Annotated in this window: 46 protein-coding genes and 2 pseudogenes (1 of these 48 running past the window's edge); 22 read left to right on the top strand and 26 right to left on the bottom strand. The window is 60.3% G+C overall.

Features of this window, described 5'->3' with window-relative positions:
* The 6 genes in view from tssG to tssA are tightly spaced (at most 32 nt apart) and all read right to left on the bottom strand, a layout consistent with a single transcriptional unit that may run on beyond the window.
* A protein-coding gene (tssG, locus tag AACY08_RS24935) for a type VI secretion system baseplate subunit TssG (protein ID WP_339471800.1) crosses the window boundary here: on the bottom strand, positions 1 to 491 show its 5' portion. The gene continues 517 nt to the left of window position 1, outside the view; 491 of the gene's 1,008 nt are visible here — the first part of the coding sequence; it begins with the start codon at positions 489 to 491; its stop codon lies off the left edge, out of view.
* On the bottom strand, positions 455 to 2,242 hold the full coding sequence (tssF, locus tag AACY08_RS24930) for a type VI secretion system baseplate subunit TssF (protein WP_339471799.1): 1,788 nt from the start codon (positions 2,240 to 2,242) through the stop codon (positions 455 to 457). The genes tssG and tssF overlap by 37 nt, the downstream gene beginning before the upstream one ends.
* Positions 2,232 to 2,624, bottom strand: coding sequence for a type VI secretion system baseplate subunit TssE (tssE, locus tag AACY08_RS24925; RefSeq protein WP_339471798.1), 393 nt, complete (start codon positions 2,622 to 2,624; stop codon positions 2,232 to 2,234). The genes tssF and tssE overlap by 11 nt, the downstream gene beginning before the upstream one ends.
* A gap of 14 nt (positions 2,625 to 2,638) precedes the next feature.
* A complete protein-coding gene (gene tssC, locus AACY08_RS24920) occupies positions 2,639 to 4,114 on the bottom strand; it encodes a type VI secretion system contractile sheath large subunit (protein WP_339471797.1) in 1,476 nt (491 codons plus the stop codon).
* Between the two features lie 28 nt (positions 4,115 to 4,142).
* A complete protein-coding gene (gene tssB, locus AACY08_RS24915) occupies positions 4,143 to 4,640 on the bottom strand; it encodes a type VI secretion system contractile sheath small subunit (RefSeq protein ID WP_339471796.1) in 498 nt (165 codons plus the stop codon).
* A 32-nt stretch (positions 4,641 to 4,672) separates the two neighbouring features.
* A complete protein-coding gene (gene tssA / locus AACY08_RS24910; RefSeq protein ID WP_339471795.1) occupies positions 4,673 to 6,226 on the bottom strand; it encodes a type VI secretion system protein TssA in 1,554 nt (517 codons plus the stop codon).
* Between the two features lie 474 nt (positions 6,227 to 6,700).
* On the opposite strand from tssA, the gene AACY08_RS24905 reads away from it, so the two are divergent.
* Positions 6,701 to 7,216, top strand: coding sequence for an Hcp family type VI secretion system effector (locus AACY08_RS24905; RefSeq protein WP_012724698.1), 516 nt, complete (start codon positions 6,701 to 6,703; stop codon positions 7,214 to 7,216).
* 52 nt (positions 7,217 to 7,268) lie between these two features.
* Here the strand turns inward: AACY08_RS24905 and AACY08_RS24900 are convergent, their stop codons facing one another.
* Positions 7,269 to 8,090, bottom strand: a complete 822-nt coding sequence (locus tag AACY08_RS24900; protein WP_339471794.1) for an aldo/keto reductase — start codon at positions 8,088 to 8,090, stop codon at positions 7,269 to 7,271.
* A gap of 106 nt (positions 8,091 to 8,196) precedes the next feature.
* Between AACY08_RS24900 and AACY08_RS24895 the strand changes: the two genes are divergently transcribed.
* The 12 genes from AACY08_RS24895 to AACY08_RS24840 all read left to right on the top strand — a co-directional run bounded on the left by AACY08_RS24895 (position 8,197) and on the right by AACY08_RS24840 (position 23,324).
* Entirely contained in the window at positions 8,197 to 8,691 is a 495-nt protein-coding gene (locus tag AACY08_RS24895; RefSeq protein ID WP_339471793.1) for a DUF1543 domain-containing protein, read from the top strand.
* Positions 8,692 to 8,839: 148 nt separating this feature from the next.
* Entirely contained in the window at positions 8,840 to 9,121 is a 282-nt protein-coding gene (locus AACY08_RS24890) for a peptidylprolyl isomerase (RefSeq protein ID WP_339415882.1), read from the top strand.
* A gap of 130 nt (positions 9,122 to 9,251) precedes the next feature.
* Positions 9,252 to 11,111, top strand: a complete 1,860-nt coding sequence (locus AACY08_RS24885) for an extracellular solute-binding protein (protein ID WP_339471792.1) — start codon at positions 9,252 to 9,254, stop codon at positions 11,109 to 11,111.
* Entirely contained in the window at positions 11,111 to 12,172 is a 1,062-nt protein-coding gene (locus AACY08_RS24880) for a microcin C ABC transporter permease YejB (RefSeq protein ID WP_339471791.1), read from the top strand. The genes AACY08_RS24885 and AACY08_RS24880 overlap by 1 nt, the downstream gene beginning before the upstream one ends.
* Positions 12,172 to 13,194, top strand: a complete 1,023-nt coding sequence (locus AACY08_RS24875; protein ID WP_339415879.1) for an ABC transporter permease — start codon at positions 12,172 to 12,174, stop codon at positions 13,192 to 13,194. Before AACY08_RS24880 ends, AACY08_RS24875 begins: the two co-directional genes overlap by 1 nt.
* Before the next feature lie 10 nt (positions 13,195 to 13,204).
* Positions 13,205 to 14,776 (top strand): ABC transporter ATP-binding protein, encoded by a 1,572-nt coding sequence (locus tag AACY08_RS24870; RefSeq protein WP_339471790.1) that lies wholly within the window; start codon positions 13,205 to 13,207, stop codon positions 14,774 to 14,776.
* A 57-nt stretch (positions 14,777 to 14,833) separates the two neighbouring features.
* A complete protein-coding gene (locus AACY08_RS24865; RefSeq protein ID WP_339471789.1) occupies positions 14,834 to 16,243 on the top strand; it encodes a sigma-54 interaction domain-containing protein in 1,410 nt (469 codons plus the stop codon).
* Positions 16,244 to 16,528: 285 nt separating this feature from the next.
* Positions 16,529 to 17,920, top strand: coding sequence for a GntP family permease (locus AACY08_RS24860; RefSeq protein ID WP_339471788.1), 1,392 nt, complete (start codon positions 16,529 to 16,531; stop codon positions 17,918 to 17,920).
* 7 nt (positions 17,921 to 17,927) lie between these two features.
* Positions 17,928 to 18,701, top strand: a complete 774-nt coding sequence (gene hbdH / locus AACY08_RS24855) for a 3-hydroxybutyrate dehydrogenase (protein WP_339415873.1) — start codon at positions 17,928 to 17,930, stop codon at positions 18,699 to 18,701.
* 89 nt (positions 18,702 to 18,790) lie between these two features.
* Positions 18,791 to 20,749, top strand: a complete 1,959-nt coding sequence (locus tag AACY08_RS24850) for an acetoacetate--CoA ligase (protein ID WP_339471787.1) — start codon at positions 18,791 to 18,793, stop codon at positions 20,747 to 20,749.
* A gap of 135 nt (positions 20,750 to 20,884) precedes the next feature.
* On the top strand, positions 20,885 to 23,005 hold the full coding sequence (locus AACY08_RS24845) for an ATP-binding protein (protein ID WP_339471786.1): 2,121 nt from the start codon (positions 20,885 to 20,887) through the stop codon (positions 23,003 to 23,005).
* A gap of 43 nt (positions 23,006 to 23,048) precedes the next feature.
* Positions 23,049 to 23,324: a peptidylprolyl isomerase gene (locus AACY08_RS24840; protein WP_339471785.1), complete on the top strand. Its 276-nt coding sequence runs from the start codon at positions 23,049 to 23,051 to the stop codon at positions 23,322 to 23,324.
* A gap of 110 nt (positions 23,325 to 23,434) precedes the next feature.
* On the opposite strand, the gene AACY08_RS24835 is transcribed toward AACY08_RS24840, so the two are convergent.
* The 8 genes from AACY08_RS24835 to AACY08_RS24800 all read right to left on the bottom strand — a co-directional run bounded on the left by AACY08_RS24835 (position 23,435) and on the right by AACY08_RS24800 (position 30,039).
* Complete coding sequence (locus AACY08_RS24835; RefSeq protein ID WP_339471784.1) at positions 23,435 to 24,340, bottom strand: sugar kinase; 906 nt, start codon at positions 24,338 to 24,340, stop codon at positions 23,435 to 23,437.
* A 124-nt stretch (positions 24,341 to 24,464) separates the two neighbouring features.
* Entirely contained in the window at positions 24,465 to 25,673 is a 1,209-nt protein-coding gene (locus AACY08_RS24830; RefSeq protein ID WP_339471783.1) for an amino acid deaminase, read from the bottom strand.
* Between the two features lie 9 nt (positions 25,674 to 25,682).
* On the bottom strand, positions 25,683 to 26,447 hold the full coding sequence (locus AACY08_RS24825; protein WP_339415868.1) for an IclR family transcriptional regulator: 765 nt from the start codon (positions 26,445 to 26,447) through the stop codon (positions 25,683 to 25,685).
* Positions 26,448 to 26,615: 168 nt separating this feature from the next.
* Positions 26,616 to 27,005: a RidA family protein gene (locus AACY08_RS24820; RefSeq protein WP_010210958.1), complete on the bottom strand. Its 390-nt coding sequence runs from the start codon at positions 27,003 to 27,005 to the stop codon at positions 26,616 to 26,618.
* Positions 27,006 to 27,021: 16 nt separating this feature from the next.
* Complete coding sequence (locus AACY08_RS24815) at positions 27,022 to 27,804, bottom strand: amino acid ABC transporter ATP-binding protein (protein ID WP_339471782.1); 783 nt, start codon at positions 27,802 to 27,804, stop codon at positions 27,022 to 27,024.
* Positions 27,801 to 28,463, bottom strand: coding sequence for an amino acid ABC transporter permease (locus AACY08_RS24810; protein ID WP_339471781.1), 663 nt, complete (start codon positions 28,461 to 28,463; stop codon positions 27,801 to 27,803). The genes AACY08_RS24815 and AACY08_RS24810 overlap by 4 nt, the downstream gene beginning before the upstream one ends.
* A gap of 11 nt (positions 28,464 to 28,474) precedes the next feature.
* Entirely contained in the window at positions 28,475 to 29,137 is a 663-nt protein-coding gene (locus AACY08_RS24805) for an amino acid ABC transporter permease (RefSeq protein ID WP_049712936.1), read from the bottom strand.
* A 53-nt stretch (positions 29,138 to 29,190) separates the two neighbouring features.
* Positions 29,191 to 30,039: a transporter substrate-binding domain-containing protein gene (locus AACY08_RS24800; protein ID WP_339415860.1), complete on the bottom strand. Its 849-nt coding sequence runs from the start codon at positions 30,037 to 30,039 to the stop codon at positions 29,191 to 29,193.
* Between the two features lie 332 nt (positions 30,040 to 30,371).
* On the opposite strand from AACY08_RS24800, the gene AACY08_RS24795 reads away from it, so the two are divergent.
* Together AACY08_RS24795 and AACY08_RS24790 are read left to right on the top strand one after the other, a co-directional pair.
* A complete protein-coding gene (locus AACY08_RS24795; RefSeq protein ID WP_339471780.1) occupies positions 30,372 to 30,620 on the top strand; it encodes a hypothetical protein in 249 nt (82 codons plus the stop codon).
* Positions 30,621 to 30,691: 71 nt separating this feature from the next.
* Positions 30,692 to 30,976: pseudogene (locus tag AACY08_RS24790) on the top strand (thioredoxin family protein); the annotation flags it as partial.
* A 25-nt stretch (positions 30,977 to 31,001) separates the two neighbouring features.
* Here AACY08_RS24790 and AACY08_RS24785 read toward each other — a convergent pair.
* A complete protein-coding gene (locus AACY08_RS24785; RefSeq protein WP_339471779.1) occupies positions 31,002 to 32,570 on the bottom strand; it encodes a TerC family protein in 1,569 nt (522 codons plus the stop codon).
* 474 nt (positions 32,571 to 33,044) lie between these two features.
* Between AACY08_RS24785 and AACY08_RS24780 the strand changes: the two genes are divergently transcribed.
* Together AACY08_RS24780 and AACY08_RS24775 are read left to right on the top strand one after the other, a co-directional pair.
* Positions 33,045 to 34,052 carry a substrate-binding domain-containing protein gene (locus AACY08_RS24780; RefSeq protein ID WP_339471778.1) on the top strand — a complete coding sequence of 336 codons (1,008 nt, stop codon included), beginning with the start codon at positions 33,045 to 33,047 and terminating at the stop codon, positions 34,050 to 34,052.
* A 68-nt stretch (positions 34,053 to 34,120) separates the two neighbouring features.
* Positions 34,121 to 35,236, top strand: coding sequence for an MDR/zinc-dependent alcohol dehydrogenase-like family protein (locus tag AACY08_RS24775; RefSeq protein ID WP_339471777.1), 1,116 nt, complete (start codon positions 34,121 to 34,123; stop codon positions 35,234 to 35,236).
* 75 nt (positions 35,237 to 35,311) lie between these two features.
* Here the strand turns inward: AACY08_RS24775 and sohB are convergent, their stop codons facing one another.
* Positions 35,312 to 36,337: a protease SohB gene (gene sohB / locus AACY08_RS24770; RefSeq protein WP_339471776.1), complete on the bottom strand. Its 1,026-nt coding sequence runs from the start codon at positions 36,335 to 36,337 to the stop codon at positions 35,312 to 35,314.
* A gap of 193 nt (positions 36,338 to 36,530) precedes the next feature.
* Here sohB and AACY08_RS24765 point away from each other — a divergent pair, with 193 nt between their 5' ends.
* Together AACY08_RS24765 and AACY08_RS24760 are read left to right on the top strand one after the other, a co-directional pair.
* Positions 36,531 to 37,241 carry a histidine phosphatase family protein gene (locus AACY08_RS24765; protein WP_339471775.1) on the top strand — a complete coding sequence of 237 codons (711 nt, stop codon included), beginning with the start codon at positions 36,531 to 36,533 and terminating at the stop codon, positions 37,239 to 37,241.
* Positions 37,242 to 37,297: 56 nt separating this feature from the next.
* Positions 37,298 to 37,612, top strand: a complete 315-nt coding sequence (locus AACY08_RS24760) for an SCP2 sterol-binding domain-containing protein (RefSeq protein WP_065880674.1) — start codon at positions 37,298 to 37,300, stop codon at positions 37,610 to 37,612.
* A gap of 124 nt (positions 37,613 to 37,736) precedes the next feature.
* On the opposite strand, the gene AACY08_RS24755 is transcribed toward AACY08_RS24760, so the two are convergent.
* Both AACY08_RS24755 and AACY08_RS24750 read right to left on the bottom strand, forming a co-directional pair.
* Positions 37,737 to 40,373 carry an MGH1-like glycoside hydrolase domain-containing protein gene (locus tag AACY08_RS24755; RefSeq protein WP_339471774.1) on the bottom strand — a complete coding sequence of 879 codons (2,637 nt, stop codon included), beginning with the start codon at positions 40,371 to 40,373 and terminating at the stop codon, positions 37,737 to 37,739.
* A gap of 69 nt (positions 40,374 to 40,442) precedes the next feature.
* Positions 40,443 to 41,852, bottom strand: coding sequence for an OprD family outer membrane porin (locus AACY08_RS24750; protein WP_339471773.1), 1,410 nt, complete (start codon positions 41,850 to 41,852; stop codon positions 40,443 to 40,445).
* A gap of 289 nt (positions 41,853 to 42,141) precedes the next feature.
* Here AACY08_RS24750 and hglS point away from each other — a divergent pair, with 289 nt between their 5' ends.
* Positions 42,142 to 43,518: a 2-oxoadipate dioxygenase/decarboxylase HglS gene (gene hglS, locus AACY08_RS24745; protein ID WP_339471772.1), complete on the top strand. Its 1,377-nt coding sequence runs from the start codon at positions 42,142 to 42,144 to the stop codon at positions 43,516 to 43,518.
* 156 nt (positions 43,519 to 43,674) lie between these two features.
* On the opposite strand, the gene AACY08_RS24740 is transcribed toward hglS, so the two are convergent.
* Positions 43,675 to 43,899, bottom strand: coding sequence for a DUF465 domain-containing protein (locus tag AACY08_RS24740; RefSeq protein WP_339415846.1), 225 nt, complete (start codon positions 43,897 to 43,899; stop codon positions 43,675 to 43,677).
* 175 nt (positions 43,900 to 44,074) lie between these two features.
* Between AACY08_RS24740 and tkt the strand changes: the two genes are divergently transcribed.
* Positions 44,075 to 46,132: a transketolase gene (gene tkt, locus AACY08_RS24735; protein WP_339471771.1), complete on the top strand. Its 2,058-nt coding sequence runs from the start codon at positions 44,075 to 44,077 to the stop codon at positions 46,130 to 46,132.
* A gap of 59 nt (positions 46,133 to 46,191) precedes the next feature.
* On the opposite strand, the gene uvrA is transcribed toward tkt, so the two are convergent.
* From uvrA to lexA, 6 genes are all read right to left on the bottom strand, one after another.
* Positions 46,192 to 48,711, bottom strand: coding sequence for an excinuclease ABC subunit UvrA (uvrA, locus tag AACY08_RS24730; protein ID WP_339471770.1), 2,520 nt, complete (start codon positions 48,709 to 48,711; stop codon positions 46,192 to 46,194).
* Positions 48,708 to 50,426 (bottom strand): ATP-binding protein, encoded by a 1,719-nt coding sequence (locus AACY08_RS24725; protein WP_339471768.1) that lies wholly within the window; start codon positions 50,424 to 50,426, stop codon positions 48,708 to 48,710. Before AACY08_RS24725 ends, uvrA begins: the two co-directional genes overlap by 4 nt.
* Positions 50,427 to 50,534: 108 nt before the next feature.
* Entirely contained in the window at positions 50,535 to 53,627 is a 3,093-nt protein-coding gene (locus AACY08_RS24720; RefSeq protein WP_339471767.1) for an error-prone DNA polymerase, read from the bottom strand.
* Entirely contained in the window at positions 53,603 to 55,015 is a 1,413-nt protein-coding gene (locus AACY08_RS24715; protein WP_339471766.1) for a Y-family DNA polymerase, read from the bottom strand. The genes AACY08_RS24720 and AACY08_RS24715 overlap by 25 nt, the downstream gene beginning before the upstream one ends.
* Positions 55,016 to 55,022: 7 nt before the next feature.
* Positions 55,023 to 55,637 (bottom strand): translesion DNA synthesis-associated protein ImuA, encoded by a 615-nt coding sequence (gene imuA / locus AACY08_RS24710; protein WP_339471765.1) that lies wholly within the window; start codon positions 55,635 to 55,637, stop codon positions 55,023 to 55,025.
* Positions 55,637 to 56,254 carry a transcriptional repressor LexA gene (gene lexA, locus AACY08_RS24705; RefSeq protein WP_339471764.1) on the bottom strand — a complete coding sequence of 206 codons (618 nt, stop codon included), beginning with the start codon at positions 56,252 to 56,254 and terminating at the stop codon, positions 55,637 to 55,639. The genes imuA and lexA overlap by 1 nt, the downstream gene beginning before the upstream one ends.
* Before the next feature lie 202 nt (positions 56,255 to 56,456).
* Between lexA and AACY08_RS24700 the strand changes: the two are divergent.
* Positions 56,457 to 57,671: pseudogene (locus AACY08_RS24700) on the top strand (type IV secretion protein Rhs); the annotation flags it as partial.

Below are 57,671 nucleotides of genomic sequence, written 5' to 3'. Positions count from 1 at the left end.
TGCTGCCCTCTCAACCCGATCAACGCAAACATCTGCTCGGAAAAGGCATCGCGCGCGCCCGCCTGGAAACACGCCCGATAACGGTATTTACGCCAGATCGGCAGCATCAGTCGTTGCAGGCGGTGGTGAAACACGTCCAGGAAGTCTCGCGTAGTGTTGCCCCCTACTTCATCGGCACAGGCCTGCTCGCCGTAAAACGCAGGCAATGGCGATCCCGCACCGCACAAGCCCAACACGTTGAGGCGAAGACGCGCACGTAACTGATCGTGCTCGATAAAAAACTCCACCCGGTCAATATCGTGACCGGGAAAACCAAGGCCGGGGTTGGCCTGAAAGTCCAACAGGTCATACAGCGCGTCGTCGTCCAACAACGGATGAGCATCGCGCAGACGCTCGATCACCTGCAAAACCGCCTGGAACAGCGAATATTCGCGAATGACCCGGGACAGTTGCGTCAAAGCAGGGGCTGCTGCCCCATCCTTGGTGACCATAGGTACACGTCTCCTTGTGTGCTGATGACTCTTAATTCGTGATAGACATTGAGGCTGGCGTAGAGCGCGAAAAATTCGTTGAGCACCGAGGCGAACACGAATACCTCGCCCTGCCCCAAAAAGCCTTGGGGGTCGATGGTCAGATCGATTCGCACTCCGCGAAACGGCAAACCACGCAGCAATCGGTCGACAGCTGTATGGCTGACGGATCGCATCGCACCCAGCCTTCTCTCGCTGACCTTCTGTGCTTGTCGGTCGTGATAGCGGGGAAAGTCGTAGGTTTGGAGGATCACCTTCAGAGCATTGATGTCGCTCAATGACAGGTAGTTGAGCGACATGTTGCTGATAAGCCGCCACAGAAAATCCTGGTCCAGGGGCGGAGAAAAACTTGCTGTCGGTGCGCAGATATTGCGGAACGACAACCCCTCGGGCGTCTGCTCGCAAGGCTGATTTATATCGCCTACCTGCAACAGCCGAGGCAGGTTTTGATTGGTGCAGGTCAATTCGATCGACAGCGTCTGTGGCTCCAGCGCCAGCCCGTTACCAAAGCCAAGCCAGGTATCGAGCCCCGTATGCTGAGACGACGTCCGCTGGCGAATGCTGTAACTCGGTGCGCCTTGCGAAAGGTCAGTATCGCCATCATGCTCGAAGGACTCGAAGGGTACGTAGGTCTGATATCCGAGCCCCCCAGGCTGCCAACCGGTGACACTGTCTACGGAAAACACGCTAGCGTTCTCTCGTGAATACTCGCCGGGAACCAGCAGGTATTCGTCTTGTTTGCCATCCAGGCGAATCGGCACGGCGTCATGCGTGAACAAGTTGACGATGGGCGTGCAGTACAGCTTCACGTTATCCAGGGTAGGCACCTGGGATTCACGCGATGGATTGCGCAATTCGAATCGCAACATCACACCGTACAGTTGCTTGAGCAATGCACCGGGCAAACTGCGCATTACCTCCAGGCCACCCACATCGACAAACAGGTACTTGTCGGGAAAGGCAAAGTACTCCTGCAGATGGCGATACCCGCGAAAAGTGTTCGACGGATACGGAATCAACGCCTGCTCCTCACTGAACCCCACGGGTTGTACCCGGTCGGCGCTCAATCGCAGCGATATTGCCTGACCATCAACCCCCTCGAGCGGCAGGCCATCGCGGCCCAAAGGCAGCAACTCGATACCTTCAAGATGACGCAACAGGCTAAGGTAGAGCTCCTGGCTGATGTAGCGATCTCCCGTCAGATGCAGGCGTAAATGATCGAAGGTCGATTCACAAAAATTTCCTTCGCCGCTCACGTCCAGGCGTAGGCTCAAAATCGCACACGCTGCTTGGCAGCTGTACTCCAGCGCGCTCAGTCGCAGCGGTAGAACCTGCGTGGCGTAACAGGTACGAAAACGGCATCGTTCGTCGTTGACTGGGGCGCTTTCGACCGGTGTATCCCGTGCGACCCACACACCAGGGCCGGATTGTTTCAAGGGGTCGAATTGCAGGATGCTGAACGCGGGCATCGGTCGCATGTAGTTCGGCCAAAGCAAATGCATCAGCGAATGCGTCAGTTCAGGAAGCTCGTCATCCAGCTTCTGCCGCAGGCGCCCCGTGAGAAACGCAAAGCCCTCCAGCAAACGCTCTACATCCGGGTCCTGGCCTGACTCTGCGAGAAAGGGAGCAAGCGCCGGATTGCGTTCGGAGAACCGCCGTCCAAGCTGGCGCAACGCACTGAGCTCGCTTTGGTAATAACGGTTAAACGACATCCGGCATGACCTCTACACGACCGGTGTCACATAGCCGCGCGGTGAACACCACGGGCTGCCGGGTACCCTTGACCATCAGCGTGGCTTCGATAGCGAACGCCAGGGCCAATGGGTCATGATCCCGCGGCAGCGTTGTGACCCGCACATGCTTCAAGCGCGGCTCGTAGGCTCGGATAAATCGCTCGATCAACAGACGTGACTGACTCAATGATTCATGCAGGCTCTGATTCATATCATTGAGGTCGGGCAAACCGTAGTCCGGCAGCGTCTGTACGCTGCCTGCACGGATACTTAGCATTTTCCCGAGATGGATGGCGACGGATGTCACTCCACAGGCGGGGGCAGCCGCGAGGCGCTCGAAAAGGTTTTGGTGGTGGGGCATTCCCTGGCCTCTGCTCATTCTTTGTCGAGCTTGCCAACCAGGGACAGCGTGAAGTCTGCCCCCATGTACTTGAAGTGCGGCCGCACACTCAGGTTGACGCGATACCAGCCGGGCTCGCCGTCGACGTCACTGACAACAATGCGCGCTGCGCGCAAGGGGCGCCGCCCACGCACCTCGGCGCTAGGGTTTTCCTGGTCGGCCACGTACTGGCGAATCCATTTATTGAGTTCCAGCTCAAGGTCGGTGCGCTCCTTCCACGCCCCCAGTTGCTCACGCTGAAGGACCTTGAGGTAGTGGGCCAGTCGATTGACGACCATCATGTAGGGCAACTGGGTACCCAGGCGGTAATTCAGCTCGGCTTCCTTGCCCTCGGGACTGAGGCCAAAATATTTCGGCTTTTGTACCGAACTGGCGGAGAAAAACGCGGCATTGTCGCTTCCCTTGCGCATCGTCAAGGCAATGAAGCCCTCTTGCGCCAGTTCGTATTCACGACGGTCAGACACCAGTACTTCAGTCGGAATCTTGGTTTCGATTTCGCCCATGCTGTGGAAGTGATGCAAAGGCAAGTCTTCCACTGCCCCACCGCTTTGCGGGCCAATGATGTTCGGGCACCAGCGAAACCGCGCGAAACTGTCAGTCAGGCGCGTGGCAAAGGCGTAGGCAGTATTGCCCCACAGGTAGTGCTCATGGTTGTTGACCACGTTTTCATGGTAGGCGAAGGTCTTGACTGGACATTCAAGGGGATCGTAGGGCGTACGAAGCAGGAATCGCGGTACCGTCAATCCGACATAACGCGCGTCTTCGCTTTGGCGAAAGCTTTGCCATTTGGCGAATTGCGGGCCTTCGAAATGGTCCTTCAGATCTTTGAGGTCCGGTAAACCGGTGAAGCTTTCCAATCCGAAGAACGCCGGCCCGGCGGCAGCAATAAAAGGCGCATGGGCCATGCAAGCCACACTGGATGTGTACTGCATCAACTTTACATCGGGCGCGCTGGGTGACAGGAAGTAGTTGGCGATAATCGCCCCCACAGGCTGGCCACCAAACTGACCGTACTCTGCACTGTAGATATGTTTGTACAACCCGGACTGAGTCACTTCCGGTGAGTCTTCGAAGTCTTCCAGCAGGTCTTGGCGGGAGACGTTCAGCAGCTCGATCTTGATGTTCTCGCGAAAGTTGGTGCGGTCAACCAGCAATTGCAGCCCTTTCCAGGAGGCTTCCAGCGCCTGGAAGTCCGGGTGGTGCAAAATCTCGTCCATTTGCCGGCTGAGCTTTGTGTCGATCTCGGCAATCATGCGGTCGACCAAGCGTTTCTTGACGGGCTCGCCACGGTTTTGCGGCTTGATCAACTCTTCGATAAACGCTGAGACCCCGCGTTTGGCAATGCCATACGCCTCGTCGTCAGCACTCAGTAGTGTCTGCGCAACTATGTTGTCGAGGATGCTGTACTGGTCAGCGGTTTGTGCAGGTAGCGAGTGCTGTTGTGTCGTCATGTGGTCAGTGTCCTTTTACTGAAAAATGTCAGGTGTCGGGGCTGTCCAGCCCCAGTTCCGCCAATACCCGTGCGCGGGACTCGTCATCGGCCAGGGCCTGTTCGATAGCGTTGCGAAAGCTCGGGGTGTTGCCCAATGGTCCTTTTAGCGCCATAAGTGCCTCGCGCAACGCCATCAGCTTGTGCAGCTCGGGAACCTGTTCAACCAGGTTCGCGGGATTGAAATCCTTCATGGAATTAATGCCGACCTGAATGGACAGCTCCTCAACGTCTGCCTCCTCCTGCAGGCGGTTGGGCACGTTCAGCGTCAAGCTCAACGCCTGCTTGGCCAGCACGTCATCCAAAGTGTTCTTGTCGATCGCGATAGGCTTGCGATCTTCAAGCTTGCGCACATCCTCACGCTGGGTGAAATCGCCCAGTACCAACAATTTCAATGGCAGTTCGACTTCTTCCTGCGCGCCGCCGATGGCGGGTTTGAACGTGATATTGATCCGTTCCTTAGGGGCTACCGAAGCTTCTTTGGCCATGGTGTATCTCCTTTTTCAAGTGGCTCGAAAGCCTATTCAAGTACCGCTTCCAGATCGAAGAGGCACAGCCTGCGGTGGGCGTCTTCCTTGCGTTCGCGCACGGCGTGGTTTTGTGGCAGCAGATCGCAGCAGCGATACAAAAGCTGGGTGACTTGGAGGGCCAGCTCCGGCTCCCAGCGTTCAAGGCCTGTGCCTTGCAATTCGTGGTCGAGGTGTTCGAGTTGGATCTTCGCCAACTCATGTTTGCCGGCCTGTACACACAGGCGCGCCTGGGCCAGCCGCCAATAAAAACGCGCGCGATCACTGCGAGCGGCATGCATGCCTTGCTGGAGTTCATGGATGGCGGCCTTGAGCCCTTCCTTTAGCAGCCGGGGTGCCACGGCTTGCAAGGCGATCTCCCAGGGCTCGGCTTCGGCATCAACCACCGCTGTGGGTGATTCGGGCCTTTGTAGATGACGCGCAACCTGCAGCGTGATCCAGTCGCGCGTGACGGCATCGGCAAAAGGGGCGCCGTCGTAAAAGCGAAAAGCCGGCAGCTCCGGCAAGCGTTGCAACAACAGAGCGAAGGTCACTTCCAGCTCGGTCATGGCCTGTTCGGCCTGCAAGGCCTCCAGGCATTGCCAGAGCATGCGCAACCCATCGAACCAGAACATCGCACCGCAGAGACTGGCGTCGAGTTCAAGCACCAGGTCGGCGTGATGGCCTTGGGCAAAACGTTCGTGATAACGCTTGAGCTTGTCGGGGGCTGGCCCGCGCAAGGCAGTCACCCGCTCATTATCGGCATCCGGGTAGCTGGCGAGTGCCAGCCATGTCAATGTTCGATTCAGGCGCAGGGCGCGCAGGTCAGTAGCGTTCTGGCGCAACCACCAGGCACACAGGGAACGGGCTTGTTCCTGCAACGTACGCAGCAACTTGCTGGCGTCTTTTTCGTTGTCCACCACCGCTTCGGGTTTGAGCAATTGGCTGGTCGCCAGCTTGACCTGCGCAATGACGCCACTCAATCCCACCGCCGGGGTGTCGCCCTGCGCAGCCCGCTCCAATCGCTGGGCCAATTGCCTGCGTATCGGCAGCAGCAGCGGCGCGTCATCCCCCAAGTGCTTGGCCCACAGTTCATCGAGGCATATCAGGTGCTCAAGCACGGCACGGAATAGAGGCTGCTGGCTCTGCAGCGGCGGGCTCTGCATAAACAGGGGTTCAAGGCGCAACACCAACCATCCGAATGCCGCGCCGCGAGTGCGCGGTTTTTCAGGGTAGACCACCGACCAATGATGCTCGCAGAGATAACGCAGCAACCCGAGCCCGGCCAGTAAGCCTGGGAAGGATTCACGGTGGTGCAGCGCCCAGGTCAGCCAGACGGCCACCTTCAGATCCTTGGACTGCTGGCGTAACAGGATCTCGCTGGTTTCCAGGACCTTATGCCAATCGGGCTGGCCGTTGCCATGAATCGACTGCACCTTGGCCAGCTCTGATTCCAAGACTTCATACTCGCTTGAAAAGCGCATATCGCTGCCCGCAAAACGTGTTTGCGTACACGGCGACCGTGCAACTTCAAGCCAATAATCACAAAGCTCGTCCGAATAATACATTTGGCACCGCGCGCAACTAACCGAGAAAAAAGGCTAACTAATCACATTAAAACTGCGTATCAGAAAGCCATCTTTACTTTGCCGAAACCCCTGCAGAGCTCCCAAACCTTAGCCACGCCTATAACATTCAGCAAGCGACGGAATTACACTTAATCCTTTTCCTACAAACATCCTAAATCGAAGAATGCGCAGCTTTTTGCGCACTTAAACAACTGTAGGTGCTCGCCCTCTTCGAAAACTGTAAGGTTTACCAAGCGATCTACCTGAGCAACTAAATGCGCACCACTGCGCAATCAAATACCTTCCAAAGCAATTAAAAACCGCCTATCTCATAGAAACTCTATCCGCATATAAAGCCGCCCCCTACTTTTATTGGGCGACGTACTTTCAGGCACGCTTCTTGTTAGAGGTATTTGCCCAGCCGGCACAATTATCGGTTGGGGCTACCTCATTAATCAGGCAAGGAAACCCGTCATGCCAACACCCGCGTATCTCTCCATCACCGGTGTCAAACAAGGTTTGATTACGGCAGGCACGTTTACCCAGGACTCGGTAGGTAACATTTATCAGGAAGGCCATGAGGACCAGATCCTGGTCCAGGCCTTTGCTCATCAGGTGATCATTCCCCGCGATCCGCAGTCGGGCCAGCCAACGGGACAGAGGGTCCACAAACCTTTGATGATCAGCAAGGTCTTCGATAAGTCTTCGCCATTGCTGTTCAGCGCATTGACCAGCGGCGAAGAGGTCAAGTGTCGGCTGGAGTGGTTGCGCACCTCGTCGGCCGGCACCCAGGAACACTACTTCACCATTGAGTTGGAAGGGGCGACCATCGTTGACATCCAGTCACGCATGCCCAATTGCCAGGACCCGGACAACGCCCATTTCACGCACCTGGAAGATGTGTACTTCACGTATCGCAAGATCGTGTGGACCCATGAAGTGTCCGGGACATCGGGGTCTGATGACTGGCGCAGCCCGGTTGCAGGCTAGATAGGATTGATACAGGAACGGCGCCAAGGAAGACGCCGTTCCTGCCAGCTGGCTATACCATCGCCAACGCATGCTTGCGCTTGGGCGCGCCAAACACGTGATCGATAGCGTCCAGGTCGTGCTCATCCAGTACCAGCTTGGCGGCTGCGGCGTTGAGTCGCACGTGCTCCGGGGTGACGGCCTTGGGTATCGCGATCACACCGTCCTGGCGCAACACCCAGGCCAGAGAAACCTGGGCGGGCGTAACCTCGTGGCGCCGCGCTATCTGCTTGAGGGTCGGGCTGGCTAACAACTCGCCACCCTGGGCGATCGGGCAGTACGCCATCAAGGGCAAGTGATGCTGTTGCCACCAGGGCAGCAGGTCGAATTCGATACCACGCTCCTCGATGTTGTAGAGCACTTGGTTGGTGGCGCAGGCTGGGGATGCGAGCTCCTGCAGGTCGGCTACGTCGAAATTGGAGACGCCCCACCGGCCAATCTTGCCGGCTTCGCGCAAGCGCTCGAAGGCGTCGACGGTTTCTTCAAGAGGATATTGGCCACGCCAGTGCAACAGATATAGATCAATGTAGTCCGTGCCCAGGCGCTGGAGGCTGGCTTCACAGGCACGGGGAACGCCTTTGTGACTGGCGTTGTGCGGGTAGACCTTACTCACAAGGAACACGTGGTCACGCCGACCGCGAATGGCTTCGCCGACGACTGTTTCAGCACCACCTTCGCCATACATTTCGGCAGTATCGATCAGGGTCATGCCCTCATCAATGCCCAGTTGCAACGCCGCGACTTCGGCGCGGTGCTGGTCGGGGTTTTCGCCCATGCGCCAGGTTCCCTGGCCGATGACAGGGACGGGAACGCCCGCCAGATCAATGGTACGCATGACAACCTCCTGATGAGTTCGCGGATTAACAGTGTGGCATTGACCGGACAAAAGGGTTCAATCGAAGTATGGTTAGCCTTTGCCAAGTCGCCAGGAAGAACCTGCAATGCTGTTTGTCGTCATGCTTGGGGGCAAGCACCCTCGCGCAAAGATTGAAGTGCACGATGTGATATTCGCTGTGGCCGACACGCTGGAAGCAGCCTACCCGCAATTGCGCGCCGACTGGTTCGGCAGCCCCAAGGGCGTGCATATCGATTCGTGGATGGCAGTGGACGGCGTCGACGGCTGGAAAGTCGAGATAAGCCACCTGGCACCGGCTGCCGGCGCGCATCACCTGTACTTCATCAACCTGGGTGGTTATGAAGCCAACAGCTTTGGCGAGGCTCACCACTACCTGCTGGTGGTCGCACGCAACAAGCAGGAAGCGATGAGCAAAGGCAAGCAACAGATGCTGCGTCACTGGTCCCAGGCCCATACTGACGCTGTGATGGATATAGACGACTGCCTCCCCATCGACCTGGTGGATGGCCGTTATCTGCACTTGGTACAAGGCCCGCATCGGCCCATCACCCAGCAAAACGACTATATCGTCCTGCTTTGAACGCTTATGAGCGCTACGCCGAAGCAGCTGAACAATGGATAGATGCCTACCCAGGTTTAGCGCAGCACCCAAAACCCAGTGGAACTTTGCCAGGAAATAACCGCCTGAATCCGGTACGCTCACCCTTTTACTCAAGGAGTTACTTCCCATGGCCAAAGCCACCGCCCGTCACATCCTCGTTTCCACTGAAGACAAGTGCAACGAACTCAAGGCCCAAATCGAAGGCGGCGCCGATTTCGCAGAAATCGCCAAAGCCAACTCCAGCTGCCCGTCCAGCCGCGACGGCGGCAACCTGGGGTCGTTCGGTCCAGGCCAGATGGTAAAAGAGTTCGACACTGTCGTATTCAGCGCCCCGGTCAACGCCGTGCAAGGCCCGGTGAAAACCCAGTTCGGCTACCACCTGCTGGAAGTCACCAGCCGCCAGGACTGATCCAGTCTGCGCTGATGCTATAAACAACGGCCCGCCTTTTGGTGGGCCGTTGTGCATGTGACGACTGGCGACGCTGATGCCGTTAGCGTACAAATCCCTTTTCTACTTCACACGGCGTTCAAGGCTGACAATGCGATTGGCTTTTTCCTACCTTTTTAGCTCGACGCTGGTCCTGTTGCTGACCAGCACCGCCCTGATTGCGGCACCCCAACCTTACCTTACGGTATACGGTGAACCGGCCAAGTACCCCGCGGGCTTTAGCCATTTCGACTACGCCAACCCGAATGCCCCCAAGGGCGGTAGCCTGCGCCGATCGGCGATCGAAATCGGGCGCTTCGACCATGTGCTGCCGTATATCGACAAAGGCATTGGTGTTTCCCAGGTCGATGGCTGGCTCTATGCGCCGCTGGCACAGCGCTCCCTGGATGAGCCCTACACGGTCTACGGCCTGGTCGCCGAGAACATGGAGCGCGCCGACGATGGCCTGTCGCTGCGCTTTTTCCTCAACCCCAAGGCACGCTTTGCTGACGGCAAGCCGATCACCGCCGAAGACGTGCGCTACAGCTTCGACCTGTTGATGACCCAAGGCAGCCTGCGCTTTCGCACGCTGTTCGCCGACGTCAAGCACGTCGAAGTCGAGGGCGAGCGCCAGGTGCGTTTTGACTTCTCCAGCAATGAAAACCGCACCCTGCCCCTGGACATTGCCACCCTGCCCGTCTTCCCGGAGCACTGGTGGAAAACCCGTGATTTCGCCAATGGTGGCGGTTACGAGGCCCCGCTGGGCAGCGGTCCGTACAAAATCAGCAAGATCGACTCCGGAAGCACCATCACCTTTACCCGCGACCCGAATTGGTGGGGCAAGGACTTGCCTGTCAGCCGTGGCCTGTACAACTTCGATCACCTGAGCCTGGAGTATTTCGGTGACACCGAAGTGGCCCGCCAGGTCTTGCGCGGCGGCGCCTATGATTTCAACCGCGAGTTTTCCGCCACCGGCTATTCCATCGGCTACAACGGCCCGGCCCTCGACGATGGCCGCTTGCAACGTGCGCATTTGGCCAAGCAGATGCCGCAAGCGGCCCAGGGTTATGTATTCAACGTGCAAAAACCGATGTTCAAGGACCGCCGCGTGCGCCAGGCGCTGGCGATGCTGTGGGACTTCGAATGGGCCAACCGGCAGATGATGCGCAACATGTACATCCGCCAGCAGAGCTTCTTCTCCAATAGCCCGCTGGCTGCCAGCCAGTTACCAAGCAAAGAAGAGCTGGCGATTCTCGAGCCCTTGCGCGGCCAGGTCCCCGACGAGGTCTTCACCCAGGTGTTCAAGGCGCCGGTGACCGATGGCAGCGGCATGATTCGCGACAAACAGCTGCAAGCCCTGGCCTTACTGGAAGACGCCGGCTGGAGACCTGAAGGCGATAAGCTGGTGAACGCCGAGGGCGAGCCACTGGCGTTCACATTCCTCAATACGCAGAACGGCCTTGAGCGTCTGCTGCTGCCGTACAAACGCAACCTGGCCCAGATCGGCATCACCTTGAATATCCGCCGTATTGACGCTTCGCAGTACGTGAATCGGATCATGACTCGGGATTACGACATGATCGTGATCGGCTTTCCCGTCACCACGTCGCCAGGCATGGAGCTTTACAACTACTTCGGCTCGGCTGCGGCCTATGACCCCGGCGCCAATAACTACATGGTGCTCAAGGATCCGGCCGTCGACACCTTGATCAAAGGCCTGGTCAAGGCCGACACCCAGGCGCAGATGCTCACCTACGCGCATGCCCTGGACCGGGTATTGCAATGGAATTACCTGTGGATCCCCAACTACTACCCACCGGGCACCTCGGCCGCGTGGTGGAACCGCTTCGGTCGCCCGGCCATCGAGGCGAAGAACGACGAAGCCCTGGAAACCTGGTGGGAAATCAGCCCCACGCCACTGACCAATGAACAAATGACAGCCGAGCTGAAAAAACGCGGAGGTTCGCGCTGATGTTTGCCTATATCGTGCGGCGCTTGTTGCTGATCATCCCGACGCTGGTGATCATCCTGCTGGTGAATTTCGTGATCGTACAGGCCGCCCCCGGCGGTCCGGTTGAGCAAGCCATCGCCCACCTGCAAGGCATCGGCGGCGGTGGCGTCGGTGGTTCATCCGGCGAAGGCATCAGCAGCGGTTCCCGCGCCAGTCGTGGCCTGGACCCGAAGTTGATCAAGGACATCGAAAAACAATACGGTTTCGACAAGCCCGCGCCGGAACGCCTGTGGCTGATGCTCAAGCGCTATGCCCAGTTGGATTTTGGTAACAGCTTCTTTCGCGGTAAAACAGTGATCGACCTGATCCTGGAAAAAATGCCAGTGACCATTTCCCTTGGTTTATGGGCAACGCTGATCACCTACCTGGTGTCGATCCCCCTGGGAATTCGCAAGGCCGTGCGCCATGGCAGCAGCTTCGATGTGTGGAGCAGCACCGCCATCGTCATTGGTTATGCAATGCCGGCGTTCCTGTTCGCGATGTTCCTGATCGTGGTGTTTGCCGGCGGCACCTCGCTGAACTGGTTCCCGGTGCGCGGGCTGGTCTCGGAAAACTTCGAAGAACTGAGCACCGTGGGCAAGATCGCCGATTATTTCTGGCACCTGGTATTGCCGGTAACGTCGTTGGTGATTGGCGGTTTCGCCACGCTGACGATCCTCACCAAAAACTCGTTTCTCAATGAAATCACGCGCCAGTATGTGGTTACCGCACGCGCGAAGGGCTTGAGCGAAAGACGCGTGCTGTACGGCCATGTATTTCGCAACGCCATGTTGCTGGTGATCTCGGGCATTCCCCAGGCGTTTATCAGTGTGTTCTTCGCCGGTTCCTTGCTGATCGAAGTGATCTTCTCCCTCGACGGCCTGGGCCGCATGAGTTACGAAGCCGCGGTATCGCGGGACTATCCGGTGGTATTCGGCTCGTTGTTTATCTTCACGTTGTTCGGCCTCTTGATAAAACTGATCGGTGACCTCTGCTACACCCTGGTGGACCCGCGTATCGACTTCGCCGCGAGGAACGCCTGATGCTTAATCTGTCTCCCGTTGCCCGTCGGCGTTTCGAGCGGTTCAAGAAGAACCGTCGCGGCTGGTGGTCGCTGTGGCTGTTTATCGGCCTGTTTATCCTGACCCTCGGCGGCGAGTTGATCGCCAACGACAAGCCCTTGGTGCTGAGCTTCAAGAACGAGCTGTATTTCCCGGTGTTCAAGCGTTACACCGAGCAGCAATTCGGTGGTCAGCTGCCGTTCCAGGCCGACTATCGCAGCGATTACGTGCAAAAGCTGATCAACCACGACGGCGGTTGGATGCTGTTCCCACCGATCCCGTTCAGCGATGACACGCCCAACTACGAGCTGACCCGCCCTGCCCCCAGCCCACCTTCAACGGTGAACTGGCTGGGCACCGATGACCAGTCGCGGGATGTGTTGGCGAGGGTGATCTTTGGCGCGCGGGTGTCGATCCTGTTTGCCTTGGCGCTCACGGCGATCAGCGCCGCCATCGGCATTGCGGCGGGTGCCTTGCAGGGCTACTACGGTGGCTGGGTGGATTTGATTGGCCAGCGCGTTCTGGAGGTGTGGTCCGGGCTGCCGGTGCTTTACCTGCTGATCATCCTTTCCGGCTTTGTCGAGCCGAATTTCTGGTGGCTGCTGGGGATCATGGCGCTGTTTTCCTGGCTGGCCCTGGTGGATGTGGTGCGCGCCGAGTTCCTGCGCGGGCGCAACCTGGAATACGTCAAGGCTGCACGCGCGTTGGGGTTGGGTGACGGCAAGATCATTCGCCGGCATATCCTGCCCAACGCGATGACCGCGACGTTGAGCTACCTGCCGTTTATCTTGACTGGGGCTATTTCGACCTTGAGCGCGCTGGATTTTCTGGGCTTTGGCATGCCGGCAGGCAGCGCGTCGCTGGGCGAACTGATCGCCCAGGGTAAACAGAACCTGCAAGCGCCGTGGCTGGGCCTGACGGCGTTTTTCACCTTGGCGCTGATCCTGTCGCTGCTGGTATTTATCGGCGAGGCACTGCGTGATGCCTTCGACCCCCGTTCGTGAGTGCTCCCGTATGAACCTGATCGAAATCCGCGACCTCAGCGTCGCGTTCAGTGGCCAGACCGTGGTGCGCAACCTGAGCCTGGATGTGCGCCCCGGTGAATGCCTGGCGCTGGTGGGCGAGTCGGGCTCGGGCAAGTCGGTAACGGCCCATTCAATCCTGCAATTGCTGCCCGAAGCGGGTACGCAAACCACAGGTTCGGTGAAGTATCGTGGCCAGGAATTGATCGGTGCCTCAGCGGCAACCCTGCAAAAGCTGCGCGGCAACCGCATTGCGATGATCTTCCAGGAGCCGATGACCTCCCTCAATCCACTGCACAGCATCGAAAAGCAGATCGGCGAAACACTGCTGGTGCACAAGGGCCTGGGCGGTAAGGCGGCGCAGGCGCGCATCCTCGAATTGCTTGAGCTGGTGGGCATCCAGAAACCCCAGGAGCGGCTCAAGGCCTACCCGCACCAGCTCTCCGGTGGTCAACGCCAGCGGGTGATGATCGCCATGGCCCTGGCCTGCGAGCCGGAGTTGCTGATCGCCGATGAACCCACCACCGCCCTGGACGTGACCGTGCAGCGCAAGATCCTGCTGCTGCTCAAGTCCTTACAGCAACGCCTGGGCATGTCGCTCCTGCTGATCAGCCATGACCTCAACCTGGTGCGCAGCATTGCCCAACGCGTGTGCGTAATGCGCGCCGGGGAGATTGTCGAACAGGCCGACTGCCAGACCCTGTTCAATTCGCCTCAGCACCCTTACAGCCGCCTGCTGCTGGATGCTGAACCGGCCGGTGATGCGCTGTGCAGCGATGAGCGCGAGACGGTGTTGCAGGTCGACGACCTGAGCGTGCAATTCCCGCTGAGCAGCGGCCTGTTTCGGCGCAAAACCTATCTGCGTGCGGTGGATGGCATCAGCCTCAGCGTGCAGCGTGGCAAGACCCTGGGGATCGTCGGCGAGTCTGGCTCGGGTAAATCCACCCTGGGCCAGGCGATCCTGCGTTTGCTCGATTCCACCGGCAGTATCCGCTTCCAGGGTGCAGCCCTCGACCCGCTGAATAACCAGCAAATGCGCCCATGGCGCAAGCAGATGCAGGTGGTGTTCCAGGACCCTTACGGCAGCCTCAGCCCACGCATGACCGTGGAGCAGATCATCAGCGAAGGCCTGGAAGTACACGCGCCGTGCAGCCTGGCCGACCGCGATGCGCAGGTGGTTCAGGTGCTCGAGGACGTGGGCCTTGACCCTGCTAGCCGCCACCGCTATCCGCATGAGTTTTCTGGCGGTCAGCGCCAACGTATCGCCATCGCCCGCGCCCTGGTGCTCAAGCCGGCGCTGATGCTGCTGGACGAACCCACCTCGGCCCTCGATCGTACGGTGCAGAAACAAGTGGTGGCACTTCTGCGTGAACTGCAACAGAAATACGGCCTGACTTACCTGTTTATCAGCCATGACCTGGCGGTGGTGCGCGCCATGGCCCACGACATGATCGTGATCAAGGACGGCAAGGTGGTGGAGGCCGGCGCGAGCCACCAGGTGTTTGATTCACCGCAGCATGCCTATACCAAAGAGCTTTTAGCAGCGGCGCATATTCCCTTATAGGCGTGCGCGCCCACAAGGATCGCGATTCCATGTCCAATTTGTGTTGGTAGCCTAAACATGAACATCACCGATAACCTCAAGGACTACCAACAGGTTCGCGGCCTGGCCATCCAGTCGCTGTTCGAGATTATCGAGCAGTCCAGCGAGGGCACAGTGATTGTCGACCGCGACGCCAATATTGTCTGGATGAACGAGCGTTACGCCAAGCGCTTCGGCCTGAAAAGCGCTGACGAAGCCATCGGCCAGCCCTGTGAACAGGTGATTTCCAACAGCCTGCTGCGCCAGGTGGTGCGCAATGATCAGCCGATCTTGCTGGATATCCAAGACACGCCCAAAGGCCCGCTGGTGGTAATGCGCCTGCCGATCCACAACGACGCAGGCGCGGTGATCGGGGCGATTGGTTTTGCCTTGTTTGATGAGCTGCGCAACCTGTCGCCATTGATCGAACGTTACCTGAGCATGCAACAGGAGCTGGCCTCCACACGCTCATTGCTGCGTTCGCGCCAGAGCAAATACAACTTTGCGCACTTCATCGGCACCAGCGCCGCCAGCCTTGAAGTGAAACGCCGGGCGCGGCGCAGTGCGAGTACCGAATCGCCGGTATTGTTACTGGGGGAAACCGGCACCGGCAAGGAGTTGCTCGCCCAGGCGATTCACGGCGCCTCCACGCGGGCGCACAAGGCCTTTGTCAGCGTCAACAGCGCGGCGATTCCCGCAGACCTGCTGGAAGCCGAGTTCTTCGGGACCGCACCGGGCGCGTTTACCGGTGCTGACCGCAAGGGCCGTCCCGGTAAATTCCAGATCGCCCAAGGCGGCACGCTGTTCCTCGACGAGATCGGGGACATGCCCCTGCCGCTGCAAAGCAAATTGCTGCGGGTATTGCAGGAAAAAGAATTCGAGCCAGTAGGCTCCAACGAGATGCTGCACAGCGATGTGCGCGTGATTGCCGCGACGTCCATGGACCTGGAGGCGGCGATCAAGCGCGGCGAATTTCGTGCGGACCTGTATTACCGGCTGAATGTGCTGCCGATCCAGGTACCGCCGTTGCGTGAGCGGCTGGAGGATGTCCCGGCGCTGAGTGAGGCGATCCTTGAGGAACTGCGCAGCCAGCATGAACTGGATCATGAAGCGTTAGCGTTATTGGCGCAGCATGCGTGGCCGGGGAATATCCGTGAGCTGCGTAACGTGCTGGAGCGCGCGGCGTTGTTGAGTGATGACTTGGTGTTGGATGCCCGGGAAATTCGTGCGGCGATTGGTACGTTCACCCCGGTGGAGCGTGACAGTGCGCTGGCACCGGTCGAGGGGGAGAGTTTCAGCGCGGCGCGGGCGCGGTTTGATCGGCAGGTGATTGGGGCGGCGTTGAGGGACTGTGGGGGGAATGTGGTGGAGGCGGCGAAGCGGCTGGGGCTTGGGCGCTCGACGCTGTATAAGAAAATGGTGGCGTTGGGCATCAGCGAATCTCAATAAAGAGACATAACTCTCGAATTCAAGACAACCTAATGTGGGAGCTGGCTTGCCTGCGATCGCTGTGGTTCAGCTTGCATATAGGCTAGCAGGTAGACCGCTATCGCAGGCAAGCCAGCTCCCACATTTGAACTGCATTTGTCTCAAATAAGAGACAAACCTTAGAGTTGTTGTTTGAGTAATCTTAAATATCCTTATATTTCAATAGCTTGTGATCTTGGCACACATCTCGCTATAGCCCTCCTTCAGCCTCACCCCACAAAAATAACAACCCGATGGAGACACACCATGAGTGTGATCATTGCCCTGGCAGCCCTGGCGCTGCTGATGCTGGCTGCCTACCGTGGCTACAGCGTTATCCTGTTTGCCCCCATCGCCGCCCTCGGCGCTGTGCTGCTCACCGACCCGTCCGCCGTCGCCCCTGCGTTTACCGGGGTGTTCATGGAGAAAATGGTCGGCTTTATCAAACTGTATTTCCCGGTGTTCCTGCTCGGTGCGGTGTTTGGCAAGCTGATCGAGTTGTCGGGCTTCTCGCGCTCGATTGTCGCCGCCGCGATCCGCTTGCTCGGCACGCGCCAGGCGATGCTGGTGATCGTGCTGGTCTGCGCCCTGCTCACCTATGGCGGCGTGTCGCTGTTCGTGGTGGTGTTTGCGGTGTACCCGTTCGCGGCGGAGATGTTTCGCCAGAGCAATATTCCCAAGCGGCTGATACCGGCAACCATCGCCCTCGGTGCGTTTTCGTTCACTATGGACGCCCTGCCCGGCACGCCGCAGATCCAGAACATCATCCCCAGCACCTTCTTCAACACCACCGCCTGGGCCGCGCCGTGGCTGGGGTTGGTCGGCACAATCTTCGTGTTCTGCGCCGGCATGCTGTACCTCGCGCGCCAGCGCAATAAGGCGCAACGTGCCGGTGAAGGCTATGGCACCGAACTGCGCAACGAGCCCGAAACCGCTGAGAACCTGACCCTGCCCAACCCATGGATCGCGCTGTCGCCGCTGATTCTGGTGGGGGTGATGAACCTGTTGTTCACCCACTGGATCCCGCAGTGGTACGGCAAGGCCCACAGCCTCAGCCTGCCGGGCATGAGCACACCGGTGACCACCGACATCGCCAAGCTGACCGCAATCTGGGCGGTGCAGGCGGCGTTGCTGGTGGGCATCATCATGGTGCTGGTGTTCGGCTGGTCGGCGATCAAAAGCAAGCTGGCCGAAGGCAGTAAAAGTGCGGTCAGCGGTGCGCTGCTGGCGGCGATGAACACCGCCTCGGAATACGGTTTTGGCGCGGTGATCGCCTCGTTGCCAGGCTTTTTGGTACTGGCAGACTGGCTCAAAGGCATTCCCAACCCGCTGGTCAACGAAGCAATTACCGTGACCCTGCTGGCCGGTATTACCGGCTCCGCGTCGGGCGGCATGAGCATTGCCCTGGCGGCCATGTCCGAGAGCTTTATTTCGGCGGCCCATGCGGCCAATATCCCCCTAGAAGTGCTGCACCGGGTGGCGGCGATGGCCAGCGGCGGCATGGACACCCTGCCCCACAACGGCGCGGTGATCACGCTGTTGGCGGTGACTGGCCTGACCCACCGCGAAGCCTACAAGGACATTTTCGGCATCACGATCATCAAGACCCTCGCGGTGTTTGTGGTGATCGGTACTTTCTACGCCACCGGCATTGTGTGAGGTTTTCATGACGACATTGAACGGCAAGACCGCTCTGGTCACCGGCTCCACCAGCGGCATCGGCTTGGGCATCGCGTTGAGCCTGGCAAAGGCCGGGGCCAATCTGATCCTCAACGGCTTCGGCGACGCCGGCGCGGTGATCGCGCAAGTGCAAGCGTTTGGCGGCAAGGTCGGCCATCACCCGGCCGACGTCAGCGACCCGGCGCAGATCGCCGACATGATCGCCTACGCCGAGCGTGAATTCGGCGGCGTGGATATCCTGGTGAATAACGCCGGCATCCAGCACGTCGCGGCGGTGGAAGACTTCCCGGTTGAGCGTTGGGACTCGATCATCGCGATCAACCTGTCCTCGGTGTTCCACAGCACGCGCCTGAGCTTGCCAGGCATGAAAGCCAAGGGCTGGGGGCGCATCGTCAATATCGCGTCGGTGCATGGGCAAGTCGGTTCCGTGGGCAAGGCGGCGTATGTGGCGGCCAAGCACGGCGTGATCGGACTGACCAAAGTAGTGGGCCTGGAAACGGCAACCAGCAACGTCACTTGCAACGCCATCTGCCCTGGCTGGGTGCTGACGCCGCTGGTGCAGAAGCAGATTGATGATCGCGCCGCCAATGGCGTGGACCCGCAGCAGGCGCAGCATGATTTGCTGGCACAGAAGCAGCCGTCACTGGCGTTTGTCACGCCGCCGCAGCTGGGTGAGTTGGTGCTGTTTTTGTGCAGCGAGGCGGGTAGCCAGGTGCGCGGTGCGGCGTGGAATATGGATGGCGGTTGGCTGGCACAGTAATTCCAGCTAACAGCGATCAAAGGTGGGAGCTGGCTTACCTGCTCCCACAGTGTTGACCTGCTTTCGTTCAAAGAATAAGAGGCAGCTTTATGTCCGACATCCTCTGGCAACCCTCCCCGGCACGCATCGCCAACACGCGCATGGACCAGTTCCGCCGCTACCTCAACGACCACTACTGCGTGCAGCTCAGCGACTACCCGGACCTGCACCAGTGGAGCATCGACCAGCGCCCGGATTTCTGGCGGGCGATCGTGGCGTTCTTCGACGTGCAATTTCGCAGTCCGCCCACGGCCGTGCTGATCGAAGACACCGAGATGCCCAGTGCCCACTGGTTCCCCGGCGCCACGCTGAATTTCGCCGAGCACCTGCTGCGCCGCCGCGACGACCACCCGGCGGTGGTTGCCATCGGCGAAGACGGCAAACGCGAGCAATTGACCTACGCCGAACTGGCTGCCCATGTCGCCGGCCTGCAAAAAAGCCTGCGCGCTGCCGGCGTCACCCAGGGCGACCGGGTTGCCGCGTGCATGCCCAACACCTGGCAAACCCTAGTGGGCATGCTCGCGACCACCAGTATGGGCGCGATCTGGTCGTGCTCATCGCCCGACTTTGGCACCCAGGGCGTGATCGACCGTTTCGGCCAGATCGAACCCAAAGTGCTGATCACCTGCGCCGGTTACCGCTATGCCGGTAAGCACATCGACCAGACCGCCAAGCTCAATGAAATCCTCGAGCGCCTGCCGTCCCTGGAACAGTTGATCATCGTGCCTTATGCACGGCCCCAGGCGCGGGTCGAGGACTACCGCACCCACGCCAGCATCTCCCTGTGGCAGGACGCCTACCAAGCCGGTGGCGAGCCGGAATTCGTCGCCGTACCGTTCGATCATCCGCTGTACATCCTCTATTCCAGCGGCACCACCGGTATCCCTAAATGCATCATCCATGGGACCGGCGGCGTGCTGCTCACCCACCTCAAGGAACACGGCCTGCACGCCGACCTGTCGCGCGAGGACTGCCTGTTCTACTACACCACCTGCGGCTGGATGATGTGGAACTGGCTGGTGTCGGTGCTGGCCATCGGCGCCACGGCGGTGCTGTATGACGGTTCGCCGTTTCACCCGGGCCCCGAGCGGCTGATCGACCTGATCGACGCGGAAAAGATCAGCGTGTTCGGCACCAGCCCCAAGTTTCTTGCCACGCTGGAAAAGTCCGGCCTGCAACCGCGCATGACCCACGACCTGAGCAGCCTCAAAGGCCTGATTTCAACAGGTTCACCGTTGTCGCCGCAGAGCTACGACTACGTGTATCGCGAGATCAAGCGCGAGTTGTGCCTGTCCTCCATGTCCGGCGGCACCGATATCGTCTCCTGTTTTGTGATCGGCAACCCAGTGTTGCCGGTGCGGCGCGGCGAAATGCAGTGCAAGAGCCTGGCAATGGCCATTGAAGTGTGGAACGACCAGGGCCAGCCACTGATCGGCGAAAAAGGCGAACTGGTGTGCACCCGGCATTTCCCGGCCATGCCGATCGGCCTGTGGAACGACCCGGAGCGCCATAAACTGCGCGCCTCGTATTTCAGCCAGTTCCCCGGCGTATGGGCCCAGGGTGACTACGCCGAACAGCGGCCCAATGGCAGCTTGCTGATTCACGGGCGTTCCGACGCCGTGCTCAACCCGGGCGGCGTACGCATCGGCACGGCAGAGATTTATCGCCAGGTGGAAAAAGTCCCACAGGTGCTGGAAAGCCTGGCGATTGGCCAACGCTGGCAGGAAGACGTTCGTGTGGTGCTGTTCGTGCGCCTCAACGACGATGTCGACCTGGACGCAGCCCTGGAGCAACACATTCGCCAGGTGATCCGCGCCAACACCACACCACGCCATGTACCGGCGAAGATCCTCGCTGTCACCGATATCCCCCGCACCATCAGCGGAAAGATCGTTGAATTGGCGGTGCGCAATGTGGTGCACGGCGAGCCCGTGAAGAACACCGACGCCCTGGCGAACCCGCAGGCGCTGGAGCAGTTTCGCAATCGCCCTGAACTGGCTGAAGGATGAAAGGTTTCAGCCCCGGCGCACTGATTTGAAGACAAACCCTGAATGCATGCTATTTTTCGGGGGTAGTCACTCATTCCCACGTCACGGGATAATGGGTGTTGTCATCTTTCAAAGCGTTACGCTCAGGGTTTTTACATGAAGGGAACATCCACCGGTAGCGAAGCCGCCGCTTTAATTGCGCGGCTGGACTGGGCGCAAAGCCCACTCGGTGAGGCCAATGATTGGCCACAAAGCCTGCGCACTGCCGTGGATATCGTCGTGCACTCGCCGATGCCGATGCTGCTGTTGTGGGGCAGCCAACTCACGCAACTCTATAACGACGGCTTCGCACTGCTGGCGGGTAACAAACACCCCGAAGCCATGGGCAAACCCGCGCACCAGACTTGGCCGGAGCTGGAAAGTTTTGCCGCGCCGGTCTACGACGCTGTGCTCAGCGGCGAGGTGCGCACGTTCAGCGAGCAGCGCTTCGTGCTGCAACGCAATAATCGCGACGCCGAGATCTGGCTGGACCTGACCTACAGCCCGGTCCGCGATGAAAGCGCCAACGTGGCTGGCATCCTGGTCACCGCCATCGAAACCAACGAACGCCGCCGGGCCCAGCACAACACGGAACAACGCCTGCAACTTGCCCTGGCGGCCACTGACGCCGTAGGCACCTGGGACTGGGATATCGGCGAAGACCGTTTTATTGCCGACGCGCATTTCGCCTACCTGCACGGCGTCGACCCCAGCGATGCAGGCCTGCTGCCGATCAGCGAGTACCTGCAAGGCGTACACCCCGAAGACCGTGGCACGGTGACGCGCAGCATCAAACACTGCATCACCTTCGGCACCGAATACGCTGAGGAATACCGCCTGCTGCAGGCCGATGGCAACGTGCGCTGGGTGTTTGCCCGGGGCCGTTGCTACAAGGACCATCAAGGCCGCCCGGCGCGGTTCCTCGGTGCCGCATTGGACCTCACCGAGCGCAAGCACACCGAACAGGCCCTGCGCCACCTCAACGAAAACCTTGAGGAACGCGTGGCCCAGCGCACCCAGGCGCTGGCCGAGTCCAACCAGCGCCTGCAAAACGAAATGTACGAGCGTGAGCGCGCCGAAGACGCCCTGCGCCATGCGCAGAAAATGGAAGCGGTCGGCCAACTCACCGGCGGTATCGCCCATGACTTCAACAACATGCTCACCGGTATCATCGGCAGCCTGGACCTGATGCAGCGCTATATCACCGCCGGGCGCAGTGATGAGATCGGGCGTTTTACCGATGCCGCCGTGTCGTCCGCCCATCGTGCGGCCGCCCTCACCCACCGCTTGCTGGCGTTCTCACGCCGCCAGTCACTGGACCGACGCCCGCTGAACCCGAACCAATTGGTGACGTCTCTGGAAGATTTGTTCCGGCGTACCACGGGCGCGCATATCTCGCTCAAAGTGCAACTCGGCCATGACATCTGGCCGGTGAACACCGATGCCAGCCAACTGGAAAACGCTTTGCTCAATTTGGTAATCAACGCCCGCGATGCCATGCACGATGGCGGTGAAATCCTGATTGAAACCGCCAACAGTTACCTGGACGGCTCCGACATCACCACCCTTGAACCGGTCAAGGCTGGCGACTACGTGATGCTGGGCGTGTGCGACAACGGCACGGGCATGGCGCCGAAGATCCTGGCCAAGGCGTTCGACCCGTTCTTCACCACTAAACCCATCGGCCAGGGCACCGGCCTGGGGCTGTCGATGATCTACGGGTTTGCCCAGCAGTCCGGCGGACACGTGACCATTCAAAGCGAACCGGGCCAGGGCACGTGTGTGCGCCTGTACCTGCCGCGCCTGTACGGTACGTCGCTGGAAAGCAGCCAGCCGCCGCACCTGAGCGAAGCCCCGTTGGCGCTGGCGGGTGAGGCGGTGGTGGTGGTCGAGGACGACCCGGCGGTGCGCATGCTGGTGGTCAATGTGCTCGATGAACTGGGCTACACCGCGCATCAGGCGGCGGACGCACGGGCTGCACTGCCGCTGCTGGAGTCGGACCTGCGCGTAGATTTGCTGGTCACCGATGTCGGCCTGCCGGGCATGAACGGCCGGCAGTTGGCGGAAATTGCCCGTCAGCAGCGGCCCGGTCTCAAGGTCCTGTTCATGACCGGGTACGCCGAGAAAGCCGCTGAGCGCCAGGGCTTTCTGGAAGACGGCATGAACATGGTTGCCAAACCGTTTTCCATCGACCTGCTGGCCACGACAATCCGCAGCATGATCAGCGTGGACGAATGAGTTCAGGCATAATCGCGCGCCGTCGCACACCTGGTAGAGATCAATGAAAGCCCAAGTCCGTCATATCCTGGTGAAAACCAGCGAAGAAGCCGAACAACTCAAGCAGCGCATTGCCAAGGGCGAGGCGTTTGACGTGCTGGCCAAGAAGTACTCCACCTGCCCGTCTGGCAAGCGTGGCGGCGATCTGGGTGAAGTGCGGCCTGGGCAGATGGTCGGGCCGATTGATGCGGTGATTTTCAAGAAGCCGGTGAAGGTGGTTCACGGGCCGATCAAGAGTAAGTTTGGGTATCACTTGGTACAGGTGTTTTACCGGGACTAAGGGGTTGGCTTTGGACCGCTTTCGCGAGCAAGCCCCACAGTTGACCGCATGTCATCTGAAGGAATGCAGTCAACTGTGGGGCTTGCTCCCGAACCGCCGCAGGCGGCCATTCACCCGGGAATCAAAGCTCCCGACACCTGGATCACCCGACTCGCCAACCGATGCCCAGCCAAGGCGGCCTCTTCGGGTGAGCCCCCCTTGAGCCGACCAGCCAAATACGCCGCACTGAACGAATCCCCCGCCGCCGTCGTATCCACCACCTTCTCCACCTTCAGCGCGGGCACTGCGAAGCGCTCCCCTGCACAACGGATCAAACACGCGTGCGCACCGCGCTTGAGCACCACCTCAGCAATCCCCGGATACGCTGCGAATACCTGCTCACTGTCGGCATAACCAAACAACGCGCGCTCGTCATCCTCGGTCAACAAGGCAATATCCACCTCGGCCAACACCTGGTGATACGCCGCCCGTGCCGCCTCGACACTGGCCCACAAGCGCGGTCGGTAGTTGTTGTCGAATACCACCTTACCCCCGCGTCGACGGGTTTCGCTCAAGGTTGGCAGCAAACGCTCACGGCCGATTTCACCCAGTACGGCCAGGGTAATGCCGCTCAGATACACCACGTCGTAGTCCGGCAAGGCGGCCAGGATCGGCTCGGCCGCAGGCGTAGTGAAGCACTCGCGCACGGCGGCTTCGTTACGCCAATAGAGGAATTTACGCTCGCCATTGGCATCGGTCTGGATGCAATACAAGCCTGGCAAACGCCCGGGCAGGCGCTGGACCCTGCCCAGGCCCAAGCCTTCTTGCGCCCACTGTTGGCACATGGCGTCACTGAAGCTGTCATCGCCCAGTGCGGTAACGTAGTCGACGTGAGCGGTGTCGCCCAGTTCACGGCGCAGGTAGACCGCCGCGTTAAGGGTGTCGCCGCCGAAGCTCTGGTGCAGGCTGCCGTCGGCGCGGTGTTGCAGTTCGATCATGCATTCGCCGATGAGGGCGATGTGGGGCTGGGAGGGCATGGCATATCTCTCGAGTGGGCTGATGGCCCCTTCGCGAGCAAGCCCGCTCCCAGTTGACTGCATGCCTACAGATAAAATGCGGTCAATGTGGGGGTGGGCTTGCTCGCGAAGGGAGCGACACGGTCTAGAAGCAGGTATGCAAAGACTCAATCACCTGCAACTGCTCATCCACCAGGCAACCCACTTGCCACTTGTCAAAGGTCAGGCAAGGGTGGGAAGTGCCGAACGAGATGATGTCGCCAATACGCAACTCCACCCCCGCGGCGACGGTCATGAATGCATGCTGATCCATCACTGCCGTGACCTTGCACGCGCCCACATCATCGCCTTCCGCCGGAACAATACCGGCCTTGTAGCGCTTGAGCGGCACCGGCAAACCGGCGTCATAGGCGACGTCACGCTTGCCCAGGGCGATCACCGCAAAACCGGGCTCAGGCATAGACTGCACATGCGCCCAGACTTCCAGCGCCGGGCGCAGGCCTTCGCTGAGGTCGCTACGGCGGTCAAGCACGCAGCATTGCGCCTCTTTGTAGATGCCGTGGTCGTGGGCCACGTAGCTGCCCGGGCGCAGCACGCTGAGGAAGCGGCCGGCGGCGTTTTGCGCCTCGAAAGACTCGGCGATCAAGTCATACCAGGCGGACCCCGACGCGGTGACGATGGGCTTGGGCAGGTCGAAAGAGCCGTTGTTCTGCAGGTCAACTGCCAAGCGCACCAGGCTGGCGGCGAACTCACGGATGCCGCTGATGGCGTGCTCGCCATGGATCACGCCTTCATAGCCTTCGATACCGGTAAGGGCCAGGGCAGGCTGGGCCTTGATCGCCTTGGCCAGATCACGGACCTCCTGCTCGCTACGGCAACCGCAGCGGCCACCGACCACGCCGTATTCGATCATCACGTTGAGGCGCAAACCGCGAGCGGCGAAAAACAGGCCGAGGTCGGCGACGTTATCCGGGTGGTCGACCATGCAGTGGAAGTCGAAATCCTTGTCGGCCAACAGGTCAGCGATCAACGCCATATTTGGCGCGCCCACCAGTTGGTTGGCCATCAACACACGGCGCACGCCGCCGGCATAAGCAGCACGGACCTGTACGGCGTTGGCCAGGGTGATGCCCCATGCACCCGCTGCGATCTGGCGCTGGAACAGTGCCGGCATCATGCTGGTCTTGCCATGGGGCGCGAGTTCGGCGCCGCTCTTGCTGACAAAGTCCTGCATCCAGCGGATGTTGTGCTCCAGGGCGTCACGGTGCAGCACCAGGGCGGGCAGGCTGACGTCACGAACCAGGTGGGCACCGGCAGCAGCCGCGCCCTTTTCAACGGCATTGATGGCAGACATGGAAAACTCCTATTCGTTGATGCGCCGGGCCAGGTGGTTGGCGCTGTCGATCAACACCCGGCGATAGTCGTTGTAGTTTTTGAGCGCGTCGGCGCGTGGGGCGACGATGCACAGGGTCGCAATGCTGATGCCTTGGGCGTCCCGTACCGGGGCGGCAAAGCAATGGGTAAAGGTGTCGGCCACACTGTCGAAGGAAAAGAAGCCATCAAGGGTGGCCTGACGGATTTGCGCCAGGAAGGTCTCCAGCGATAGGCGCTCGCCATCCGGCAGGATGAAGTCGTCGGGATCGATCAGATCAATGATCTGCTGATCGCTCAAGTGCCCCAGCAGCAGGCGTCCGGAGGCGGTCCAGGGGATCGGTGCGTTTTCGCCGATGTCCGAGGAAATCCGGAAATGCCGCTCGCCTTCGCGCATCAGCGCCACCGTGTATTTGCGCCCGTTGAGCAGGCACATCTGCGCGGTTTCGTGGGTTCGGCTGACGATTTCCTGCAAGGCGTGGTCGGCCTCGCGGGTCAGGTCGAAATGGCGCAGGTGCGCCTGGCCGAGAAAGTACAGTTGGCGGCCGAGGTAGACGTGACCGTCCTTGCCCACCGTTTCGAGGATGCGTCGTTCGAGCAAGGACGCGACCAATTCGTAGACGGTGGATTTGGGGCTGCCGATGCCGCTGGCAATATCATTCGGGCGCAGGGGTTGGCCGATTTCCTTGAGGAAATCGAGGATATCGAATGCACGGTCCAGGCCCTTGGCGCGGCGTTTGATGGTGTCTTCGGTCATGGCGGTTCCGGTCCGGTCAAAGGTGTGTGCTGCACCGCGATCCCCTGTGGGAGCGGGCTTGCCTGCGATGGCGGTGGGTCATTGGCGGATGGGCTGGCTGACACTCCGTCATCGCAGGCAAGCCAGCTCCCACAGCTGATCTCCAGTGGCCTCAAGATTGAGGGGCATTTAGCCTTTTTTCTTGTAGGCCACGCAATCAATCTCGACCTTGCAATCGACCATCATGTTCGCCTGCACACAGGCACGTGCCGGGGCGTGTTCCGGGGTGAAGTATTCGCCGAATACCTTGTTGAAACTCCAGAAGTCCCGGGGGTCTTCCAGCCATACGCCGACGCGCACGACGTCTTTGAGCTCATAGCCGGCTTCTTCGAGGATCGCCACCACGTTGCGCATCGTCTGGCGGGTTTGCTCGATAATCCCGCCGGTGATGATTTCGCCGTCCACCGCAGGCACTTGGCCCGAGACGTACAGCCAGCCGTCCGCTTCCACCGCGCGGGCGAAAGGACGTGGCTGGCCACCTCCGGCTGTGCTACCGGCACCGTAACGAGTGATGCTCATAAAAATAGGCTCCTGATTAAAAACGAATGTTCTTGAGAAATTCCGCCAGGCGCGGCGATTGCGGGCGTTCGAAGATGTCCTTCGAGGTGCCCTGCTCTTCAATGCGGCCCTGGTTCATGAAAACGATTTTGTCCGAGACTTCATAGGCAAAGCGCATCTCGTGGGTAACCAACAACATGGTCATGCCCTCTTCCGCCAGGCCCTTGATCACGCTGAGCACTTCGCCCACCAACTCGGGGTCGAGGGCCGAGGTGACTTCGTCGAACAGCATCAGGCTCGGGTTCATGGCAATCGCGCGGGCAATGGCCACACGTTGTTGCTGTCCACCGGAAAGCTGGCCGGGAAAGTGGTTGCGACGCTCTAAAAGCCCTACGCGGTCCAGCCATTTTTCCGCCAGCGCGACGGCTTCGTCCTTGCCCATTTTCTTGACCTTGAGCAGGCCAAGGGTAACGTTCTGCAACGCAGTCAAATGTGGGAAAAGGTTGAATTGCTGGAACGCCATGCCGGTCATCGCACGGTGCTGGGCGATCACCCGTTCAGGATGACGTACGCGCTTGCCGGCAATCTCGCTGTAGCCGATGGACTCGCCATCGAGGCTGATCTGGCCGCCCTGGAACTCTTCGAGCAGGTTGACGCAGCGCAACAGCGTGGTCTTGCCCGAGCCGCTGGAGCCGATCAAGGTCACCACATTGCCGCGCTGCATGGAGAGGTCGACGCCCTTGAGCACTTCGACTTCGCCGTATTGTTTGCGCAGACCGCGAATGTTCAGCAGCGGTTGGGTTGTTTGAGGTTGGTTCATGGCAAGGCCACCCGCTTTTCAATGTAGCGACCGAATAATTCGATGGCGTAGTTGATGACAAAGAACAGAAACCCGGCGAACAGGTAGAACTCCAGGGTCATGAAAGTGCGTGCGATCACTTGCTGGGTGCTCAGCAGCAGCTCGGCCACGCCGATCACCGAGAGCAAGGTCGAGGCTTTGACGATTTCCGTCGAGGAGTTGACCCAAGTCGGCAGGATCTGGCGCAGCGCCTGGGGCAACAGCACGTAGCCCAGGGACTGGTAGAACGTCAGGCCAATCGCCCTGCCCGCTTCCAGTTGCCCACGGGGAATGGCTTGCAGCGCGCCGCGCACGATTTCCGAGACGTGGGAGCCGCAGAACAACGTCAGCCCGACCGCGCCGGCCTCAAACGCGCTGATTTGCCAGCCGAGTGCCGGCAGCATGTAGAAACACGCCAGTACCAGTACAAATACCGGTGTGCCACGGATCAAGTCGACATACAGCCGAAACGGCGCACGCATCCAGAATTTGCCGTAGGTGAGGATCAACCCGGCGACGATGCCGATCAGGGTGCCAAAGATAATGGCCAGCGCCGAGACATACACGCTAGCCTGGAAGCCCGCCCAGAGCGTCTCCCGGGCGATCCACAACTCATGCAGCCAGCTTGGGGATTCGTACATGGAAACCTCGCTTAACGACGGATCGCCAGGCGCTGTTCCAGGTAACGGAGCAGCATGGCGATGAGGTAACAGGCAGCCACGTAGAGCGCGGTCGTGACCATCCAGGTTTCAATTACCCGGTAGCTTTCGACGTTGATCTTGCGGGCGTAATAGGTCAGCTCCGGCACCGCGATGGCGGCGGCGAGCGAGGTGTCCTTGAACAGCGAAATGAAGTTGTTCGACAGCGCAGGCAGCACGTTGCGCAGCATCACCGGCACGGTGATGTAGGCGCGGATACGCCACTCTCCCAGGCCAATGGCCAAGCCGGCTTCACGCAGGCCCTTGGGAATGTTCAACAGCCCGGCGCGGAACACTTCGGTCAGATAGGCACCGGCGTAAAGCGACAAGGTGATGATGAACGAGGGGATCTTGTCCAGGCGGATACCCAGGCTGGGCAAGGCGAAGTAGATCAACAGGATCAGTACCAGGATCGGCGTATTACGCACCACCGTCACATACACCGAGGCGAAGATTCGCAGCGCGCGGTGCCTGGACAGCATGGCAAACGCCATCAGCAGGCCAATCACGCAGCCGATGGCGATCGACAGCAATGCCAGTTGCAGGCCCAGGCCGAGCCCCAACAGCAAGGTGTCGAAATCGCGCCAGACGGCAGCAAAGTTCAACTGATAGTTCATGGTCGACAGTACCTGAATGGGGGCGCCGTTCGCGGCGCCCCGGCTTTCATGAATTACTTGAACTCAACCGGGAAGCCGATCGCCGGCTCCGGCAGATCAACGCCGAACCACTGCTTGAAAGAGGCCTTGTAGGTGGGGAATTCCACACCGGTCATGGCTTCATGCAACGCGGTGTTGACGAAGTTCAGCCAATCCTGATCGCCACGCTTGACGGCGCACGCATAGGTCTGCGGGCTCCAGGCGTAGGCCGGGCTGCGGTAGCGGCCGGGGTTCTGCACCATCAGGTATTTGACCGAGGACTGGTCGGTGGCGGCGGCGTCGGCGCGGCCGGAGTTCACGGCCTGGTACATCAGGTCGACGCTGTCGTACTGGTCGACCTTGGCCTTGGGCAAAGCCTGATGCACCAGCTCTTCGGCGTACACGTTTTGCAGCACGGCCACAGTCACGCCATCGCCGCCCGCCTGCAGGTCTTCAATCTCTTTGTACTTGCTGTTGTTCGGCAGCAGCAGGCCCACGCCTTCGCGGTAGTACGGCAGGGTAAAAGCGACTTGCTGCGCGCGGCTGGCGGTGACGGTAATGAACTGACAACTCATGTCGACCTTGTCTGTCAGCAGGTTGGGAATGCGTGCGTCGGACGACTGCACCACAAACTCGACCTTGCTTGGGTCGTTGAACAAGCCCTTGGCCACGATGCGGCCGATGTCGATATCAAACCCCTGCAACTTGCCATCCGCTCCCTGGAAGTGCCACGGCGCATTGGTACTGCCTGTACCCACGATCAGGTGCCCACGCTTGAGCACGTTATCGAGCTTGCTGTCCGCCGCTTGCACAAGGCTGGCGAGGGACGCCGATGCGACGAAGAGAAAAACACACGCTTTAAACACGGAAGGTCGGTGATGCATGACAAGCACTCCAAGAAATGTGTATTCCGCTATACCGGAACGTAGTATGTAACAACGGAATAAACAGCAGAAAGTGTGCCACACGTGGTAACAGAAAAATATGATTGGAATAAATTCGTTATGAATCAGCTGGATGAATCTTTTTCGCGACGAGGCGTTGCGCCATCACCTGAAATGCCCCTGCTACCCAAGGCCCCACACAACGGTGATCGGCCCCACTGGGGTGCGCCATAACAGTGTTACCGCGCACCCGTGCAGTGCACGCCCACCATTGAAAAATCCTTGCCCTGGGCTAGCCTTGGCACATTCATGTCGATAAGGACCCCGCCCTGATGAAGCTACGTCTCAGCCTGTTTCTGCTGGCCTTCCTGGTGACCACCGGCGCCTGCGCCAGCAAAGATCGTCGTGACTGCAAGGAAGAACTGCGCAAGCTCAACGAAGCCTTGAGCACCCACTACACGAGCCAGAATCACCACGGCTATCGCGAAGCGAAGGCCTCCAGGGACAACTTGGAATACAAGAAATGCGCGAGCCAGGCGCGCAAGGCGCGGGAACGCGTGGAGCGTAAGGAGGACCTGTGAAGGTTGACAGTAGACGAGGGTGATTGCCGGGCTTAGCGTTGGCAAAAACCAGCGCTGCCCGGGAGATCATTATGGGGATTGCTACGCAAAAAATTTCTGATGCCAAACACTTTCAAAGGGTGCTGAATACGCCAAGGCCAGTGTTCATTCTGTTTATTTCCAAACACTGTCGCGCCTGCGTGAGCGCAGACCCCTTGTTCGAACTGATTGCCTCAAGACACCCCTGGATAGTGAGCATGGTGCTTAATTGCTCGGAAACGCCGAGGCACCCAAGCGTAACCGGCACCCCAACGTTGCTGATCTACCTCAACGGAACCTTGATGGAGATGTTCAAAGGTTTCGGTCCTGAGCAAGAACAGGTGCGGTTTGTGACAGATACGTTCAAACGTTATGACCAGCGCAAGGTCGCAAAACCACCTGCGTCACCCGCCGCTCCTCCACCGCCGCCACCGTCAAGCGCCAGCCTTCATGCTCCAGGCTATCGCCCACCACCGGCAAACGGTCCAGCAGGCTCATCACCAGGCCGGCCAACGTCTGATAGTCCTCGGTCGCAGCAGCCTTGAAGCCTGTGCGCTGACTAACCAGATTGAGGTTCAACGCACCATTGGCGCGGAAACCATCGCCCTCCTCGACGATATCCGGCCCCTCGACCTCACTGGCATCCGGCAACTCACCGGCAATCGATTCAAGAATGTCGGTCATGCTCAACACGCCCACGAAATCACCGAATTCGTTGATCACAAAAGCGATGTGGGTCGACTCCTGACGCATCTGCTCCAGGGCGTTGAGGATCGAAAAACTCTCCAGCAAGTTGATTGCCCGGCGCGCCAAATGCTCCAGGTTAGGCTCGTTGCCGGCCAGGTACTCCTTGAGTAGCTCCTTCTTGTGCACAAAGCCTAGGGGCTCATCGACGGCACCGTTGCGAATCAACGGCAAACGCGAGTAGGACGAATGCATCAATTTTAGGCGAATAGTGTCGGGATCGTCCGACAGATCGATACAGTCAACCTTGGCCCGCGGCGTCATCAGTTTACGAATTGGCCGTTCGGCCAGTTGCAGCACGCCACTGATCATCACGCGTTCACGTCGGCCAAACAGCGGACCTTGCGTCGCATCCGACTCGCCGAGCAAATCGGCCACGTCTTCGCCCACCTCTTCCACCGCCAGGCTGCGGCCGCCGAGCAAACGCATCACCGCGTGAGCGGTACGCTCGCGCACCGGCAGCACACCTTGCGCCGACTTCTTGCGACGGGCGCGGGCAATCTGGTTGAACACTTCGATCAGGATCGAGAAACCAATGGCCGCGTACAGGTAGCCCTTGGGAATATGGAAGCCCAGGCCTTCGGCGGTCAGGGCGAAACCGATCATCATCAAGAAGCCGAGGCACAGCATGATCACGGTCGGGTGCGCATTGACAAAGCGGGTCAACGGCTTGCTCGCCACGATCATCAGGCCGATGGACACGATCACCGCGATCATCATCACCGCCAGCTCGTCCACCATGCCCACGGCGGTAATCACCGCATCCAGGGAGAACACCGCATCAAGCACCACGATCTGCGCCACGATGGGCCAGAACATCGCGTAGGCGACGTTGCCGGCTCGCTGTGCGACATGACCCTCCAGGCGCTCGTGCAATTCCATGGTGGCCTTGAACAGCAGGAACACACCACCAAACAGCATGATCAGGTCACGGCCGGAGAAGCTCTTGTCGAACACCTCGAACAGTGGCTGGGTGAGGGTCACCAACCAGGAAATACTCGCCAACAGGCCCAGGCGCATCAGCAGCGCCAGGGACAAACCGATCAAGCGCGCACGGTCACGCTGCTCCGGCGGCAGCTTGTCCGCCAGGATCGCAATAAACACTAGGTTGTCGATGCCCAGTACCAGTTCCAGCACAATCAAGGTCAACAGGCCGAGCCAGGCCGTTGGATCCGCTAACCATTCCATCTATAAAGCCTCTTCAATCGAATTTCAGAATGCCAGACACGGCAAGGCAGGGTCAGGGGCCCGGGACAAGACTAGCAGTCGGAATACGGGGTGCTTCAGCGGGAACAGCAGCAGCGGTTGTCTTGGGGAAAGACGACTGGGAGGCTCCGAGAGGGTGTTCATGCAAATCCTGCAATGACAAAAGGATCTGAATCGTACAGGCGAATCCGAACCTCCCCACAACCCAAACTATTACAAGATCTGTAAAACCTGCCAAATCAATACGATCATATGATCATCAATTGAAATTAATATCACGTTAAAATATTAAAAATAAGGTAATTGCCTCATAAAAATCCAACGATTTGCAATATGCGGCCTATTTTCAGGTTTTATGCGAAAAAATTTGACTGATCAGATTCTCATTTGCTAAACATATGATCACAACAAGGCAATGCATGAACGACTGACCACAACAATAAATAGGTGCTCATCATGAAACCTGGTTCGACCATCGCCGCCGCAGCGGCCCTCACCCTCCTCGCCAGCAGCCTCGCCCTGGCCGCCGACGCCAAGACCTACAAGGTCGGTGCCGCGGTCTACGGCCTCAAGGGCCAGTTCATGCAGAACTGGGTACGCGAGCTCAAGGAACACCCCGCCGTCAAAGACGGCACCGTTCAACTGACCGTATTCGACGGCAACTACGACGCACTGACCCAGAACAACCAGATCGAAAACATGGTGACCCAGCGCTACGACGCCATCCTGTTCGTGCCCATCGACACCAAGGCCGGCGTGGGCACCGTCAAGCAAGCCATGAGCAACGACGTGGTGGTCATCGCCTCCAATACGAAAGTAGCCGATGCCTCCGTACCCTATGTGGGCAACGACGATGTGGAAGGCGGCCGCTTGCAGGCCCAAGCCATGGTCGACAAGCTCAACGGCAAGGGAAATGTGGTGATCATTCAGGGCCCGATCGGCCAGTCGGCGCAGATCGATCGGGAAAAGGGCGAACTGGAAGTGCTGGGCAAGCACCCGGACATCAAGATCATCGAGAAAAAGACCGCCAACTGGGACCGCGCCCAGGCCATGACACTCACTGAAGACTGGCTGAACGCCCACCCCAAAGGCATCAACGGCGTGATCGCGCAAAACGATGACATGGCCCTAGGCGCAGTACAGGCACTGAAATCCCACGGCCTGACCTCCAAGGACGTACCGGTCACCTCCATCGACGGCATGCCAGATGCGATCCAGGCGGCGAAAAAAGACGAAGTCACCACCTTCCTGCAGGATGCCCAGGCCCAATCCCAAGGCGCACTGGACGTGGCCCTGCGTGCACTCGCCGGCAAGGACTACACACCACAATCGGTGATCTGGGAGCGCTACGCCAAAGACGTGAAATGGGCCGATGGCACCGCGAAGAACTACATCCTGCCCTGGGTGCCCGTGACCAACGCCAACGCCGACGCGCTGTACAAGCAAGTCAGCGGCGCCAAATAAACCATTGCCGGTGATCGCTCCCGTTTCCGCACGGGAGCGATGAGTTCACTTTTGCCCCGAGGCCCGCCATGTCCACCGTTACCGAACGTTCGCAAGAACAACTACTGCCGATCATCCCGAAAACCATGCAGGCAGTGGTCTGTTATGGCCCGGAAGATTATCGTCTGGAAACCGTCGATGTCCCTGTGCCCGGCCCTGAGGAAATCCTCACCAAGGTCGAGCTGTGCGGCATCTGCATGGGCGATATCAAGACCTATCGCGGCGCGCCCTCGTTCTGGGGCGATGCCGAGCAGCCGCGCTATGTGAAACCGCCGATGATCCCGGGCCACGAATTTGTGTGCCGTGTGGTCGCCCTGGGCCCCTACGCGGAAAAACGCGGCGTGAAGGTCGGTGATCGGGTCATTTCCGAGCAGATCGTACCGTGCTGGGGCTGCCGCTTCTGCAATCACGGCCAGTACTGGATGTGCCAGAAACACGACCTCTATGGCTTCCAGAACAATGTGCAGGGCGCCATGGCCCAGTACATGATTTTCACCAAGGAAGGCATTATCCACAAAGTCCCGGACGCCATCGCTCCGGACGAAGCCATCTTGATCGAACCCCTCGCCTGCTCGCTGCATGCCGCCGAGCGCGCCAATGTCGACTTCGATGACGTGGTGGTAGTCGCTGGCGCTGGTACGCTGGGGTTGGGCATCATCGGCGCAGTGCGCATGCGTAATCCGAAAAAACTTATCGTGCTGGACATGAAACCCGAACGCACCGCGCTCGCCCTGCGCATGGGCGCGGACGAAGTGTGGAACCCGGCGGACGTTGACGTGCTGGCGAAGATCCGTGAAATCACCGACGGCTACGGCTGCGACATCTATATCGAAGCCACCGGCCATCACAAAGCGGTCAACCAGGGCCTGGCGATGCTGCGCAAGCTGGGGCGTTTCGTTGAGTTCAGCGTATTCAATGACGAGGCGACGGTGGATTGGTCGATCATCGGCGACCGCAAGGAACTGGACGTGCTCGGCTCGCACCTGGGGCCCTACATGTACCCACGCGCCATCGACTTCATCGGCAACCGCAAGATCGACATGCGCGGCGTGGTCACCCACAAGTTCGCCCTGGCAGACTTCAAGGAAGCGTTCGCAGTGATGGAGCGTGGCGACAAGTCCCTCAAGGTCGTACTCGAGCCTTAACCGTCACCGCCAAACCAATGTGGGAACGGGCTTGCTCGCTCCCACGATGGGTTCAACTAAACACTCAGAATCGAGTTACCAAAACCGCTGCTGGATCAACCGGCTCCACCAGGTCAGCAGCACCCGGTCCACCGAGCCACTCGCCGCCAGGCCAACCCGCTCCTGCAAGCTCTTGCGCTCGGCGTAGTGCAGGTGGAACACCTCGGCGGTCTTGGCCTTGGTGGCCAGGTATTCGTCGCTGGCTTGCAGCTCATCGACCAATTGCTTGTCGAGCGCAGCAACACCCAGCCACACTTCTCCGGTCGCAACATCATCGATTGCCAACTGCGGGCGATAACGCGAGACGAAATTCTTGAACAATTGGTGAGTGATGTCCAAGTCTTCCTGGAACTTCTCGCGACCCTTCTCAGTGTTTTCGCCAAACACCGTGAGGGTGCGCTTGTATTCACCCGCGGTCAGCACTTCGAAGTCGATGTCGTGTTTTTTCAACAGGCGGTTGACGTTAGGCAACTGCGCCACCACGCCAATGGAGCCGAGGATGGCAAACGGTGCACTGATAATCTTCTCGCCAATGCACGCCATCATGTAACCGCCGCTGGCTGCGACCTTGTCGATGCACACGGTCAACGGTACGCCCGCCTGACGGATACGCGCCAGTTGCGAAGACGCCAAGCCGTAGCTGTGGACCATGCCGCCGCCGCTTTCCAGGCGCAGTACGACTTCGTCCTTTGGCGTGGCCAGGCTCAGCAGTGCGGTGATTTCATGGCGCAGGCTCTCAGTGGCCGAAGCCTTGATATCGCCGTCGAAATCCAACACAAACACACGCGGCTTGGCCTCGGCTTTCTGTTTGCCTTTCTTCTTTTCAGCCTTGCCTTCGGATTTTCGCAACGCCTTGAGCTGGTCTTTGTCGAGCAGGCTCGACTCCAGGCGCTCACGCAGGCCCTTGTAGAAATCATTGAGCTTGCTGACCTGCAACTGGCCGGCGGATTTGCGACGACCTTTACTGCGCAACGCCGCGAAGCTGGTCAGTACCACCAGAATAGCGACCACCAGGGTGACGGTCTTCGCCAGAAAGCTCGCGTATTCGGCCAGAAAATCCATAGTTCTCCTTACAAGTGCAGTGCGCCAGGCGCGGATGACGCCAGCATACCGACGGGGCTTGCCGTGAGCCAGTGCTCAAACCGCCACCAGGCGCCCTCCAACGCGCTTTTAAAACAAGCGTATGTTTTTTCATTGACAGCTTGAAGGCATCCTCATAACCTCGCCAGACTTTCAACGTACCGGGAAAACGGACGTGGGCAGCATCTATCTGATTAGACATGGCCAGGCCTCCTTCGGTGCAGACGACTATGACGTCTTGTCGCCCGTCGGCGTGGAGCAAGCGCAAGTGCTCGGTCGCCACCTGGCGGACATGGGCCTGGTGTTTGATCGCTGCGTGGCCGGCGACCTGCGCCGCCAGCAACACACCGCCACCGCCGCCTTCGAACAATACAGCGCCCTGGGCCTGCCGGTACCGGCATTGGAAGTCGACAGCGCTTTCAACGAATTCGATGCCGAGGCGATCATCCGCGCCCTGCTCCCCGACCTGCTCAGCCACGAACCCGAAGCCCTGGAGATCCTGCGTAATGCCGCGCAGAACCGCAGCGAATTCCAGCGCATCTTCGCCTTGATCATTGAACGCTGGCTGGCCGGCACCTATGACACGCCAGGACTGGAAAGCTGGTTGGGTTTCGTCGAGCGTGTCCAAGGCGGCCTGCAACGTATTCTTGAAGCGGCGGACAACACGCAGAAGATCGCGGTGTTCACCTCCGGCGGCACCATCACCGCCCTGCTCCACCTGATTACCCGAATGCCCGCCGCCCAGGCGTTCGAACTGAACTGGCAAATTGTTAACACCTCGCTCAACCAGCTGAAATTCCGCGGTCGCGAGGTGACACTGGCTTCCTTCAACAGCCATACCCACTTGCAACTGTTGAAGGCGCCGCAGCTCATCACCTTCCGATGAACTGCGGCCAACCGTGACCCCAAGGTCACTGGACTCTACCCTAAAGGATCGAAACCATGACTGACGTAGCCAAAGCTGTAGAAGCAATGAAAGCCAAGTTCAACCCAGCCGCCGCTGACGGCCTGGACCTGGTGTTCGGTTTCCGTATCGACGACACCAAGAACTTTTCCCTGGTCGTCAAAGACAAGACCTGCGAGCTGCAGGAAGGCGAAAACCCGGACGCCCAAGTGACCCTGGTCATGGACAGCGAAACCCTGGAAGGCATCGTCGACGGCTCCACCGACGGCATGCAGGCCTTCATGGGCGGCAAGCTGCGCACCGAAGGCGACATGATGCTGGCGATGAAGCTGAGCGAGCTGTTCCCTTCCTGATTCACGGGTAACCCTGGATCCCTGTGGGAGCGGGCTTGCTCGCGAATGCGGTGGGTCAGTCACATATTCGTTGACTGACCCACCGCATTCGCGAGCAAGCCCGCTTTTTATTCTGCGGTGTGACTCAGATTTTCGGCTGCAACAACAACGCCACCAACGCACTCCACCCGGTCTGGTGCGACGCGCCCAGCCCACGACCGGTCTCGCCATGGAAATACTCATGGAACAGCACCAAATCACGACTCTCCGGATCCGCCTCCAACTGCGCATACCCCGCCATCGACGGCCGCAGGCCATTTTCATCCCTTAGAAATAACCGGGTCAGCCGCTGACTGAGGCTGTCAGCTACTTCCTCCAGCGACGACAGATAACCACTGCCCGTCGGGTACTCCACCGAGAAGTTATCCGCGTAGTAACGGTGGAACTCGCGCAGCGACTCAATCAACATATAGTTCACCGGCATCCACAACGGCCCGCGCCAGTTGGAGTTGCCGCCGTACAAGCGCGAGTCGGATTCGCCTGGCTGATAGCAGGCACTCAGCGTGGTGCCATTCATCTTCAACGCCATGGGTTGCTCGGCGAAGGCCTTGGACAAGGAGCGCACGCCAAAGGGCGCCAGAAACTCGCTGTCATCGAGCATGCGGCGCAGCAGGTCTTTGGTGCGCTCACCGCGCAACAGCGCCAGCAGCAGGCGATTGCCCTGCCCCGGCTCATTCCAGCGCGAGACCAGCTTTGCCAAGTCCGGCCGGTGATGCATGAAACCCAAGAGCCGCTCGCGCAACCCTTCCAAACGTTCATGCTCGTGCTGTTCCAGCACCAGTACGGCAAACAGCGGCATCAGGCCGACGATGGAGCGCAGGCGCACCGGCTCGTTCTGGCCGTCGGGGCGGTGCAGCACATCGTAGAAGAACAGGTCCTGCTCATCCCAAAGGCCTTCGGCACTGTCGTCGACGCGGTTGATAGCGCCGGCGATGTACAGGAAGTGCTCGAAAAACTTCACCGCGATGTCGACGTAGACGACGTTGCGCTTGGCCAGCTCCAGGCCGATGCGCATCAAGTCCAGGGCATAGGCCGCGACCCATGCCGTACCGTCGGCCTGATCCAGTTGGTAACCCGGCGGCAACGCGGCCGAGCGGTCGAACAAGGCGATATTGTCCAAGCCCAGGAAACCGCCCTGGAACAGGTTGCGGCCCTCGGCATCCTTGCGGTTCACCCACCAGGAAAAATTCAGCAGCAACTTGTGGAATATCCGCTCAAGGAAATCCATATCGCCTACACCGTTCAGCGTCTTGTCCTGCTGATACACCCGCCAGCTGGCCCAGGCATGTACGGGCGGGTTGGCGTCGTCAAAACGCCACTCATAGGCCGGCAACTGGCCGTTGGGGTGCATGAAACGGTCTTTCACCAGCAGCAACAGCTGTTGCTTGGCGTATCCCGGATCGATCAGCGCCATGGCCACCGCCTGGAAGCCCTGGTCCCACGAGGCATACCACGGGTATTCCCAGGTGTCGGGCATGGAGAGAATGTCGAAATTCGACAGGTGTCGCCAATGAGTGTTGCGGATATGCAGGCGCTCGGGCGGTGGCGCGGGTTGCGCCGGGTCGCCGTCGAGCCATTGGTTTACGTCGAAATAGTACAGTTGCTTGGACCACAGCAGCCCGGCCAACGCCTGGCGCTGCACATTGCGCGCATCGTCGCTGGCCATGCCGTGTTGCAAAGCGGCGTAGAACTCGTCGGCCTCCTGGCGGCGCTGTTCGAACAGCTTGCGCGTGTTGATCTGCGGCGCGTCGACGGGAGCAAAACGCAGGTAGAGGGTTTTACTGTCAAGGCCGTCCAGCTCGAGAATGAAGCGCGCCGCGACTTTGGTGCCGCTGTCACGACGAATCGCCGCTTGAACACCCTCGACCACGTAATCATTGATCCCGTCCTTGAAGGGGCCTGGCGCCGGTTGCCCATGCAGCCTGGGATAGTTGCTTTCGTTCTCGCAGAACAGCCACTCCACCCCATCCTGGCCCCAGGCGCTGAGTTGACGATCAGGCAGTTCATGATGGCGCGCCAGCACCGACTCTGCGTCCAACGTCAACAGCGGCCTGGGCGCATCAAAGGTCCAGCTCCAGTCATTGCGCGCCCACAGTTGGGGCAGCACCTGCAAGCGGGTCGGCTGGTCCGAGCGGTTCTTCACGGTAACCCGCATGAAGATGTCGTCGGGCTGATGCTTGGCATATTCGACGCTGACGTCACAGTAACGGTTGTCTGCGAACACCCCGGTGTCGAGGATTTCGTACTCGGCATCCTCCAGGCCACGGCGGGCGTTCTCACTGATCAGGTCGGCGTAGGGAAAGGCTGCGTGGGGATATTTGTAGAGCATGCGCATGTAGGCATGGCTCGGCACGCCGTCGACGAAATAGTACAGTTCCTTGACGTCTTCGCCGTGGTTGCCCTCGGCGTTATTGAGGCCGAACAGGCGCTCCTTGATGATCGCATCGCGCTCGTTCCACAGGGCCAGGCCCAGGCACCAGCGTTGCGCCTTGTCGCTGAAACCCGCCAGGCCATCTTCGCCCCAGCGGTAGGCACGGCTGCGGGCATGTTCATGGGGAAAGTAAGACCAGGCGTCGCCGTCGGCGCTGTAGTCTTCGCGCACCGTGCCCCATTGGCGTTCGCTCAAGTAAGGGCCCCATTCGCGCCAACGCTCGGCATCCGGCGTCGCCAGGCGTTGGCCTTCGATGGTTCCAACTATTCGGGTGTCGGGTGCGGCCGCCATTGGGTCCTCCATCGTCTACCAGGTCAGAGGCAGTGTAGAGCCCAATGACGCCCGGGTGCACATGAAGACTTAGAAGATGGCGTACGTGTAGTTGAAGATCAGACGGGTTTGATCCTGATCGGCAGTGCCGGTGTTTTTACCGTGGTAGGTGCCGGTACGGAAAGTGGTACCGAAGCCTTTCAGCGGACCTGCCTGCACGACGTAATCCAGGCGGAAGTCCGCTTCGTTTTCTTTCTGGTCAGGGCCGCCGGCGACTTTCGACTTGATATCCGTACCGTCCAGGTAAGCCACGGACGCTTTCAGGCCAGGTACGTAAGCCTTGAAGTCATACGAATACTGGCCAAAGTTGACCTGCTCGCCCGCGCGGGAGAACTGGCCGACCACAGCGTCGGTGAACAGGTAGAAGTCGCTGCCACCGGCGCCTTGCGCATGCGGGTCGGCCAGGCTGCCCTGGTTGACCCACACAAAGCCGCCGTCGTCACCCACACCAACGTGGCCGAGCATCAAGCTGCTGCCGCCCAATTGGTAGGTGAAGGCCGCACTGTAGGTTTTGTTGTCGACTTCGCCTGCGTGCTTGGCGTAGCCACCGTTGTTGTTGAACTGGTAGCCGCTCTCGCCGTTCTTGCCGTCGCTGCTGCTGTCGAAGTAGCGCAGGTCGGTCTTGAACGACTGGTCATTACCCAGTGGCAATACGTGAACCAGGCCGACGTAGTTCTGTTTGTAGAAATCTTGCAGTTGAGCGTAGTAGTACTGCAACGTCAGGTTTTTCGCGATGGCGTTGTCGGAAGAACCAAACGGCTTGTAGTCCACACCGCCAAACTTGAAGCTGTCACTGTCGCGGATACCGCCGGCCACGCTCAAGCCGGTGGAGTTGCTGGACGCTCGGCCTTCGGCGCGGTTCAGCTCACCGCCGGTGAAGGTGACATTGCGAATCTCGTTGGAGGTGAGGATACCGCCGTCAAAGGTTTGCGGTGCCACACGGCTATCGTTGGAGACCAGGATCGGCAAGACTGGCGCCAAGCCACCACCGACGTGCAACTCGGTCTGGGAAATGCGGAACTTCACATTACCGGCCGCGCGACCAAAGGAATCAGCCGGTTCGGTACCATTATTCTTGGTTGGGAAGAAACTGTTGCCGTTCCCCGCCAAGCCTGGGCCTGCGGTGTGACCATCGCCACCGTCCAGGCGCAGGGCGCCGAAGGCCATGACGTCGAAGCCGACGCCAAGGGTGCCTTGGGTGTAGCCGGATTTGTAGTCAAAACGCAGCGCGGTTGCCGCTTCGCGCAGATCGTTGTTGGTCCCCGAGCGGTTATCCGCGTTGTAGTACATGGTCCGCGAACTAATCGCCGCATGACTGTCCTCAAGGAAACCGCTGTGTCCGTTACCTGTACCCAGAGCGCCGAGCCCGAAATCATCAGCGTAAGCCTGTTGTGCAAGAACGGCGGCGGTGATCGACAACGCCAGTGTAGAAATTTTCATTAATGACGGCCCCTAAACGTATTTTTATGTGCGTGATGTGCATGACGGCGCTTTCATCCTTGCAAACGTGGCGATTCTTTCATGCCGACCGGGACGCACTCCGTGAAGAATTAGTTAGGAAAATCGCCGGAAAATGAAATTTTCCACGGGCTGTTTTTTGTCATATTCAGGTCATCTCATTCATTTGCAGAATGAAGTCCTGAGGATTCTTCGTTTGCAAGCAAGCCTTGCGCTCAACAGACTCAAGGCAACGGCCACCCTCATCGCCATCGCCATCAGGAATTTTTCTATGCCCACCACCGCACATGTCAGCCCAGACGAGATCCGCAAGGGTTTTTCCAAGGCCATGTCCGACATGTACCGAGATGAAGTTCCTCTGTATGGCGCGTTGATGGAGCTGGTGGCCGAGACCAACACCCGTGTGCTCGACGCCGAACCGAGCTTGGCGCAGCAGCTGCAACGCACCGGCGAAATCCAGCGACTGGACATGGAACGCCACGGAGCGATCCGCCTGGGCACGCCTGCAGAGCTGGCGACCATCAGCCGCTTGTTTGCGGTGATGGGCATGCAGCCAGTGGGCTATTACGACCTGACCCCGGCTGGCGTGCCCGTGCACTCCACCGCCTTTCGCGCGGTGCATGAACAGGCGCTGCAGACCAGCCCGTTTCGCGTATTTACCTCATTGCTACGCCTGGAACTGATTGAGAATCCCGACCTGCGCACCTTCGCCGAAACCGCCCTGGCCAAACGCTCGATCTTCAGCCCTGGCGCCCTGGCGCTGATCGAACAGTCGGAAAAGGACGGCGGCCTCAACCCCGTGGATGCGGATGAATTCATCCGCCAGGCGTTGGAAACCTTCCGCTGGCACCACACCGCCACCGTCACCGCCACGCAGTATCAGCAATTGAGCGGCCAGCATCGCCTGATCGCCGACGTGGTTGCCTTCAAAGGCCCGCATATCAACCACCTTACCCCGCGCACGCTGGACATCGACCAGGTCCAAGCCGCCATGCCCGGCAAAGGCATCACCCCCAAGGCGGTGATTGAAGGCCCACCGCGCCGTAATTGCCCGATCCTGCTGCGCCAGACCAGCTTCAAGGCCCTCGACGAACCGATCGCCTTCACCGACGCCAAAGGCAGCCACAGCGCACGCTTCGGCGAAATCGAGCAGCGCGGTGTGGCGCTCACACCCCAAGGCCGTGCGCTGTACGACCGATTGCTGAACGCCGCGCGCGACGCACTAGGCGCCTTCCCGAATGAGGGCAACGCCGCGCGTTACATGCAATTGATGGAGCAGCACTTCCAGGCCTTCCCGGATAACTACGGGCAAATGCGTGAACAGGGCCTGGCGTATTTCCGCTATTTCGCCACCGAGCAAGGCCTAGCGGCGCGCGGCACAGCGGATCAACCGCGCGACCTGGAAGCACTGATCGCGGCGGGCCACATCGATGTGGAGCCGTTGGTCTATGAAGATTTTCTGCCGGTGAGCGCGGCGGGGATTTTCCAGTCGAACCTGGGGGATGCAGCGCAAAGCCACTACGCGGCGAACTCGAACCAAGCCGAGTTTGAAAAGGCGCTGGGGCGCCGGACGATTGATGAATTGAAGCTATACGCCGAGACTCAGCAGCGCTCTATAGACGAATGCACCCAAGCGCTGCTGGCCTGAAATGAAGTACCCACCCGGCTCACCGGCGCAATCCTTACGCCGCAACAGTCCCCAGAGCCGGGTAGGCGGTGGGCATCATAGGCGGTGAAGGGAGCCCAGTCCTTCAGACAATTCTGAATAAATATGTCCGCGCCCTGTGGGAACGCGGACTGTTGCTTAAGCCAACTTTGCCGCAATCTCGTCTTTGATCAACAACCGCTTTTTCTTCAGTTTCTCCACATCCTCATCGCTGGCGCTTGCCGATTCCGCCTTCAATACCTCCTTGTCGGCGTCGTCGTATTGAGTGAGCAGCGAATCCAGGCGTTTGTCGCTCGCCCTGCGTTCGTGAACGACTTCCTTGCTCAACCCCAAGTCCTGATACAGGTCGTGTTTCACTGGCATGGCGTACCTCCGCAAGTTGATCAATGGCTTACGCCCTAGAAGCTAGACCATTGCGAGGGGTCTTGTCATGTTCGGGGTCAACACATCCCCGTTCGTCGCGGCACCGGCGATGCGATCAAACCTTCCTGGCGCCCCGCCCTCCACTGTAGATAGTCACTCGAGGGAGACCGGTTTCATGACTCATGCTGCCACCGCTGTCGACACGCAATGCATCAACACGATCCGCACCCTGGCCATGGACGCCGTGCAAAAGGCCAACTCCGGCCATCCGGGCACGCCCATGGGCCTGGCACCGGTAGGCTATACGCTGTGGAGCCGCTTCCTGCGTTACCACCCGGAACATCCCGACTGGCCCAACCGTGACCGCTTTGTGCTGTCAGTGGGGCATGCGTCGATGCTGCTGTATTCGCTGCTGCACTTGGCCGGCGTGGTCGAGATTGATGAACATGGCAAACGTTCCGGCCAGCCGGCGATCAGCCTGGACGATATCAAGCAGTTCCGACAGGCCGGTTCGAAAACCCCAGGCCACCCTGAGTACCGTATGACCACCGGGGTCGAGACCACCACCGGCCCACTTGGTCAGGGATGCGCGAACAGTGTCGGCATGGCCATGGCCGAGCGCTGGCTGGGAAAACGCTTCAATCGCGACGCTAAGGTGTTGTTCGACTACAACGTCTACACCCTGTGCGGTGACGGCGACATGATGGAAGGCATCAGCAGCGAAGCCGCGTCGATGGCCGGGCACTTGAAGCTGGAGAACCTGTGCTGGATCTACGACAACAACACCATCAGCATCGAGGGTCATACCGAGCTGGCCTTCAGCGAGGACGTGATCAAGCGCTTCCAGGCGTATGGCTGGCACACCTTGCACGTGACCGACGCCAACGACTTGCAGGCGTTGAGCACGGCGCTGGAGACCTTCAAGAGCAACACCGGCGCGCCCACCCTGATCGTGGTCGACAGCGTGATCGGCTATGGCTCGCCGCATAAACACAACACCGCCGCTGCCCATGGCGAGCCCTTGGGCGATGAAGAAATACGGCTGACCAAAGCGGCTTACGGCTGGCCGCAGGATTCGAGTTTCCTGGTGCCCGACGCAGCCCGCACGGTGATGCGTGATGCGCTGGTGGAGCGCAACCAGCCGTTGTATGAAGCCTGGAACCAGCACCTGTCGCAGCTTGAGCAATACGAGCCGAAACTGGCCGACGAGCTGCGCCGTATGCGCGCCGGGGAAATGCCTGAGCACTGGCAGGACGATGTGCCTCACTTCGACAGCGACCCCAAAGGCGTGGCCAGCCGTGCCGCCGGTGGCGAAGTACTGAATGCGTTTGCCGAGCAAATCCCCTGGTTGCTGGGCGGCTCGGCGGACCTGTCGCCGTCGACCAAGACCCATCTGACCTTCGAGGGCGCCGGGCGTTTCAGTGCCGACGACTACAGCGGACGCAACCTGCACTTCGGCATTCGTGAGCACGCCATGGGCGCGATTGCCAATGGCATGGCGCTGTCCTATCTGCGGCCGTACACCTCGACGTTCCTGGTGTTCAGCGATTACATGAAGCCGCCGATTCGTCTGGCGGCGATCATGGAGTTGCCGGTGGTGTTTGTGTTTACCCATGACTCGATTGGCGTGGGTGAAGATGGGCCGACGCACCAACCGATCGAGCATCTCACGCAGTTACGCGCGACGCCGGGGCTGTTGACCCTGCGACCCGGTGATGCGAATGAAACCCTGGAACTGTGGAAGGTGGCCCTGGCGCAAACCCATCGACCGAGTTGCATGGTGTTGTCGCGCCAGCCATTGCCGACGTTGGACCGTACGAAGTATGCAGCGGCGTCCGGCGCGGCCAAGGGGGGTTATGTGTTGGCGGGTGGCGATGAGCCCAAAGTCCTGTTGTTGGCGACGGGCAGTGAAGTCAGCCTGGCTGTGGCGGCCTATGAGCAACTGAAAAGCGAAGGGATTGCTGCGCAGGTAGTCTCCATGCCCAGCTGGGAGTTGTTTGAAGACCAGGATCAAGACTATCGCGACAGCGTATTACCGCCGGCAGTGAACGCTCGGGTGGTGGTCGAACAGGCGGGGCCGTTGGGCTGGGATCGGTATGTGGGGCAGAACGGGGCCAAAGTGGTCATGAACAGCTTTGGCGCGTCGGCACCGTTGGCCAAGTTGCAGGAGCAGTTTGGGTTTACGCTGGAGAATGTAGTGAGGCAAGCCAAGGCACAAATCCAACTGACCTGACACTAATCAAAACTGTGGGGGCTGGCCTGCCTGCTCCCACAGTTGATCTTCAGTGTCTGTTAGCTCAGCTCCCGGGCCAGGAACGGCGCGGTGCGGCTGGTTTTGCTTTGGGCGACTTTATGCGGCCTACCGCTGGCAACCACTGTACCGCCCAAATCGCCTGCCCCCGGCCCGATATCAATCACCCAATCACTCTGCGCCACCACGCGCATCTCATGCTCCACTACAACCACCGTATGCCCCGAATCTACCAGCTGATTGAGCTGGCTTAGCAAGCGGTCCACATCCCGTGGATGCAGCCCCGTCGTGGGCTCATCCAGCACGTATAACGTGGCGCCCCGCGCATTGCGTTGCAACTCGGTCGCCAGTTTGATGCGTTGCGCTTCGCCGCCCGACAGCTCGGTCGCCGGTTGCCCCAGGCGCAGGTAACCCAGGCCGATATCCCGCAGCACTTGCAATGAACGCAACACACTGGGTTGTTCCGCAAACACGTCGACCGCCTGCTCCACCGTCAGCCCCAGCACCTGGGCGATGCTCAAGCCCTGCCATTTGATCGCCAACGTCTCAGGGTTATACCGCGCGCCGTGGCAGGTCGGGCATGGCGCATACACGCTGGGCATGAATAGCAGCTCGACGCTGACAAACCCTTCACCCTCGCAGTTCGGGCAACGGCCCTTGGCGACGTTGAAGGAGAACTGGCCGGCGTCGTAATGACGCTTCCTGGCTGCCGGCGTGGCGGCGAACAGTTTGCGCACGTTGTCGAACAGCCCGGTGTAGGTCGCCAGGTTGGAGCGCGGGGTGCGGCCGATGGGTTTCTGGTCCACCTGCACCAGGCGGCGGATCAGCTCGAGCCCGGCGCTGATGCGTCCACCGCTGGTTTGCGGCGTGTCGTCTTCCAGGCTCGGCTCTTCGTCGTTTTCCACCACACGGCCGAGGCCGCTGCCTACCAGCTCCAGCAGCGCCTGGCTGACCAGGCTGGACTTGCCCGAACCGGAAATCCCAGTGACTGCGGTGAAGCAGCCCAGCGGAAAGTCAACGTTAAGGGCCTTGAGATTATTACGCGTCACGCCGTCCAGTTTCAGCCAGCCGGAGGGCTCGCGGCGTTCCTGATTCGACACGCGTTTTTCGGCGAACAGGTATTCACGCGTCTGCGACGCCTCCACCTGCGCCAGGCCCGCCGGCGGCCCGCTGTACAACACTTGCCCGCCATGCTCACCGGCCGCCGGGCCCACGTCGATCAGCCAGTCGGCGCGGCGCATGGTTTCCAGGTCGTGCTCCACCACAAACAACGAGTTGCCCGCCGCTTTCAAACGATCCAGCGCGGTGAACAGCGCCTCGCCATCTGCCGGGTGCAGCCCCGCCGACGGCTCGTCCAGCACATAGATCACGCCGAATAATTGCGAGCCCAACTGTGTAGCCAGGCGCAATCGCTGCAACTCTCCGGACGATAAGGTCGGTGTGCTGCGCTCCAGGGACAAATAGCCCAAGCCCAATTCGGTCAAGGTACTGACCCGCTCGAGCAAGTCCTGGGCGATACGTTGTGCGGCCAGGCGTTTTTCCACCGACAGCTTCATCTTGTCCTGCCCCGCCGCCACCGGCCGCAGCAACTCGGCCAGTTGCGCCAATGACAACTGCGACAACTCACCGATATCCACCCCGGCGAACTTCACCGACAGCGCGGCTCTGGTCAGGCGTTTGCCCTCGCATAACGGGCAAGCGCTGCCCTGCATGAACTGCGAGACGCGCTTTTTCATCAACGCGCTTTGGGTGTGGGTGAAGGTGTGCAGGATGTAGCGCCGCGCACCGCTGAAGGTGCCTTGGTAGCTGGGCTCAAGCTTGCGTTTGAGCGCATCGCGGGCCTGTTCGGGGGTGAAGCCAGCGTATACCGGGACAGTGGGGGTTTCTTCGGTGAACAGGATCCAGTCGCGTTGCTTTTTCGGCAGGTCGCGCCACGGGATATCCACGTCATAGCCCAGGGTCACCAGAATGTCGCGCAGGTTCTGCCCTTGCCACGCTAACGGCCAGGACGCCACTGCGCGCTGGCGAATAGTCAAAGAGGGATCGGGCACCATCAATGCCTCGGTCACTTCGTACACGCGGCCAAGGCCATGACATTGCGGGCACGCACCTTGCGGCAGGTTCGGCGAGAAGTCCTCGGCGTACAGCATCGCCTGGCCCGGCGGGTAACTGCCGGCGCGGGAGTACAGCATGCGGATCAGGCTCGACAACGTGGTGACGCTGCCCACTGACGAGCGCGCACTCGGCGTACCACGCTGCTGTTGCAGGGCCACGGCGGGCGGCAGGCCTTCGATGCTGTCCACATCCGGCACGCCGACCTGGTCGATCAGCCGCCGCGCATACGGCGCCACCGACTCAAAATAACGCCGCTGCGCCTCGGCATACACCGTGGAAAACGCCAGGGACGATTTGCCCGAACCCGAGACGCCGGTAAACACCACCAAGGCATCCCGTGGAATATCCACATCAACGTTTCGCAGGTTGTGTTCGCGGGCGCCGCGTACGCGGACGAAGCCAGTATGTTGGGCGGTGATCGAGGGGATGTTGCGCTGTGAAGTCATGGACAACCTTGTTGGGCGGCAAGCACGCTGCGGACCCGTTGCGTCAGGGCTTCGGGGCTGTAGGGTTTGCTCAGCAGATGAATCTCGGGACTCAGCAAATGATTGCTGGAGAGAATGTCGCGGGTGTGGCCGGAAGTGAACAGCACCGCCACGGGAGGTGTTTGTGCGCGAGCCCAGTCAGCCAGGTCGGTACTCTTGACGCGACCGGGCATCACCACGTCGGTGAAAATCAGCTCCGGCGGTACACCGGCCTGTAGCATCTTCATCGCGCGGTCACCGTCTTCGGCCGTGAGCACGGTATAACCCGCCTGCTCCAGCAGTTCCACGACCGTCTCGCGCACGTCTTCGTTGTCCTCGACCACCAGAATTGTTTCATGGCCATGGGCATGGGCATGCGGCAGAGGCTCGTCACAGGCGTCCTCGCACTCCTCGCCGAGGCTGCGCGGGAAATACATCTGCACCACGGTTCCGCGCCCTTCCTCACTCCACACCTCGACATGCCCGCCGCTCTGGCGCACAAAGCCAAACACCATGCTCAGGCCAAGGCCGGTCCCATGCCCGTTACGCTTGGTGGTAAAGAATGGCTCAAACACCCGCGCCAGGATCGCCGGCGGCATGCCCACGCCGATATCGGTAACAGCCAGGCGCACGTACTCACCGGGTTTGATGCTTTTACCCGCGCAATCGCCGGGGTTGAGGATGATGTTCGCGCCGGTGATATGGATCACACCCTCACCTTGCATGGCGTCGCGGGCATTGATCGCGAGGTTGAGCAGTGCGTTTTCCAACTGGTTGCGGTCGACGTTGATGCACCACGAATCCTGGGGCAACTGCACATCGATGTGGATGGTTTCCCCAAGCGCTCGTTGCAGCAGTTCGCCCAGGCCCGCGTAGATGCGTTGCGGGTTATACACCGCAGGCGACAACGGTTGGCGTCGGGCGAATGCCAGCAATTGCGATGACAGCTTGGCACCACGATCCACCGCCGCAATGGCGGCCGCGACACGTCGCTGCACCTGCACGTTGTCCGGCTCGTGGCGGGCGAGCAGGTGCAGGTTGCCGGCGATCACTTGCAGCAAGTTGTTGAAGTCGTGCGCCACGCCGCCGGTCAGGCCGCCGATGGCTTCGAGTTTCTGCGACTGGCGCAACTTATCCTCGGCGGCAGAGCGCGCCTGCACTTCGGCGGCCACACGCTGCTCGAGGTTATGGGTGAGTTCCTGGCGCACCTGCTCGGATTTCACCAGCTCGGTGGTCTCCACCACAATCGCCAACACGCCGGCGGGTTGCTGACTGTCGCCAGCGACAGGGCTGTAATAGAGATCCAGCCACACGGTTTCCGGTTTGCCGTTACGCAACAACACCAGGTCTTTGTTATTGAACGACAAGGTCCCGCCCGCTAGGCAGGTGTCCAGCACATGACGGTTGAAGTCGGCCACTTCCGGCCAGCCCAGTTCTACCGGCGTGCCCAGCAGGTACGGGTGGCGACCACCCGCAAACACCGAATAACTGTCGTTGTAGATCATGTACCCCGCGCGGCCCCACAACATCACCATCGGCACGGGTGATGCGAGCATCATCTGCACGTTGCAGAGCAAGCTGGTGGACCACTGTTCAATGGCCCCCAGCTCGGTGTCCGACCAATCGAATGCACGGATCCGCCGGGCCATTTCACCGGCCCAGCCTTCACAGCCGTGAGAGTTGGATAAAAATTGCATCGGTTGGCTCTGCGCTAAGAGAAGACGGTCGCAAAAATTTGGAGCGCGTCGGACGCGGATGGTTCATCTCTTATAATTTAGGGGGTTACGCCTCCACAAGCCCCTGCCTCAGTGAAAGTCCCGGCTGAGCACATTTATCCCTTCCAACAGTGGCGTCAGGTCGGTAAGCCGGCCGGCGATCAGGTGCCGCACTTCACCCACCGCTTCCCAGCGCCCGTCCACTTTCAGCAGGCGCGAGCCCACCAGCGCCTGGCGCTGACGCTCAGCCAGGTCGCGCCAGACCACCACATTGAGGTTACCGAATTCATCTTCCAGGGTGACAAAGGTCACACCGCTGGCGGTGCCTGGCCGCTGCCGACCGGTCACCAACCCGACGACGCTGACGTTGCGCCCATGCTCGACCAGCATCAGCTCTTGGGAACTGCGGCAGCGCTGCTTACGCAATTGCGCGCGCAACAACGCCAACGGATGCGGGCCAAGGGTGGTGCCGACCGTCGCGTAGTCAGCGTACAGGTCCTCGCCCACTGTCGGTGCCGGCAACTCGACCACGGCTTCGTCGGGGCTGGGCAGGCCGGCAAACAGCCCGAGTTGCTTGTGCACCCCCGCCACTTCCCAACGCGCCTTGTGCCGGTTGCCGGCCAGGGCGCGTAAGGCACCGGCATCCGCCAGCAACGCCTGCGCACGCGCATCCAGTCCGGCGCGTTCGTCCAAGTCAGCGATGTCGCTGAACGCCCGACGCTGGCGCGCCGCTTCGATGCGCCGCCCATCTTCTTCGCGAAACCCCGAGATCATGCGCAACCCCATGCGGATCGCCGGCTGTGCACCGTCGATGGGTTCCAGGCTGCAATCCCAGTCGCTGGCCTGCACATCCACCGGGCGAATCTGCAGACGATGGCGCCGCGCATCCTGCAGGATCTGGTCCGGACTGTAGAAGCCCATGGGCCAGCTGTTGATCAGCGCACAAGCAAACGCCGCGGGTTCATGGCATTTGAGCCAGCAACTGGCGTAGGTCAGCAAGGCGAAACTGGCGGCGTGGGATTCAGGGAAGCCATAGCTGCCAAATCCCTTGATCTGCTCGAAGAGCTGCGCGGCAAATTCTTCGCTGTAGCCGTTTTTCAACATGCCAGTGCGCAGGCGTTGCTGGTGCGGTTCCAGGCCTCCATGGCGTTTCCAGGCAGCCATGGAGCGGCGCAATTGGTCGGCCTCGCCGGGGCCGTAGTCGGCGGCGACCATGGCGATTTGCATGACTTGTTCCTGGAACAGCGGAATGCCCAGGGTGCGCTCGAGCACGGTTTTCAGTTCCGGCGAGGGATAGGTCGTCTCCTCCTCCTTGTTACGCCGACGCAAATAGGGATGCACCATGCCGCCCTGGATCGGCCCCGGCCGCACGATGGCGACCTCGATCACCAAGTCATAAAACGTCTGAGGCTTGAGCCTGGGCAACATCGACATTTGCGCCCGCGACTCGATCTGGAACACGCCGATGGTATCGGCCTTGCTGATCATTGCGTAAGTAGCCGGGTCCTCCTTGGGCACCGACGCCAGGCTCAAATCCCGGTTGCGATGGCGGCGCAGCAGGTCGAAACAGCGGCGGATCGCGCTCAGCATCCCCAGAGCGAGAATATCCACCTTGAGCAGGCCGACGGCGTCGAGGTCGTCCTTGTCCCACTGGATGATCGTGCGCTCGGCCATGGCCGCATTTTCCACCGGCACCAGGGTATCCAGCGGGTATTCGGAAATCACAAAGCCGCCGGGGTGCTGGGACAGGTGCCGGGGGAAGCCGATCAGTTGCTGAGTGAGCGTGAGCACACGACGCAAGATTGGGCTTTCGGGGTCAAAGCCGGCTTCACGCAGGCGCGCCAGGGGCGGCGCGTCGTCGCTCCAACGCCCGCAACACTCGGCCAGCGCATTGATCTGGTCCGGCGGCAAGCCCAAGGCCTTGGCCACATCGCGTACCGCGCCGCTCGCGTGGTAACTGCTGACCACCGCCGTCAGCGCTGCACGTGTGCGGCCGTAGCGCTGAAACACGTACTGCAGCACTTCTTCACGGCGTTCGTGTTCGAAGTCCACGTCGATGTCCGGCGGTTCATTTCGCTCCCTGGAGAGAAAGCGCTCGAACAACATGCTCGTCAGGCTTGGGTCGATCTCGGTGATGCCCAAGGCAAAACACACCGCCGAGTTGGCCGCCGAGCCCCGGCCCTGGCACAGGATCGAACGGCTGCGGGCGAACTGCACAATGTCATGCACCGTAAGGAAGTAGCTTTCATAGCCCAGCTCGCTGATCAGCTCCAGTTCGTTGTTGATCTGCTGCAAGGTCTTGGCGTCGACACCCTGCGGCCAACGCTGGGCGATACCTGCTTCAGTCACGGCGCGCAGCCAGGATTGGGCGTTGTGGCCGGTGGGGACCAATTCGCGTGGGTAGTGATAGCGCAATTGGCTGAGGTCGAAGGTGCAACGGCGGGCGATGGCCTGGGTTTCATCGAGCAGCGACGCGGGGTACAGCGTGCTTAACGCCTCCAGGCAACGCAGGTGCCGCTCGCCATTAGGGTGCAGCCGCGTGCCGGCTTCGGCCACTGGCACGTGATGACGGATGGCAGTCATGGTGTCTTGCAGGGCGCGGCGACCGCGCGCATGCATATGCACATCGCCACAGGCCACCGCCGGGATTTTCAGGCTGGCCGCCAGTGCCAGGCGCTGCTCTAGGTGGCGCGCATCGTCCTGGCCGCAATGCAAATGCACCGCCAGCCACAAGCGCCCGGCAAAGGTGCGGCGCAGCCATTGGATCTCGGTTTGAGTGTTGCTGTCTTCGGCGACCCACAGCGCCAGCAGGCCGGGCAACGGTTGCTCGAAGTCTTCCAGCAGCAGGCGATAGCAGCCTTTTTCGGCACGCCGCCTGGCCAGGGTGATCAAGCGGCACAGGTGCTGGTAGCCGCTGAGGTCTTGCACCAGCAGCACCAGTTTCGGGCCGTTCTCGATGCGCATCTCGCTGCCGATAATCAGCGGCAGCGCCACCGCCTTCGCCGCCTGCCAAGCGCGCACGATGCCCGACAACGTGCATTCGTCGGTGATCGCCAAAGCGCTGTAGCCCTGGCGCTTGGCCCGTTCGAACAACTCCAGCGCACTGGATGCACCGCGCTGGAAGCTGAAGTTGGACAGGCAGTGCAGCTCGGCATAGCTCATGCAAACCAGCCTTGCAGCCACAGGCCATCGCTTTGCCCCACGGTGCGATAGGCCCAGCCTTGCTGGCCGGCGCGGGTCTGGACGAGGTAGTAATCACGGCGGATATCGGCGCCGTCCCACCAGCCGGATTCGATGCGTTCCGGGCCCATGAGGATGTGCACACCGTGATCGGCCAGCAGCGTGGGTTCGTGCAGCAGCCAGCCGGGCCGTTGTACTTTGTTCAAGGCCTGGCACGGATTTTTATCCGCCGCCGCTTGCCAGGCGCATTCTGGACGATGGTCGGCGTGAAAGCGCAGGCCCTGCACTGCCTCATCCCCCAAGCGCGCACGCAGGCGCTCGCGCAATTGTTCCCACGGCAGGGTCTGTTGCGGGCGGTCGTCGAACAGGTCATGGCGTTGCGGCACGAACACTGGCAGGTCCTGGGCCACCAGGCGAAAGCCGCGTACCGGTGAGGTCACTTGAACGTGCTCCAGGCGGCCACGGGCCAATTCAAACAGCATCGCCGGTTCACGCTCGGCGCTGAGCAGGCCGACCTTGATCACACTGTCCGGCGCCTGGGCGTGTTCCAGGTGCAGGTCGAAACGCTGCACGCCACTGTCGCGGCCGCACAGAAACGCGGACAGATCGCCGGTCAACCGTCTTAAAGGAAACAGCAGCGCCTGGTGGGATTGCACATCGAAATTCAGCTCGATACGCACATCAAACTGGTCCGGCGGCTGGTAGAACGCCAGGGCCAGCGGCCGCTGCCCGGTCAGTGCGTCCAGGTGCTTGAGCAAACTGGCATCAAAACGTCGCGCCAAGGTATGCCGGGGCAACGCCTGCACCTGGGCCAGGCTGCGCAGGCCCATGCGCGAAAGGGCCGTGGCGGCCTGTGGTTCGAGCCCGGCGCGGTCGATGGGCAGCGGCGCCAGGGCCTGCATCAGGACGTCATCGGTAACCGCCAGGCCATCATCGATATTCGCCAGCACCCGCGCGGCGGCCGGGTTGGGCGCCGCGACGATACGGTGACGAAAGCCCAGTTCGGTCAATTCCTTGCGCAAGCGCGCTTCAAACCGCGGCCACGGCCCGAACAGCCCCAGGCTCGATTCGATCTCGAACAGCAAGGCCCGCGGGTAATACAGGCTGACTTGGGAGCTGAACTGGTAGGCCCAGGCGGCGAGGAACTGTTGGTAGCGCTCGATCTCGGCAGGGTCGTATTCGGCGCTGGCAAAGGTCTTGGCCAGGGCATTCGCAGCCGTCAGGGATTGACCGGGGCGCAGGCCCAAGGCGCGGGCGGCGTCATTGACGGTTTGCAGCACGCGTCGCTGCGGCGTGCCGGCCAGCAGGGCCAGGGGTTGGTCCGGTTCGGGGTGCACACGCAGCACCCCGTCCAGCGCCAATTGCGGGAAAACAATACACACCCAGCGCATGGCAACCTCAGTGCCCCGCCAGCGCAATCGGCGCCGGATGGGCCAGGCCGCCCCGGCACTTGAGCACTCGCACCTGCGCGGGCTTGGCCTCGACCGCCAAGCGCAAGGCGGCGGGCGATGAGTTGATCGCCTCGCCCAAGGCGCGCCAGGCAAATGCCAGGGTCTGCCCGGTTTCCGCCGCGACTTGCAGGCGACGCAGCGCCCGGTCATCAGCCTTGCGCGGCCAGCACAACACCGCGCCGCAACTGCCGGAACGCAGGCACTGCTCCACTGCCCATAAGGCGTCGCGCTCCTCGGCCTGGATCACCGAGAGCAGGCGCAGATCGACCCCGGCATTCTGCCACGCATGCGGGTAGGGCGTATAAGGCGGCGCCACCAATACAATTCGCTCCCTCGCCTTTGATAAGCGCGCCAGGGTCGGCAGCACCAGTTGCAGCTCACCCACACCGTCCTTGGCCATGAGGATTTCACTCAAGGCCGCCTCCGGCCAGCCGCCCGTGGGCAACACCGCATCCAGCGCCGCCAACCCCGTGGGATGCACACTCGCCGGCGGCGCGGCAGGTCGGCCTTTCCAGACACGCCCGCCATTGAACAGCGTGTCCAGTGCAATCACGGCGCCCATCAGCCTTGCCTCACCAAACCGCAGAACACGCCTTCGATGGCCAGGTCCTGGTCGGGCCCCACCACGATAGGCTGGTACGCGGGGTTGCGCGGCAGCAAGCGCACGCTGTCGCCATTGCGTTCGAACCGCTTGATGGTCACTTCACCGTCCAGGCGCGCCACCACAATCTGCCCATTCAACGCCTCGGCACTGCGTCGTACGCCGACCAGGTCACCATCGAGGATGCCGTCCTCAATCATTGAGTCACCCTGCACCCGCAACAGATAGTCCGGAGTTTTTGCGAAGGTAGACGGGTCGAGTTGCAGGCGGCTGTGCACTTCGGCATCGGCGCCGATGGGCAAACCGGCAGCGACTCGACCGAGCACCGGCACATCCAGCCATTCCGGGCGCACCGGTTGATTGAGCAGGCGAATGCCCCTGGCCTGGTTAGGGTTGACCTCGATAAACCCGGCTTCGGTCAGCGCCAGCACATGCTTGCGCGCCACGCTGCGCGAGGCAAAGCCGAACGCCTCGGCAATCTCGGCGAGGCTGGGTGGCTGGCCTTGCTGCGCGATGCGGTCGCGGATAAAGGTCAGGATGGCGGTACGGCGTGGGGTCAGAGTCGTCATGGAGTACACTTGTACTCTTTTGGGGAGTTTCTGACAATAGCCGCCAGTCGCGTGGAGGAAGAACGAGCGTTGTCGAAACGTCCCACGTGATGGTCGGATTACCTCTACTCCCCTCCCCTGAAAAGGTCCGCAAAGTCCTTCGCCTGAATACACAGCGCGAGGGATTGCAGATGGCGTTTTTTGTGTGGGCCCCAGCTGATGGGGCTGCTTCATGATAGGCATAACCAGCCAAGCAATTGGCTATTTGGTGCTGGCCATCATGGATTCGAAGGCGCGAGACGTCGAAGCCGTTATCAGCGACTTCAAGCGCTGCCTTAATCACTACGACGCCTGGGCCGAGAATTTTTTCAGCTTTTCGGCATTGGATATCGAACAGGTATTCAAGGTCGGGGATGAAGTGACGCTGGTCGCGCCGATCAGCCCTTCGCTTTTTCCCAGCACCACCACCGCAACCTGCCAGGCCAACGGCACGCTGACCCTGGTGCATATGTTCCAGAGTTCACGGTTCGTGCCCATTGGCAGTACGCCCGTGATGGTGCAACGCATCGACCCCAGCGGTGGCCCGCTGGGTGAGCCGATCCATAAGACGATTGGCCCCAGCGGCATTCTCGAAATCACAGAATGTGATCGCAACCAGCAGTACCGGGTCAGTTTCTACCCCACTGTTTCCAAAGCGCATTTCAAGGCGTTGTACGCCTCTTATCAGTCGGTTATCGCACCACTGGAAGGTTGGCTGCGCGCGGAATGGAGCAGCACCTTCGAGCCGCTGTGGAAGGGTTATTCCGAAGCCAACTTCCTCAAGCGCTACCTCTCACTGCATCAAGGCTATGCCCGCGGGTTTGGTGAGGCGTTGCATTCACTGTGGGACACCATCAAGCAGCTGTTTCAGTGGCTTTCAGACCCGCTGGGGCATGCCGAAAAACTTCTGCATTACCTGTCTCAGGACCAATTTGAACAGCTGCTGAAACTCGGCACCGAAAGCATCGCTAAGGGCTTGTTAGTGCTGAGCGATGAGCCGCTGATGTTTATCTATCTGTCGGCGATGGTCAGCTGGATGCGGCTGTTGCCGCCGGCGTACATGAACGAGTTGCTGGGGGAAATCAGCGCCGAGGTATTGATCAATTTGTTGCTGAGTCTTGCTACTGCCGGGATGGGCATGGCGGTGCGCATGAGTGCGAAGGTGCTGGGGGGCATCAAGTCTCAGCGAGCGGGCAGATGGTTGGAACATATGGCTGGGCAGTTCGGGAAGGCACGCGTGGAAGACCATGCAGAGCTGGCCAAACCGATTCTGCTGGGGGGCCCGGCGACGCCGATCAGGGTGATTCCGGATGTGCCGCTGAAGGTTGGGGATCAGGTGGTTTCCAATCCGGTGACGATGGTTAGGGACAAGCTGGAACAGCGGACGGTGTTGGTGCGGCTGGAGCCT

Origin of the sequence: Pseudomonas sp. EL_65y_Pfl1_R83, from assembly GCF_963970695.1 — a bacterium.
GTDB lineage: Bacteria > Pseudomonadota > Gammaproteobacteria > Pseudomonadales > Pseudomonadaceae > Aquipseudomonas > Aquipseudomonas tritici.
The sequence above is the reverse complement of the archived record's forward strand: the minus strand, read 5'-3'. Positions and strand labels throughout refer to the sequence as shown.

Bases quoted from the DNA above. Each gene is read 5' to 3' on its own strand.
- tssF (WP_339471799.1), bottom strand. From the start codon at position 2,242: ATGTCGTTTAACCGTTATTACCAAAGCGAGCTCAGTGCGTTGCGCCAG.
- tssE (WP_339471798.1), bottom strand. From the start codon at position 2,624: ATGCCCCACCACCAAAACCTTTTCGAGCGCCTCGCGGCTGCCCCCGCC.
- tssC (WP_339471797.1), bottom strand. From the start codon at position 4,114: ATGACGACACAACAGCACTCGCTACCTGCACAAACCGCTGACCAGTAC.
- tssB (WP_339471796.1), bottom strand. From the start codon at position 4,640: ATGGCCAAAGAAGCTTCGGTAGCCCCTAAGGAACGGATCAATATCACG.
- tssA (WP_339471795.1), bottom strand. From the start codon at position 6,226: ATGTATTATTCGGACGAGCTTTGTGATTATTGGCTTGAAGTTGCACGG.
- AACY08_RS24905 (WP_012724698.1), top strand. From the start codon at position 6,701: ATGCCAACACCCGCGTATCTCTCCATCACCGGTGTCAAACAAGGTTTG.
- AACY08_RS24900 (WP_339471794.1), bottom strand. From the start codon at position 8,090: ATGCGTACCATTGATCTGGCGGGCGTTCCCGTCCCTGTCATCGGCCAG.
- AACY08_RS24895 (WP_339471793.1), top strand. From the start codon at position 8,197: ATGCTGTTTGTCGTCATGCTTGGGGGCAAGCACCCTCGCGCAAAGATT.
- AACY08_RS24890 (WP_339415882.1), top strand. From the start codon at position 8,840: ATGGCCAAAGCCACCGCCCGTCACATCCTCGTTTCCACTGAAGACAAG.
- AACY08_RS24885 (WP_339471792.1), top strand. From the start codon at position 9,252: ATGCGATTGGCTTTTTCCTACCTTTTTAGCTCGACGCTGGTCCTGTTG.
- AACY08_RS24880 (WP_339471791.1), top strand. From the start codon at position 11,111: ATGTTTGCCTATATCGTGCGGCGCTTGTTGCTGATCATCCCGACGCTG.
- AACY08_RS24875 (WP_339415879.1), top strand. From the start codon at position 12,172: ATGCTTAATCTGTCTCCCGTTGCCCGTCGGCGTTTCGAGCGGTTCAAG.
- AACY08_RS24870 (WP_339471790.1), top strand. From the start codon at position 13,205: ATGAACCTGATCGAAATCCGCGACCTCAGCGTCGCGTTCAGTGGCCAG.
- AACY08_RS24865 (WP_339471789.1), top strand. From the start codon at position 14,834: ATGAACATCACCGATAACCTCAAGGACTACCAACAGGTTCGCGGCCTG.
- AACY08_RS24860 (WP_339471788.1), top strand. From the start codon at position 16,529: ATGAGTGTGATCATTGCCCTGGCAGCCCTGGCGCTGCTGATGCTGGCT.
- hbdH (WP_339415873.1), top strand. From the start codon at position 17,928: ATGACGACATTGAACGGCAAGACCGCTCTGGTCACCGGCTCCACCAGC.
- AACY08_RS24850 (WP_339471787.1), top strand. From the start codon at position 18,791: ATGTCCGACATCCTCTGGCAACCCTCCCCGGCACGCATCGCCAACACG.
- AACY08_RS24845 (WP_339471786.1), top strand. From the start codon at position 20,885: ATGAAGGGAACATCCACCGGTAGCGAAGCCGCCGCTTTAATTGCGCGG.
- AACY08_RS24840 (WP_339471785.1), top strand. From the start codon at position 23,049: ATGAAAGCCCAAGTCCGTCATATCCTGGTGAAAACCAGCGAAGAAGCC.
- AACY08_RS24835 (WP_339471784.1), bottom strand. From the start codon at position 24,340: ATGCCCTCCCAGCCCCACATCGCCCTCATCGGCGAATGCATGATCGAA.
- AACY08_RS24830 (WP_339471783.1), bottom strand. From the start codon at position 25,673: ATGTCTGCCATCAATGCCGTTGAAAAGGGCGCGGCTGCTGCCGGTGCC.
- AACY08_RS24825 (WP_339415868.1), bottom strand. From the start codon at position 26,447: ATGACCGAAGACACCATCAAACGCCGCGCCAAGGGCCTGGACCGTGCA.
- AACY08_RS24820 (WP_010210958.1), bottom strand. From the start codon at position 27,005: ATGAGCATCACTCGTTACGGTGCCGGTAGCACAGCCGGAGGTGGCCAG.
- AACY08_RS24815 (WP_339471782.1), bottom strand. From the start codon at position 27,804: ATGAACCAACCTCAAACAACCCAACCGCTGCTGAACATTCGCGGTCTG.
- AACY08_RS24810 (WP_339471781.1), bottom strand. From the start codon at position 28,463: ATGTACGAATCCCCAAGCTGGCTGCATGAGTTGTGGATCGCCCGGGAG.
- AACY08_RS24805 (WP_049712936.1), bottom strand. From the start codon at position 29,137: ATGAACTATCAGTTGAACTTTGCTGCCGTCTGGCGCGATTTCGACACC.
- AACY08_RS24800 (WP_339415860.1), bottom strand. From the start codon at position 30,039: ATGCATCACCGACCTTCCGTGTTTAAAGCGTGTGTTTTTCTCTTCGTC.
- AACY08_RS24795 (WP_339471780.1), top strand. From the start codon at position 30,372: ATGAAGCTACGTCTCAGCCTGTTTCTGCTGGCCTTCCTGGTGACCACC.
- AACY08_RS24785 (WP_339471779.1), bottom strand. From the start codon at position 32,570: ATGGAATGGTTAGCGGATCCAACGGCCTGGCTCGGCCTGTTGACCTTG.
- AACY08_RS24780 (WP_339471778.1), top strand. From the start codon at position 33,045: ATGAAACCTGGTTCGACCATCGCCGCCGCAGCGGCCCTCACCCTCCTC.
- AACY08_RS24775 (WP_339471777.1), top strand. From the start codon at position 34,121: ATGTCCACCGTTACCGAACGTTCGCAAGAACAACTACTGCCGATCATC.
- sohB (WP_339471776.1), bottom strand. From the start codon at position 36,337: ATGGATTTTCTGGCCGAATACGCGAGCTTTCTGGCGAAGACCGTCACC.
- AACY08_RS24760 (WP_065880674.1), top strand. From the start codon at position 37,298: ATGACTGACGTAGCCAAAGCTGTAGAAGCAATGAAAGCCAAGTTCAAC.
- AACY08_RS24755 (WP_339471774.1), bottom strand. From the start codon at position 40,373: ATGGCGGCCGCACCCGACACCCGAATAGTTGGAACCATCGAAGGCCAA.
- AACY08_RS24750 (WP_339471773.1), bottom strand. From the start codon at position 41,852: ATGAAAATTTCTACACTGGCGTTGTCGATCACCGCCGCCGTTCTTGCA.
- hglS (WP_339471772.1), top strand. From the start codon at position 42,142: ATGCCCACCACCGCACATGTCAGCCCAGACGAGATCCGCAAGGGTTTT.
- AACY08_RS24740 (WP_339415846.1), bottom strand. From the start codon at position 43,899: ATGCCAGTGAAACACGACCTGTATCAGGACTTGGGGTTGAGCAAGGAA.
- tkt (WP_339471771.1), top strand. From the start codon at position 44,075: ATGACTCATGCTGCCACCGCTGTCGACACGCAATGCATCAACACGATC.
- uvrA (WP_339471770.1), bottom strand. From the start codon at position 48,711: ATGACTTCACAGCGCAACATCCCCTCGATCACCGCCCAACATACTGGC.
- AACY08_RS24725 (WP_339471768.1), bottom strand. From the start codon at position 50,426: ATGCAATTTTTATCCAACTCTCACGGCTGTGAAGGCTGGGCCGGTGAA.
- AACY08_RS24715 (WP_339471766.1), bottom strand. From the start codon at position 55,015: ATGCGCTGGGTGTGTATTGTTTTCCCGCAATTGGCGCTGGACGGGGTG.
- imuA (WP_339471765.1), bottom strand. From the start codon at position 55,637: ATGGGCGCCGTGATTGCACTGGACACGCTGTTCAATGGCGGGCGTGTC.